We start from the raw sequence: 55,279 nt of genomic DNA, 5'->3' as shown, positions 1-55,279 counted from the left end.
CGATCGGTGCAGACTCTCGCCCTCGTGAACCAGAAGGACGGGTTCGACTGCCCCGGCTGCGCGTGGCCCGAGGAGGACAAGCGCCACATCGCGGAGTTCTGTGAGAACGGAGCCAAGGCGGTCGCCGAGGAGGCGACGCTGCGCACGGTCGGACCGGCCTTCTTCGCGCAGCATCCGATCGACGAACTCCGCAGCCACGATGACTGGTGGCTCGGGCAGCAGGGGCGACTGACGCATCCGATGATCCTCGACGAGGGTGCGACGCACTACCGGCCGATCTCGTGGGACGACGCGCTGCAGACCGTCGCCGACGAGATCGCCGCGGTCGACGATCCGGACGAGACTGTGTTCTACACCTCCGGTCGCACCTCGAACGAGGCCGCCTTCCTCTACCAGCTGCTCGTGCGCGGCATCGGCACCAACAACCTGCCGGACTGCTCGAACATGTGTCACGAATCCAGCGGGTCCGCGCTCACCGAGACCATCGGCATCGGCAAGGGCACGGTGTCGATCGAAGACGTGCACGACGCGGATCTGCTCATCGTCGCGGGGCAGAATCCCGGCACGAATCACCCACGGATGCTGTCGGCGCTCGAGAAGGCCAAGCAGCGGGGTGCCCGCGTGATCGCCGTGAACCCGCTGCCCGAGGCCGGACTGATGCGGTTCGAGAACCCGCAGACTCCGCGGGGCGTGGCGTTCGGCGGCACGAAGATCGCCGACCGGTTCGTGCAGATCCGCTCGGGCGGCGACCAGGCGCTGTTCCAAGCCATCGGCAAGCACCTGCTCGAGGTGGAAGAGCGCGACGGCGGAGTGCTCGACCACGCGTTCCTCGCTGCTCACACCAGCGGCATCGACGGGTATCGCGAGGCGATGGCGGATGCCGACTGGCCGTCGCTGAGCGAGGCGACGGGGATGCCGGAGGCGACGCTGCGCGGGATCGCCGAAGAGGTGCGCACGTCGAAGGCGACCATCGTCTGCTGGGCGATGGGGCTCACTCAGCACAAGCACTCCGTGGCGACCCTGCGCGACGTGGTCAACGTGCTGCTGCTGCAGGGCAACATCGGCCGCGCGGGTGCGGGCGTCTGCCCGGTGCGCGGACACTCGAACGTGCAGGGCGACCGCACGGTGGGCATCTACGAGAAACCGTCGGAGGCGTTCCTCGCCGCTCTCGACCGCGAGTTCGCCTTCACCGCACCCCGCGAGCACGGCTTCGACACCGTCGAGGCGATCCGGGCCATGCGTGACGGGAAGGTGCGCGTCTTCATGGGCATGGGTGGCAACTTCGTCTCGGCGACGCCTGACACGGCCGTCGTCGAGTCGGCGATGGCTCGGGTGAACCTCACCGTGCACGTCTCGACCAAGCTGAATCGTTCGCACGTCGTCACGGGCCGGCGCGCGATCATCCTGCCGACGCTGGGCCGCACCGATCGCGACCGGCGCGGCGGTGTCGAGCAGCGCGTCACCGTCGAGGATTCGATGGGCGCGGTCCATGGCTCGCGTGGCCGACTCGCGCCCCCCGCGGATGACCTGCTGAGCGAGGTCGCGATCGTGGCGCGTCTGTGCGGGCTCCTTTTCGCAGACGGGGTGTCGCCGGTGATCGCGCCGGTGTCGCATGACGGCGATCCCGAGCGCGGGCTCCCCGAGCACGGCGAGATCGAGCCGGAGCGGCGCCTCCCGGATGCGGCCGGGAACGTGCCGCACGCCGACTGGGCCGCTCTCGAGACCGACTACGCCCTGATCCGCGCGCATCTGTCCCGCGTGATCCCGGGCTTCGAGGACTACGACGCCCGTATCCAGAAGGGGCGCACGTTCTTCCTCCCGAACGGCCCCCGCGATGAGCGCCGGTTCGCGACCGTCGACGGCAAGGCCCGATTCACGGCGAATCCGCTGGAGTTCCCGGTGATCCCGCCGGGCCGCCTCCTGCTGCAGACGTTGCGCTCACACGATCAGTACAACACCACGATCTACGGCAAGGACGACCGGTATCGCGGCATCCACGGCGGTCGACGGGTCGTGCTCGTGAATGCCGACGACGTCGCGGAGCTCCGGTTCGCCGACGGTGAGATCGTCGACCTGGTCTCCGAATGGACCCGCCCCGACGGCACGGTCGAAGAGCGCCGGGCCGAGGAGTTCCGCATCGTGCCGTACTCGACCCCGCGCGGCAACGCCGCGGCCTACTATCCCGAGACGAATGTGCTCGTGCCGCTCGACTCGGTCGCCGATGTCAGCGGCACACCGACGTCGAAGGCGGTCATCGTGCGCCTCGAGCGCCCCCGCGATCCTCTCGCGAACGCGATCGGCTGACATGGGACGCCTCACCGCCCGCACTCCGATCACCCGCATCGCGGTCGTCGATGACGAGCTCGTCGTCCGCCGCCGCGCCGACACCCTCGCCGTCGAGGAACCGCTCGAGATCCGCCTCTCCGGCACACCGCTCACCGTGACCATGCGCACACCCGGCCACGACGTCGAGCTCGCGGCGGGATTCCTCGTGTCGGAGAGCGTGATCGCGGCAGGCGGCGACGTGCTCTCGGCGATCCACTGCGGCGGGCCGGGCACCGGTGGGGGCGCGACGGGCTCCGTCGGCCCGCTGCTGACGATCGGCGCCGAGCCGCCGGCATCCGCCCCCTCGGGGAACACGTACAACGTGCTCGACGTGACCTTGCGGGCGGGGCTCGATGCGCCGGTGACCGACATCGCCCGCAACTTCTACACGACGAGTTCGTGCGGCGTCTGCGGCGCCGCCTCCATCGAGGCGATCGAGAAGACCTCCCGATTCGACGTGGCAGCGGATGCCGTGACGACGGATGCCGTGCTGCTGCTCGGACTCCCCGAGAAGCTGCGTGAGGGGCAGGCGGTGTTCGATAAGACGGGCGGCCTTCACGCCGCCGCGCTGTTCGACGCGGTGACGGGTGAACTGCTGGTCCTGCGGGAGGACGTCGGCCGGCACAACGCCGTCGACAAGGTGGTCGGCTGGGCGACACTGGAGGGTCGGCTGCCGCTGAGCGGCACGGTGCTGCAGGTCTCCGGCCGAGCGAGCTTCGAACTCGTGCAGAAGGCGGTGATGGCCGGCATCCCGATCCTCTCCGCGGTGTCTGCGCCATCGTCGCTGGCGGTCGAACTCGCGGCCGCCTCGGGGCTCACCCTCGCCGGCTTCGTGCGCGGGGCGTCGCTGAACGTGTACTCGCGGGCGGATCGCGTGGTGGTCTGAGGATTCCGCTCCCCGACGCACATTTGTCGGGAGTTTTCACGTCCGTCGGGCGAAAACATCCGATTCGGCCCGACATCCGTACACTCTCCCGACAAGTGTGCGCGGGGACGCTCGGCCGGCCGCCACCGCACCTGCCCCGATCCGTTTCCGCATCGTCTCCGAACAACCCGCGAGCACCTTCACCGGTGGAACAGGAGACGATCATGGCCGAGCGCCGCAGCGGCAAACGATTCATCGCGTGGGCAGCGCTCGCGGGCATCATCGGCGGCGCGGTCTTCCTCGCCACCGCCGAGCTGTTCGCCCTGCTGTTCGCCCGGTCGGCCAGCCCCATCCTGGCCGTGGGCGGGTTCGTGATCGACATCGTGCCGCAGCCCTTCAAGGAGTTCGCGATCGCCACGTTCGGCGAGTACGACAAGATCGCCCTGCTGGCGGGACTCGGCCTCGCCGTGGTCATCGCCTCGGCGATCGCCGGCATCCTGCAGCTGGTGCGTCCGCCGCTCGGCATCGTCGCCCTGGTCGTCGCGGGAGTGCTCTCCACCGCCGCGATCGTCACGCGCGCCGGCGCAGTTCCCCTCGCGTTCCTGCCGCCGGTGCTCGGCACCATCGCGGGCTCGTTCATCCTTCTGCTCCTCGTCCGCCGGCTCCGTGCCTGGCGCACGTCGGTGCTCGGCGAACGTTCCGGGACCGAAGCGGCGGATGCCGTGCCGGAGAACCCCGCCGCGCCCAAGGGCATCGACCGCCGACGCTTCTTCGCGCTCGCGGCCATCGCCGGAGCATCCGCCCTTGTCGTCGGCGTCGCCTCTCGCGCCGTGACGATGGCCGTCGGATCTGTGGAGGCGATCCGCGGTGCGCTCAAGCTTCCGGCTGCTCGCTCGAAGGTCACGGTGCCGGACGGCGCCGAACTCGACATCAAGGGCCTGAGCGAGCTGTTCACGCCGAACAAGGACTTCTACCGGGTCGACACCGCGCTGACGGTGCCGTCGATCGATCCCGACGCATGGCGACTCGTGATCGACGGAATGGTCGACCAGCGGGTCGAGCTGTCGTTCCAGGACATCCTCGACATGGGGCTCGACGAGTACGCGATCACCCTGACCTGCGTGTCGAACGAGGTCGGCGGAGAGCTCGTGGGCAACGCGATGTGGCTCGGAGTGCCGCTCCGCGACGTCTTGAAGAAGGCCGGCGTGAAGTCGGGCGCCGACATGGTCCTGTCCACGAGCGTCGACGGCTACACCGCCAGCACGCCGCTGGCCGCGCTGACCGACGACAACCTCGACGCGATCCTCGCGGTCGGCATGAACGGTGAACCGCTGCCGCTCGAGCACGGCTTCCCGGTGCGCATGGTCGTCCCCGGACTCTATGGCTACGTCTCGGCCACGAAGTGGCTCACCGAGCTGAAGGTCACGACCTTCGCCGACGACGAGGCCTACTGGACGCCCCGCGGATACAGCGCCGAAGCCCCCATCAAGTTCTCCTCCCGCCTCGACACCCCGAGCATCGGCGAGGCCGTGCCGGCCGGGAAGATCCCGATCGCGGGCGTCGCCTGGGCGCAGTCCGTGGGCATCGAGCGCGTCGAGGTCAGGATCGACGAAGGCGAGTGGACGGCGGTCACCATGTCGACACCCATCAACGACGACACCTGGGTGCAGTGGTTCATGGAGTGGGATGCGACTCCCGGAACGCACTACGTCGCGGTCCGCGCGGTCAACAAGAACGGCGACCTCCAGCTCGAGGAGCGCGCGCCGATCGCGCCGAACGGCTCGTCGGGCTGGCAGCGTTCGCTCATCCGCGTCACCTGATCCGTGTGGCGCGGCCGACCCGCCCCTAGGGTGGACCCATGACTTCGCTTCCCGCTCTCGTGATCACCGTCTCGGATCGGTCCTTCCGCGGGGAACGCGAGGACCGCGGTGGCCCGATCGCCGTGCAGCTGCTGCGGGATGCCGGGTGGAACTGCCCGGATGCCGAGATCATCGCCGACGGCACGAGCTTGGTGGCCGATGCGCTGCGCAGGGCCGTGGCGCGTGGCATCCGCTTGATCGTGACGACCGGCGGAACCGGGGTCAGCCCGCGGGATCAGACCCCCGAGGGCACGCGTCGGGTGATCACGCGCGAGATCCCCGGGATCGCCGAGGAGCTGCGCCGCAGCGGCCTCGCCGACACGCCCCTGTCAGTGCTGTCGCGAGGGCTGGCCGGCATCATCGATCCGTACGGGGCGCTCGTCGTCAATCTTCCCGGCTCGACGCGGGCCGTGGCATCAGGGGTACCGGTGATTCTCGGCGTCGCCGGGCACGTCGTCGACCAGGTAGAGGGCGGAGACCACTCATGAACGACGTACGACTGGCTGCGATCAGCGAAGAGGCACTCGACCTCGACGCGCACCTGCGCGCGGTGGAGGATCCGCGACTCGGCGGCGTGACGACCTTCGTCGGCCGCGTCCGCGACAACGACCCCGACGCGCAGACGCCTGTGGTCGGCCTCGAATACAGCGCCCACCCGGATGCCGAGGCGGCGCTGCGCCGCATCGCCGAGGAGGCAGGTGGCAGCGACGCCACCGCAGTGGTCGCGGTGAGTCACCGGATCGGTCGCCTCGAGGTCGGAGACGCCGCGGTCGTGATCGCGGTCGCGTCCGAGCACCGCGCCGAGGCCTTCGAGGTGTGCCGCGCGGTGATCGAGGAGATCAAGAAGGATCTGCCTGTCTGGAAGCGTCAGGTCGAGTCCGACGGCACCACGTCGTGGAAGGGCATCGGCGGCTGACCCAGGCCCAGCCCCGCCTCACCGGCCGTATCACCACACGGGGTACGTTCTGTCGGGAGATTTCACACCTGCAGGGAGAAAAGCGCCGGATTCGTCCTGCATCCGTGAATTCTCCCGACGGAGTGACCGCACGCGAAGTGAGTTGACCCCGGCCTGTCATCACCCGCCGGCGAAGGGCGGGAGGACGTCGATGAGCTGGGCGCCGTCGAGCGGTCGATCGTCGTCGGCGCGCACGCCGTCGACCATCACGGCGCACCGCGGCAGGATGTCGACGAGCGCCGGATGCTGCGCCACGACAGCCTCGCGCAGGGCGAGCAGTGTGTGCTCGGAGCGTTCCTCGGAATCAGTGCCGGCCGCCTCTGCCGCCGCCGCGAAATAGCGTACGCGGGTCATCGCGACTGTCCCGGTGCGTCCTCGCCGGGGCGGACCCAGTCTCCGGAGCGCCCGCCCGACTTCGCGACGATGCGCACGTTCTCGATCACGACCGAGCGATCGAGGCCCTTGATCATGTCGACGATCGCCAGAGCCGCCACAGAGACGGCGGTCAGCGCCTCCATCTCGACCCCGGTGCGGTCGGCCGTGCCGACGGTCGCCTCGACCAGCACGCCGTCATCGACGATGTCGAGCTCGACGCTCGCCCGGTGCACGCCGATGACGTGTGCGAGCGGCAGCAGCGTCGGGGTCGACTTCGCCGCCTGGATGCCGGCGATGCGGGCGACGGCGAGCACGTCGCCCTTCGGGGCGGTGCCGTCCCGGAGGGCGATGATCACGTCGGCGCTGCATCGCACGAAACCACGTGCGGTGGCGGAACGGACGGTCGGCTGCTTCGCGGTCACATCGACCATGTGCGCGCGGCCGGCCGCGTCAAGGTGAGGGAAGCTCATCCGACCAGCATGACATCGATCGTGTCGCCGACGCTGACCGCCTCGACATCCGCCGGCACGATCGCGAAGGCGTGCGCACGAGCGAGGCCGCCCGCGAGGTGCGAGCCCGAGCCGCCCGCGCTGGCCGGTCGCACCGTGCCGGCCACGAGGTCGACCACGGCCGGAAGGTACTGCCGCCGTGCGGGCGGCGGGGTCCAGGCTGCATCCGCGATGAGCGTGGCGCGCGGCCGGTGGATCTCACTGCGACCCTGCATCGCGAGCAGAGCCGGGCGCACGAACACCTCGAACGAGACGGCGACGCTGACCGGGTTGCCCGGGAGCCCGAAGACGAGCGTTCCCGCGCCGAGCACGCCGAACGCCTGGGGCTTGCCGGGCTGCATCGAGACCCCGACGAACTCGACCTCGCCCCGACCGTCGAAGGCCCCGCGCACCGGTTCGTAGGCACCGGCGCTCACGCCTCCTGTGAACACGATCACATCGGCTCCGCGCTCGACCGCCTCGGCGGTGACAGCACGGACGGCGTCCGCCTCGTCGCGCACCCGGGCGACGAGGACGACCTCGGCATCGGCATCCGCCACCAGCTGCGCGAGCAGCGGGCCGTTCGAATCGGGGATGCGACCGCGCTCGGCGGGTTCGCCGGGGGCGAGCAGCTCGCTCCCGGTCGAGACCACGGCCACGCGCGGAGCGCGCGTGACGCTCACCTCGGACACCCCCGCGGCGACGGCGGCGGCGATCTGGAACGCCCCGAGGCGCTCACCCGCGAGTACGACGTCGTCGCCCGCCCGCAGGTCGGCGCCGCGTCGGCGGATGAAGGCGCCCGGCTTCGTGGGCGCGCGCAGCACGCGTGCCTCGCCCAGCGAGTCCGCGAGGCCGCCTTCCGTGTCTTCGAAGGGCACGATCGCGTCGGCGTCGCTCGGAGCCGGAGAACCGGTCATGATGCGCGCGGCTTCGCCGGAACCGAGCGGCGGGTCGAGCGCGATCCCGGCCGGGAGGTCGGCGACGACCTGCAGCACGATCGGATTCTCCTCGGATGCCGGAGCGACATCGGCGGCGCGCACCGCGAAGCCGTCCATCGCGGAGTTGTCGAACAACGGGATGTCGTGGGCCGCGACCGCGGAGGCGGCGAGCGTGCGGCCCGCGGCATCCGTCACCGCCCGCGTCTCGGCATCGAGAACCGTGACGACGTCGAGCACGCGGGCGAGCTGCTCCTCGACCGTCCGTCGCCCGGTCGTCGCGCCGCTCATGCCGACACCGCCGTCGGCGCGGAGGATGCCGGACGGATCGCGATCTCGTGCTGACGGGCAGCGAGTGAGTCGATGATGGCGAGCCTTCCGAGCAGGGGGTGACCGGCACCGGTGATGAGCTTGATGACCTCTCCGGAGAGGATTCCACCGACCTGCACGCACAGGGCTCCGAGCACGCCGACCTGCGCGCAGCTGGGCGGTTCGCCCTCGGTGCCGACCGGGAACAGGTCGGCGAGGACGACCGGGTCACCCTCGGGCGGTTCCGACCAGAAGACGGTCGCCTGCGCGTGCCACTCCTGCACCGCGCCCCAGACCAGCGGCAGTCCGAGCGCCTCGGTCGCGGCCGCGACGTCGCGCCGGGTCGCGAACGAGTCGCTCGTGTCGACGACGACATCGGCGCCGGAGAGCAATCGCTCGGCGTTGCTCGCGTCGAGTCGCACTGCGTGCTGTGTGACGACCGTCTGGGGAGCGAGGGCGGTGATCGCCCGCTCGGCCGAGGCGGTCTTCTGCGTACCGATGTCTTCGACGCGATGCGCGAGCTGCCGCTGCAGGTTCGTCAGCTCGACGGTGTCGTCGTCGATCACGGTGAGAGAACCGATGCCCGCCGCGGCGAGCGCGAGCAGCACGGGTGAGCCGAGGCCCCCTGCACCGACGACGGTGACGCGGGCGGCGTTCAGGCGGCGCTGCCCCTCTTCGCCGATTCCGGAGAGGACGGCGTGCCGGGCGGTGCGGACGAGCTCGGTCGGCTCCAGAGCGGATGCCGGGGCGACGAGAGGATGCATGGCTTCAGGGTATGCCCGGTGCGCCCGCATGCTGGATCAGAAGTGCTTCCGGATCGGCGGGCGGGCATGCATTTCTGATCCACGCTCGCCCCACTCCGTCGATCCGGGGTGAGGATGGTCTCATGGCACGCATCCTCGTCACCGGTTCCACCGACGGACTCGGCCGCGCGACGGCGGAGTCGCTCCTCGATCAAGGTCATCAGGTGATCGTGCATGCGCGCAGCGCGGGGCGGGCCACGGCGGTCGCCGATCTGGCCGACCGCGGCGCCGACCTGATCATCGCCGACCTCGCCGATCGACAGGCCGTGATGGATGCCGCGGCGGAACTCGACGGCGGCGCGGCCATCGAGGCCGTCATCCACAATGCCGGCGTCATCTCGGGGGCCGACCTGCTGCCGGTGAACGTCGTCGCCCCCTACCTCTTCACGGCGCTGCTGCGCACGCCGACCCGACACATCTATCTGAGCAGCGGAATGCATCGCGGCGGGTCGACCGACCTCGACGGTCTCGACTGGGACGGATCTCGACAGACCGCCAGCTACTCCGACACCAAGCTGTTCGTGACGACCCTCTCCGCCGCGATCGCCGAACGATGGGCGCCCCGTGTGTCCGCCCACGCCGTCGACCCGGGATGGGTGCCGACGAAGATGGGCGGCGCCGGTGCGCCCGACGACTTCGATCTCGGTCACGAGACCCAGGAATACCTCGCGACCGATCCGCATCTCTCGATCACCGGAGGCTACTGGCACCACGGCGAGCAGCGGCAGCCGCACCCGGCCGTTGCGGATCCGAGGTTCCAGGAGCGGCTTCTCGCCGCGCTCGCCGACGCAACGGGTGTCGCGCTGCCGTAGCGGCAAGGGTCGGCACCCGCTTCAGCTGCTGACGAGCTGGGATATCCGTCCACGAGAGACGCCGAGGATAGCCGCGGAGTCGGTGACGGAGAATCCCGCCTCTCGGAGATGCCTAACGACTCGACGAGACTCCGACGCTGCGGTCTCGGATGCGGCGATAGCCTTCTCCCTGGCAATTCGAGCGGCGACGACTTCATCCCCCAGGGCACCTATGTCAGGTACGACTGTGACGCTCCAGGTGCTGTGGTCCACCTCGGGTTCCTCGGTGTCGAGGTAGTCGCGGACCTGCTGCTCGGCCTTGTCGAGCGTCGCGACCTGGGTGGCGGCTTCGCCATCGAGCCAGAGTTCCCAACCGTGCTCCCATTTGCGCGCGGTGACCGTGATGTCCATCCTCAGTCCTCCTTCGATGCGTCGATCGCCTTCAGTGCCTTGCGGACGAGTCCAGGCGAGATGTCCCGCGTCTGGGTGATCGAGATGTGATGCCGGCCGTTCGACCACACCTCGTGATCCCCTTTTCCCTGCCGCGAGCGGAAGCCCGCTTCCTGGAGGAGGGCGGTGAGGGCGGTGTATCTCATCGGCTTGACCACGAGCATAATTTATGCCCCCTAGACATTCAACGTTGAGACCCCCTAGATAGCGGCCAAGATATGGGGAGAGCCCGAATCAAAGCGCTCCCGTGCAGAGAGATCCGCTCGTCGGCGACACACGCATCCTCTCGATCGCTGGGGATGTCTGTCAGGCCTTCTCGCCTGCACGGATGCTGCGTGCGCGGGCGTAGTACTCGCGCACACGGTTCCGGTTGCCGCAGTCGCTCGACACGCACCACCGACGGTTGCTCCGCGGGGAGGTGTCGAGGAAGACCCAGCCGCACTCGGCATCCTGGCACCGGCTGAGATGCGAGAGGTCGGAGCGCGTCATCAGGTCGATCGCGGCGAGCGCGATGCGCCGGCGGGGCAGCGACAGGTCGACGGGGAGTGTCCACATCCAATCGTCGTCGTGTCGGACGAGGTCGGCGTGACCGATCGCCTCGCGGTAGTGCTCGACGACGGGCTGCGAGCCTCCCGCGGTGAAGAGGGCCGCGTACAGCGCCTCGCGAAGAGCAATGATCTGCGTGAGCTCCTGCTCGGCTTCGGGGGATGCCTGGGCGGCCGGGCTCGAGAGGCTCTCGGCCTCGTCGGCGGAGATGAGCTCGAGCTGCCGCGCCCATCGAACCGCATCCGAGTAGTGCCGGAGATCTTCCTCGCGACGCTCATCGGACAGCCGCCACTCGACCGTGTTGATCAGGTCGAGCGCGACGTGCCCTCCGATGCGGGAGAACGTCGCTCGGGGCTCTGGATCCATGCACAGAATTATAACGTGTGATCTTTACAGGATGCATTAGTTCGTGTCAGTCTCTAATGCATGGAAGAGCAAACATCCATTAAAACCGCCGCCGAGCCGGCCCCGCGCTGGCGGCGAGGCTTCCGGCTGTTCTGGTTCGCGCAGGGCTCCTCCGTGATGGGCGACCAGCTCAAAGAGTTCGCGATCCCGCTGATCGCCGTCTCCGTCCTGCACGTCTCGGCGACCGAACTCGGACTGCTGAGCGCGGCGCAGTGGCTGCCCTTCCTGGTGCTGGCGCTGCCGCTGGGTGTGATCGTCGATCGCTACCGCCGACGTCGTCTGCTGGTGGCGTCCGAGCTGGGCCGCAGCGCACTGATCATCGGGCTCGTGGTCGCCGCGGCGATGAATGCCCTCGGGTTCCCACTGCTTCTCGTCGCCGTCGTCGCGCTGGGCGCGCTGACGGTCGTGTACGAGGTCGGGCATCAGTCGGCGATCCCGTCGCTGGTGCCTCGCGCCGAGCTCGGCGCGGCGAATTCCCGGATCCAAGCGACCGCCGCGGCAGGAGAGATCGGCGGCCCAGGCCTCGGCGGTCTGCTCATCCAGCTGCTCGGCGCGACGGCCACACTGGTCGTCAACGCCGCGACCTACCTCGTGTCGGCCCTCGCGCTCCTGCTGATGTCATCCGAGGAGCGACCGCCTGCGGCGGCGGAACGGCATTTCCTCGCCGAACTCCGACAGGGCATCCGCCATGTCGTGAGGGACCCGTATCTGCGCGCCAACGTCGGCTTCTCCGCGCTCTACAACCCGTTCGCGCAATGGATCACCCTGCTGCTCATGCTGTACGCGGTGCACACGCTCGACCTCGAGGCCGGACAGGTGGGGATCGTGTTCTCGGCCGGTGCGGTCGGGGCCCTTCTCGGCGCGGCGACCGCGTCCCGGCTGACCACGCGTCTGCGAGCGGGGACGATCCTCGTGCTCTGCGCCGCCGTCGAGTGCGGTGCCCTGCTGCTGATTCCGGTGGTGGATGCCGGCTGGCCTCGTGCCGCCGCGGTCGCGGTCCTCGCCATCCTGATGGCCGTCAACGGCGCGGGTACCGCCGTCTCGAACGTGCTCCTCATCACCATCCGCCAGCTGCGCACGCCTGATCGGATGCTGGGCCGGGTCAACGCGACCATGCGCACGATCACCTACGGCACCATCCCTCTCGGCGCGCTGCTCGGCGGCGTCGTCGGCGACTGGCTCGGGCTGCGCCTGGCGCTCGTGGTCGGGGCGATCCTCTGCCTCTTCACGGTGCTGTGGGTGTACACGTGCTGTCGACCAACGGTTCGCGGAGCCCATGACGAATCGCGGACACTTCCATGGGGATTCTTCCGCGGAACGTCGGCTCCTCCGCGAAACGTCGGTCCGTCCCTCCCACGCCGGACCTTCGGTTACGCACTTTCGGAGGAATCGGCGAGAATCCTCCGCATCTGCGGTAGATTCGGCCCATGCAGACCTATCGGATCGCCCGCGCCGCACAGCTTCTCGGGGTGAGTGATGACACCGTGCGCCGGTGGATCGACCACGGCATCCTGCCGGTGACGGATGCCGTGCCCGCCGAGATCCCCGGCGACGCGCTCGCGGCGCGTGCAGTCGCCCTGGCCGAGGAGGCGCTGGCGGCCGACCATGCACTCTCCAGCGCCCGCAATCGTTTCGTCGGCATCGTGACCCGCGTGCAGATCGAAGGGCTCATGGCCCAGGTCGACCTCCAGTCCGGACCCCACCGCGTCGTCTCGCTGATGTCGGCCGAGGCCGCCCGCGACCTGCAGCTCGAGGTCGGCTCGCTCGCCACGGCATCCGTCAAGGCGACGCAGGTCGTCGTCGAACTGCCGAAGGGCTGACATGAACCGCTCACTCCGCCGATCCTCGTTCGCGCTCCTCGCGGGCGCCGCTCTCCTTCTCACCGGATGTGCCGGCGTCGCCGGATCCGCACCTTCCGCGTCGCCGTCCGAGACTGCACCGGAGAGCAGCCTGTCCGGTGAAGTCATCGTCTACGCCGCCGCCTCGCTCTCCGGTGCCTTCGACGCGATCGCCGAGGAGTTCTCGGCCGAGAACCCCGACGTGACCGTGAGCCCGGTCTACGACGGATCCTCCACCCTCGTCACGCAGATCCTCGCGGGTGCCCCAGCCGGCGTGTTCGCCTCCGCCGACGAGGCGAACATGGACAAAGCGGAGGGTGCCGCTGTCGACCCGGCGCTCTTCGCCTCGAACACGCTCGTGATCGCCGTACCGGCGGGTAACCCGGGAGAGGTCGAGACGCTCGCCGACCTCGCGAGCGTCACCACCGTGCTCTGTGCGCCCGAGGTGCCGTGCGGCGCGGCATCCGCGAAGCTTCTGGAGGCCGCCGACGTCACGGTCGAAGCCGCGAGTCTCGAGCAGAACGTGACCGCCGTGCTGACGAAGGTCGCCGCCTCCGAGGCCGACGCCGGACTCGTCTACGCGACCGATGCCGTGGGGCGCGACGACATCGAGGTGATCGTGCCGGAGGGTGCCGGCGACGTCGTCAACCACTACCCGATCGCGGCGCTCGCAGACGCCTCGAATCCGGATGCCGCGGACGCGTTCGTAGCCTTCGTCCTGTCGGATGCCGGGCAGCGGATCCTCGCGGACTTCGGCTTCGGCAAGCCATGAGCACGCCCGGCGCGCAGGGGTACGCGCCCCGCTCGCTCGCCGTGCCCGCGCTGATCGGGCTGGCGTTCCTGATCCTGCCGCTCGCCGCGCTGGTCGCCCGGGTGCAGTGGTCGACGTTCCTCGCCGATGTGACCTCGGAGGCCGCCCTCTCGGCGCTCGGCCTCTCGCTCGGCACCGGGCTCATCGCGACTGTGGCGTGCATCGTCGTCGGGGTGCCCCTGGCGCTGTTCATCGCGAGGTCCGGGCCTCGCCGTGCCGCGGTGCTGCGCGCGGCGGTGACTGTCCCGCTGGTGCTTCCGCCGATGGTCGGTGGCGTGGCGCTGCTGTACCTGTTCGGGCGTGCCGGATGGTTCGGCGGGCTCGGGATCTCGTTCAGCACCCCGGCTGTCGTGCTCGCGCAGACCTTCGTCGCGCTGCCGTTCCTGGTGCTCGCCGTCGAGGGTGCCGTGCGGACCTCAGGGGTCGACTACGAGCGCACCGCCGCAGCCCTCGGCGCCGGGCGCTGGACGATCCTGTGCCGCATCACCCTCCCCCTTGCGGCGCCCGGGATCGTCGCCGGAGTCGTGCTCTGCTTCGCGCGGGCGATCGGCGAGTTCGGGGCGACGGCACTGTTCGCGGGCAACAGGCCGGGCGTCACGCAGACGATGCCGCTCGCGATCTACACCGCGTTCAACGGCGCCGGAGTCTCCCAGGGCGCTGCGGTCGCACTCGCCCTGCTGCTGCTCGCCACCGCGATCGCCGTGCTGCTGCTCGTACGCGGGTGGCGCCCGGGGGCGGCGCGATGAGCGGGCTGCGCGCGCACGTCGTCGTGAACCGCGAGCACTTCGCCGTCGACGTCACCCTCGATGTCGCCGAGGGTGAGACCGTCGCGGTGATGGGCCCGAGCGGTGCGGGCAAGTCGACGCTGCTCCAGGCGCTCGCCGGGCTCGAGCCGCTGACCGCGGGAGAGATCGAAGTGGGTGGACGCGTCGTCGACCGCGCCGTCGCCCCGCGGGTGCGCACCGAGCCGATGAGCCGCGGGATCGTGCTGCTCGGTCAGGACGCCCGGCTGTTCCCGCACCTGTCCGTACGCGAGAACGTGGCGTTCGGCCCGCGGGCCGCCGGCGCCGATGCCCGCAAGGCGCGCGACTCGGCGGAGGAGTGGCTCATCCGCGTCGGCCTGCCGGGTGCGGGCGATCGGATGCCGCGCGAGCTCTCAGGCGGCGAAGGACAGCGGGTCGCTGTCGCGCGTGCGCTCGCCGCCTCCCCGCGCGCCGTGCTGCTCGATGAACCGCTCGTCGCGCTCGACCCCGAGACGGCGGGCGAGATCCGCAGGATGCTGCGCGACCAGCTCGCCGGCACCACGACCATCGCCGTGACGCACGACGCCGCCGACGCCGTCGCCCTCGCCGAGCGGCTGATCGTCATCGAGGCCGGCCGGGTGACGCAGAGCGGTCCGGTGCGCGAGGTGCTCGCCGCACCGGCATCCGGATTCGTCGCCTCGATCGCGGGACTGAACCGGCTGGTCGGAGTCGCGAGCGGCGGCGGGTGGCAGCAGGGCGATCTGCGGTTGACGAGTTCGGATGCCGACTCGCGTGCGCTCGCGGAGAGGGACGGGGCGGCGCTCGCCGCTGCCTTTCGCCCCCAGGACGTGCGGATCGTCGGCGGGACGGATGCCGAGGGCTGGAGCACCCGCATCACCCGCCTCGAGCCGACGCTCGCGGGCGTCCGCGTGCACACCGCGGTCGGTGCCGTGGATGTCTCGCTGGGCGAGGCCGCCCGGCTTGCCCCCGGCGACGAGGTGCGCCTACGCGTCGACCCGGCGAACGTGCGGTTCGTGCGCTGACGCTCAGAGGTGTCTCGTCGGGTCCATGCGCTCATGCAGAATGCGGATGACATCCACGCTGCGGTCCGTCTCGATGTAGAACACGAGATGGCTGCCGATACGATAACAGCGGTATCCCTCTCGGATCCCATCGCAGGCTCGACCGCGCTCCGGAGCCTCGGCTACTCGCTCGATCGCCGCTCGAAGTTCGATGATGTACGTCTCGGCCTGCTCCGCGTTCCAGCGCTCTTCGGTGAAGTCCCAGATGCCGGACAGGTCGCGTTGCGCCGCGGGCGTGAGCCGAAAGTGCTTCACGGCTTCTTCGAGGCGATGAACGCATCGAAGTCGAACGGCTCTGCCTCGCCGCTGTTCTCACCGGCAACGAGTGAGGCTCGCAGGGCAGCCATCTGCGTCTCCTGGTCTTCAAGCAGGCGGAGTCCGGCGCGCACCACTTCGCTCGCGGATCTGAATCGCCCCGATGCGACCTCGCGGGAGAGGAAGTCCGAGAAATGCTCGTCCAAGCTGATCGAGGTGTTCTGGCCCATGACGCAAGGTTACCAAGAATTGGTATTCGTGTCCGGTCTCTTCTCGCCTTGCGACCGCCGCCGAGTCCTGGGAGCATCGGCTGGTGGCGAGAACTGTGGAGCTGGAGAAGGAGAGCGTCGTCGTCGACGAGCTCATCAGCATCGACCGCGAACCCCAGCGCTGCGAATGCGACCACGGTGACGACGCCGCCTACGCGCCGTGCGGGCGCAAGGCCAAGTGGCGCGTCACGATCGACTGCGTGTGCGGCGAAGGCCATCCGAGGCGCGTCGAGATCCTGTGTTCGCGGTGCATGCGCACGGCGCGACAGACCTACGGCCGTGAGGCGATCACCGTTCGGCGTCTCTGACGGGCGGCGTCAGCGGCGACCGTGACGCCGAGAATGGCCGCGGGCCGCGGCGCCGACCGGCGTCGATGCGGTCCTAGCTGAGGAACTCGCGGGCGGCAGCCGAGAGCGCGGTGACGCCGACCTCGATCGTCGGGTGGATCTCGGGCGCGAAGAACGGCGAGTGGTTGGTCGGGATGTCCTTGTCCAGGCGACCGGCCGCGACGGCCTCGGCGAACTTCGCCGCGTCGACGCCGCCCCAGAACCAGAAGACCAGGGGCGCGCCGGCGTCGCGCGCGAACCACGAGACGTCCTCGCTGCCGGTGAACATGCCCGGATCGATGACGGATGCTTCGCCCAGCGCACGCTGGAGGGCGGCGGTCACGCGAGTCGTGGCATCCTCATCGTTGATCGTCGCGGGAAGCGTGTGCAGGGTGCGGATCTCGGGCTCGCGCTCGGCGCCCGACGCCAGCGCCTCGGCGCGGACGATGCGGTCGACGCTCGCGAGCACCTTCTCGCGGGCAGCCTCGTTCGGATAGCGCAGGCTGAGTTCGAGTGTCGCCTCCGCGGGGATGATGTTGTTCTTGAGGCCGGCGTGGATCGAGCCGACCGTCACGACGCCCACGCCCTGCGGATCGATCTCACGCGAGGCGATCGTCTGCAGCCGCATCACCGTCGCCGCCGCCATCACGATCGGGTCGATCGTCGAGTGCGGACGGGAGCCGTGCCCGCCGCGTCCATGCAGAACGACCGTGAGGCCGTCGGATGCCGCCATCTGGGTGCCGCTGCGCACGCCGATCACTCCGGCGGGGAGCGGCGTCACGTGCTGGCCGAGCACCACGTCGGGCTTCGGGTAGCGCTCGAGGATGCCGTCATCGAGCATCGCGCGCGCTCCGGCGCCGTACTCCTCGGCGGGCTGGATCAGCACGACGAGGGTGCCCGACCAGTCGGCACGCTCGGCGACGAGCTTCTCCACGGCGCCGATCATCGCGGTGACGTGCATGTCGTGGCCGCACGCGTGCATGACGGGAACCGTGTTGCCCGAGGGGTCGATGCCCTTGGCCGTGCTCGCATAGGCGTGACCGGTCTGCTCCTCGACGGGCAGCGCATCCATGTCGGCGCGCACCCAGACGACCGGGCCCTCGCCGTTCTCGAGGAGTCCCACGACGCCGGTGACTCCGACGCCCTCTTCGACCTCGAGCCCGAGTTCCCGCAGGTGCGTCGCGGCGATGCCGGCGGTGCGCGTCTCCTGGAACGACAGCTCGGGATGCTGATGCAGGTCGATGTAGAGCGCTTCGAGGTCGATCGTCATGAGGCCGAGCCTACTCGGGCCGTCGACGGGGTCGACCCGGCCCTCTCTGCGCGACCCGGCCCTCTATGGCGGTTCGCAGAGGGCCGGTTCGCGCACAAGGGGCCGGGTCGGCAGGCGAGGGAGAGCGTCACGCCTCGCGCGCGTACGTGCCCAACTCGGGACCCGGATGCAGCACGCCGTTGACGATCGCGCGGATCGCGAACTCGCTGGCGGCGCCGAGTTCGATCTCGTCCGGATGCAGGAGCCATTGCAGCTGCAGTCCGTCCATGACGGCGAGGATGCCGGATGCCGCCTCGGCGATGCGCTGCGGATCGTCGACGCCCTCCTGCGTGCACAGCTCCTGGAAAGCGGCGGTCACCTCGCGGCGCAGCGTCGTGTAGCGATCTTCGAAGTACTCGCGACCGGGATGGTCGTCGGTCACCGACTCGGACGAGAGCACGGTGTACGCCTGCACGATGCCCGGGCGCTTCTCGTTGGCGAACGCCGTGCGCACCAGGTGGAGGAAGAGTTCGGGACCGCCCGGAATGTGCTTCTTCTCGAGCGCCGCGACATCCGCCTGATCACGGTAGGAGAGCACCTCGAGCAGCAGCTTCTGCTTCGACCCGAAGTGGTGGAGAACACCGGCGTGGGTGAGGCCGACCTGCTCCGCGACATCGGCGAGCGTGCCGTTGGTCGACCCCTTGTTGCCGAAGATCTCGACGGCGGCGGTGAGGATCTGCTCGCGCTTCGCGAGGGTCGACGGACGCACTCGCGACTTCTCGTCTGTCACGCTGTGCCCCTTTCCGATCCGTACTTGCCAACGAACTTACCAGTGGGTAACCTCACAATCACTTACTTTCTCGACAGTAAGTGTTTGTGTCCCCCACACAGCACAACGACCGTGCCCAAGGAGTAGCAATGAAGCTCAGGAAATCCCTGATCGCCGTCACAGCGATCACCGCCCTCGGACTCTCGGCCCTCGCCGGGTGCGCCGCCGGCGGGAATGACGACGCCGGCTCCGGCGAAGCCGCCGCCCTCACCATCGCGAAGCCCGACGGCGCGATCACGACCGAATCCAACAACCCGTTCGTCGGCGACTCGTCCGCATCGAAGTACGGGTACGGCAAGGTCATCTTCGAGTCGCTCGGCCTGGTCAATCAGACCGGCGACCGCGAGGTGACGCCCTGGCTCGCCGAGAGCATCGAGTGGAACGACGACTACACCGCTGTGACCGTCGTCCCCCGCAAGGATGTCACCTGGAGCGACGGCGAGCCGTTCACCGCCGAGGACATCGTCTTCACCTACGAGCTGGTCTCGACCCCCGCGCTCGACACCGCGGGACTGCAGTTCACGGGCGCCACGGTCGAGGGCGACGCCGTCACCCTCACGTTCGGCCAGTCGAAATTCGTGAACCTGGCCCGCGTGCTGCACGTGCCGATCGTTCCGAAGCACATCTGGGAGAACCTCGACGAGCCGGCCACGAACCCTGTCAAGGGCGACGACCTCGTCGGCACCGGACCCTACGCCCTGTCGAACTGGTCGACCGAGTCGGTCACCCTCGAGGCCCGCGACGACTACTGGGGCGGCGACCTCGCCGTGCCCGAACTGCACTACGTCTCCTACGGCGACAACACCGCGCTGACCACCGCCCTCGCGCAGGGCGAAGCCGACTGGGCGCAGGCGTTCATCCCGCAGATCGAGGAGCAGTTCCTCTCGGTTGACCCCGAGAACAACAAGTTCTGGGCCGCGCCGACCACCGGCTCCGCGACGCTTTTCATGAACCTGCACCAGAAGCCGTTCGACGACCCCGCGTTCCGCCAGGCGCTCGCCTGGGTCATCGATCGCGACGCCTACGTCGACATCGCCCGCGAAGGCGCCAGCGAGCCGGTGTGGTCCGTGACCGGACTCTCCACCATCCTCGAGGACGAGATCCAGCCCGAGTTCGAGGGCCAGGAGTACTCCGTGGATGCCGAGAAGGCCCGCGGCGTGCTCGAAGCCGCCGGGTACACGTGGGACGGCGACGCGCTCGTCGATCCCGATGGCACTCCTGTCTCCTTCACGCTCTCGGTTCCCTCGGGATGGAGCGACTGGAACACGGCGCAGGAGCTCATCGCGGAAGACGTCTCCGAGTCCATCGGCGCCGAAGTGAAGATCGACATGCCCGACTGGGGCGGCTGGCAGGGCCCGCGCGACGACGGCTCGTTCTCGGCCATCATCCACTGGCTCGAGGACAGCGGCACCGCGTACGGCCTGTACACCTCGACCATGGACCCGCGCTGGATCTCGCCCGACGGCATCGCCGGATTCAACTTCGGCCGCTTCGAGGACCCGGCAGCGACCGAGGCGTTGAACACCTACGCGAACGCCTCCTCTGAGGAGGAGCGCACCGCGGCCCTCGACACCATGCAGAAGATCTTCGTCGAGCAGGTTCCGGCGATCCCGCTCGGCGCGCATCCGCTGCTGGGCGAGTTCAACACCCGGAACTACGTCGGCTGGCCGTCCGAGGAGGACCCGTACGCGTCTGCCGACCCGACTCAGCAGAACATCGTGCAGATCCTCACGAAGCTGAAGCCGGCCGAGTGACGCCGACCCGGTCGTTGAGCGAGGAGCGAAGCGACGAGACGAAACGGGAACCACCGCGTTTCGTCTCGCTGCGCTCGCTCAACGACCGGGAACGCCCCGACGAAAGACGTACACCCATGTCAGATCCCCTCCTCACCGTGCGCGACTTCTCGGTCGTGTACGACGTCGATCCTCCGGTCGAGGCCGTGCGCCACGTGACCCTCGAACTGCAGCGCAGCGAGATCCTCGGCCTTGCCGGCGAGAGCGGCTGCGGCAAGACGACGCTCGCCTACGGCGTGCAGCGACTGCTGCGTGCACCCGCGGTCATCAGCGGCGGCGACGTCACCTTCCACGATGCATCCGGAGAGGATGTCGACATCAACGCGCTCGACGCGGACGCGATGCAGCGCTTCCGCTGGGACAAGGTGTCGATGGTCTTCCAGGGGGCGATGAACGCTCTCAATCCGGTGGACACGATCGGTTCACAGCTCGAGGACGTCTTCGAGATCCACCGCCCGGGGATGAGTCGTCGTGAGCGCCGCGCCGAGGCCGAGGAGCTGCTCGAGATCGTCAAGGTCGGACGCCAGCGCATGCGCTCTTTCCCGCACGAGCTCTCCGGAGGCATGCGGCAGCGGGTGATGATCGCCATGGCGCTCGCTCTCCGGCCGCAGCTCATGGTGATGGACGAACCGACCACGGCGCTGGACGTGCTTGTGCAGCGGGAGATCATCAAGCAGATCTCGCAGTTGCGACACGAGTTCGGCTTCTCGGTCATCTTCATCACCCATGATCTCCCGCTGCTGTTGGAGATCAGCGACCGGATCGCGATCATGCGCGAGGGCGAGATCATCGAACTCGCGAGCGCCGAGGAGATCTGGTTGCGCCCGCAGCACGAGTACACGAAGACGCTGCTGTCGTCGTTCCCCCGGCTGACCGGGGAGAGAGGGGTGCTGGTCCGATGACCACTCTCGAATTCCGAGGCGTCACCAAGAGCTACAACGTCCGTGGCGCCGGACGCATCAAGGCCCTCGACGACGTCAGCTTCACCCTGACCTCCGGCCGCACGATCGGACTCGTCGGCCAGTCCGGCAGCGGCAAATCCACGATCGCGAAGATCCTCACCCAGCTCGAGACCCCCACCAGCGGCGAGGTGCTGCTCGACGGCGAGCCGATCCCCCGCCGCGGCAAGGGACTGCGCCGCTACCGGCAGCAGTTGCGCATGGTCTTCCAGGACCCGTTCGCCTCGCTCAATCCGTACCACTCGATCCGCTATCACCTGGAGCGGCCGATCCGGCTCGACGACGTCGTGCCGAAGAAGGACACCGACGCCGAGGTGCGGCGCCTGCTGGCCCGCGTGCGGCTCGATGCGGATGCCGTGATCGACCGCCGTCCGCACGAACTCTCCGGCGGTCAGCGGCAGCGCGTCGCCATCGCCCGTGCTCTCGCGTCGCGGCCGTCGCTCCTGGTCGCCGACGAGCCCGTGTCGATGCTCGACGTCTCCATCCGCCTCGGCGTGCTCACCCTCCTCGCCGATCTGCAGCGCGAAGAAGGGCTCGGAGTGCTCTACATCACGCACGATCTCGCCACCGCTCGCCACTTCAGCGACGAGATCATGGTGCTCAACCAAGGGAAGGTCGTCGAGTACGGCACCGCCGACGACGTCATCCTGAATCCCCAGAACCCGTACACGCGCGAACTGCGCGCGGCATCCCCCGACCCGGACAAGCACTTCGCGTCTGCCGCCTCGACCGGAGGAGCCCTGTGACCACCGCATCCCCTCGCCTCGACGAGAACCACCACGACCTGGCGCCGAAGGACGCTCTCGAGGTCGGCACGACCGCGACGGCCGCCGAGCGCACCCGCCGGCCGGTGCCGTGGCGGTTCTTCGCCGGTCGCGCGGCCTTCTACCTCTTCACGCTCTGGGCCGCACTCACGATCAACTTCTTCCTGCCGCGGTTCATGAAGGGCGACGCGGTGAGCTCGTACCTCGCGCGCAACCGCAACGTGAGCCCCGAAGCCGCGGACTCCCTCCGCATCCTCTTGGGGATCGACACAGACAAGTCGATCTGGCAGCAGTACCTCGAATACTGGGGGATGCTGTTCCGCGGCGACCTCGGCATCTCGACCCTGCACGGCCTGCGCCCGGTCGGCGAGGTGCTCGCGGCGGCACTGCCGTGGACGCTGGGCCTCGTCGGTCTCGCCACGATCATCTCGTTCGCGATCGGCACGATCGGTGGCGCGATCGTGGGCTGGCGACGCGGCAGCAGGCTCGACGCGCTGATCCCCATCACGACCTTCTTCAACACGATCCCGTACTTCTGGCTCGGCCTCATCGCGATCGCGATCTTCTCGTCGACCCTGCGGTGGTTCCCCTCCTCCCACGCCTACGGCAAGGGCCAGTCCCCGGAGTGGAGCCTCGATTTCATCGGCCAGGTGATCATGCACGGCACTCTGCCGGCGCTGACGATCATCATCGCGTCGCTCGGCGGGTGGATGCTCGGCATGCGCAATATGATGCTGACCGTGCTCGACGAGGACTACATCACCGTCGCGCAGGCGAAGGGCATGCCGAACCGTCGGGTGCTGTGGGCGTACGCCGCCCGCAACGCGGTGCTGCCGCAGATCCAGAGCTTCGCCCTCTCGATCGGTTTCATCGTCGGCGGCACGATCGTGATGGAGATGGTCTTCAGCTACCCCGGTGTCGGCAAGCTCCTGCTCGACGCGACCAACGCCAAAGACTACGCGCTCATGCAGGGCGTCTTCCTGGTGATCACGCTCTCGGTGCTCGTCGCGAACATCCTCGCCGATGTCGTGTACGCCTACCTCGATCCGCGCACTCGTCAGACGGAGGCCTGAGATGACCGTTCCCACCACCGCCGGAACCACCGCGCCGGCCGGCACGCCGGAGGCGACCGGCATGCCGGAGACGGCGACGCTGCGCACGCCGGCATCCGTCCCTCTCGAGCAGCGGACCTTCCGCACGCAGCTCGCGCAGGCGTTCGCGATGTTCCGCAATCGCAAGTCGATCGCCGGGCTCATCATCCTCGGCGTCTTCGTGCTCGTCGCGATCCTCGCTGACTGGATCGCTCCCTATGGGGCGACCGAGAAGGATCGCTCGGCACTGCGGCAGGCGCCGACGTTCGAGCACTGGCTCGGGACCACCCACATGGGCGAGGACGTCCTCAGCCAGATCATCTTCGGCACGCGCGGCGTGATCGTCGTCGGATTCCTCTCCGCCGCCATCGCCACGGTCATCGCGATCACGATCGGCGTGATCTCGGGCTACGTGCGAGGCTGGAAGAGCGAGTCGCTCTCGGCGCTGACCAACGTGTTCCTGGTGATCCCCGGCATCCCGTTGATCATCATCATCGCGTCGCAGTTCGAGAACCCGCCGCTGATCGTGATCGCCGCGGTGCTCGGACTCACCGGCTGGGCGTGGGGTGCCAGAGTGCTGCGCGCCCAGACGATGTCGTTGCGCAACCGCGACTTCATCCAGGCGGCGCGCGCCAACGGCGAACCGCTCCGCCGCATCATCACCGTCGAGATGCTGCCGAACCTCATGGCGCTCATCGCGTCGAGCTTCGTCGGCACCGTCACCGCCGCGATCCTGGGGCTCACCACGCTCGCCTTCATCGGGGTGATCCCGGTGAGCAACCTCAACTGGGGCACGATCCTGTTCTGGGCGCAGCAGAACGGCGCCTTCCCCCGGCTGTGGTGGTGGTACGTCCCCGCAGGGCTCTGCATCGCGATCATCGGCGTCGCCCTCTCCCTGATCAACTTCGGCATCGACGAGTACGTCAACCCGCGCCTGCGTTCGGCGGGCGAGCGCGCCAGGGCCATGAAGAAGAAGGGGCTGGATGTGAACGACGCGGTGACCGCCGTGCGCAGCGTCCCGAAGTCCGGGGGCCAGCCCACGACCGAGCCCACCACCACACAGAACCAGAAGTGATGACCTCTCCCACGCTGACCACCACCCACCCGTACCAGGACCCCGCGCTGTCGATCCCCGAGCGCGTCGCCGACCTCCTCGGCCGGATGACGCTCGAGGAGAAGATCGGGCAGATGCTGCAGCTCGATGCCCGCGACGATCTCGACGACCACATCCTGCGCCGCCAGGCCGGGTCGATCCTGCACACCTCGCCCGAGCGCATCCTGCGGGCGAACGAGCTGACTGCGCACACCCGGCTGCGCATCCCGCTGCTCGTGGCCGAGGACTGCATCCACGGCCACTCCTTCTGGCCCGGCGCGACCATCTATCCCACCCAGCTCGGCATGGCGGCGTCGTGGGATGCCGGACTGCTCGAGCGCGTCGCCCGGGCGACGGCCGAAGAGGTCGCCGCCACCGGCATCCACTGGACGTTCTCTCCCGTGCTCTGCATCTCGCGCGATCTGCGCTGGGGACGCGTGGGGGAGACGTTCGGCGAGGATCCGTTCCTGATCGGCGAACTCGCGAGCGCCATGGTGCGCGGCTATCAGGGCGACGGGCTCGACGACCCGACGGCGATCCTCGCGACCGCCAAGCATTTCGCCGGATACTCCGAGACCCAGGGTGGGCGGGATGCGAGCGAGGCCGACATCTCGCGACGCAAGCTCCGCTCCTGGTTCCTGCCGCCGTTCGAGCGCGTGGCCCGCGAAGGATGCCGCTCGTTCATGCTCGGCTACCAGACCATGGATGGCGTGCCGATCACCACGAACGAGTGGCTGCTGAGCGAGGTGCTGCGCGGGGAGTGGGGCTACACCGGAACCCTCATCACCGACTGGGACAACGTCGGTCGGATGGTGTGGGAGCAGCGGGTGCAGCCCGACTACCCGCACGCCTCGGCCGCGGCGGTCACGGCGGGCAACGACATGATCATGAACACGCCGGGCTTCTTCGAGGGGGCGCTGGATGCCGTCGCGCAGGGGCTTCTCGGCGAGGACGCTTTCGATGTCGCCGCCGGCCGGATCCTCACGCTGAAGTTCGAGCTCGGTCTGTTCGAGGATCCACGGCTCCCGGTCGAGGGGCTCGAGCAGATCGTGGGGAGCGCCGACCACACCGCGCTGAACCTCGATGCCGCACGCCGATCGCTCGTGCTGCTGGAGAACGACGGCGTGCTGCCGCTCGACCCGGCCGCCGTGCGCCGCGTCGCCGTGGTCGGGCCGCTCGCCGACGATGCGCAGAGTCAGCTCGGCGACTGGGCCGGCGGCTCGGGCCAGGCCGGCTGGCTCGACGGTCAGCCGCGGGAGATGATCTCGACCGTGCTCGACGGGCTGCGAGCGATCGCGCCGTGGGAGGTCACGCACTCCCGCGGAGCGGAGATCCTCACCCTCGCCCCCGACCCGGCCGGCTCGACCTTCCCGGACGGGCAGCCGCGGCCTCCGGTCGTGAAGCCCGCGGCGCCCGACCACGCTCTGCTCGCCGAGGCGGTGGCCGCGGCATCCGATTCCGACGTCGTCGTGGCCGTCGTCGGCGACCGGATCGAGCTGGTGGGCGAGGGGCGCTCCACCGCGACGCTCGAACTCGTCGGCGGCCAGATCGCGCTGCTCGACGCGGTGATCGCGACCGGGAAGCCCGTGATCGTGGTGCTGCTCGCGTCGAAGCCGCTCGTGCTGCCGGCATCCGTTCAGCGCGCAGCGGCCGTGATCTGGGCAGCCAACCCGGGGATGCAGGGCGGCCGGGCGCTCGCCGAGATCATCACCGGCAGGGTGGAGCCGTCGGGACGTCTGCCGATCTCGTTCGCGCGGCACGTCGGCCAGCAGCCGACGTACTACAACCAGATCCGCGGACAGCACGGCGACCGCTACGCCGACCTCACGCAGGCTCCGGCCTGGGTGTTCGGCGAGGGCCGGTCCTACACGACGGTCGAATACGGCGACCTCTCTCTGGAGTCGACCACGCTCGGCCGGGGCGACACGATCGTCGGGCACGTCACCGTGACCAACACCGGGGAGCGTCCGGTGCGGGAGACCGTTCAGGTATACGTGCGGGATGCCGTGACCAGCGTGAGCTGGACAGACAAGGAGCTCAAGGCCTACCGACAGGTCGACGTCGCGCCGGGGGAGTCCGTGCGCGTGCGGCTCGAGGTGCCGGTCGCCGACTGCTCGATCGTGGATGCCGCCGGCATCCGCCTGGTCGAGCCCGGTGGGTTCGAGCTGCTCATCGGGCCGAGCTCGCGCGACGATCAGCTCCTGGCCGCCGGGTTCGAGGTCGGCTGACGGTCGAAGTTCTGCGGCCATCCCGAGGTTCTGCGGCCTGAGCCCGCCGGGAGGGCCGCAGAACTTCGGGTCGTCCGCAGAAGTCGGTGCCGCGAACTCGGCCGATCATCGTTCCGGTCGCATTTCATGCCGGCTCACGGGCGGTGAAGCGGCAGCAAGTGCGACCGGAACGAGCAGTCCTCAGGCCGTGGTGTACCAGGCGGCCGTGTCGACCGGGAGGGTCGAGCCGTCGACAGGCTGGCTCGACAGCACGATGTCGGCACCGGCCGGCAGCTCGAGCGGCTCCGAGCCGAGGTTCGCCACGACATGCACGTCGCCGCGCCGGAAGGCCACGGCATCCACACCGGCGTCTTCCCACACCAGCGATCCGCTGCCGAAGCCGTGCTCGCGGCGTGCGGCCAGCAACTGCGTGTAGAGCGACAGGGTCGAGGTCGGGTCCGCTTCTTCGACGTCGCGCGCGTAGGCCGCCCAGTCGACGGGCTGCGGCAGCCACGAGGCGCCGGTCTCGTTGAACCCGAACGCCGGTCCGTCGGCGGTCCAGGGCAGCGGCACGCGGCATCCGTCCCGGCCATAGCGCTGACCGTTCGTGCGGAACCACGTCGGGTCCTGCCGGAACGCGTCGGGGATGTCCATCGCCTCGGGAAGGCCCAGCTCCTCGCCCTGGTAGAGGTAGGCGGAACCCGGGAGCGCGAGCATGAGGGTGGTCGCCGCGCGGGCGCGGGCCAGGCCGATCGCGGTGTCGGGCTTGTCGGGGGTGAGCGGTCCGATGCCCTCGCCCTGCGGGTTCTCCGCGGTCAGCGCGAGCCGGCTCGCGTGACGCACGACGTCGTGGTTCGAGAGCACCCAGGTGCTCGGGGCGCCGACATCACCGAAGGCATCGAGCGATTCGCGGATGACGTCGCCGAGCGCCTTCGCGTCCCACGCCGTCTGCAGGTACGGGAAGTTGAACGTCTGGTGCATCTCGTCGGGGCGCACCCAGAGCGCGGTCTGCTTCAACGTCGGCATCCAGGCCTCGCCGCACAGTGCGCGGTCGCCGTCGTACTCGGCGAGCACCCTGTGCCAGTCGCGATAGACGTCGTGCACGCCGTCCTGGCCCCAGTACGGCACGTTCGCTTCGCCGCCGCCCATCGAGTCGGCATCCGCCGGCGGCGTGTAGTCCGGCAGGCCCTCGGCCTTGATCATGCCGTGGGCCACGTCGACGCGGAAGCCGTCGACACCGCGGTCGAGCCAGAAGCGCAGGATGGAGCGGAACTCCTCGCGCACCTCTTCATTGTTCCAGTCGAAGTCGGGCTGCGTGGGGTCGAAGATGTGCAGGTACCACTGGCCGGGGGTGCCGTCGGCCTCGACGATGCGCTCCCACATGCCGCCGCCGAACACCGACTCCCAGTTGTTGGGCGGGAGCTCGCCGTTCTCGCCCTTGCCGTCGCGGAAGATGTAGCGCGCGCGCTCGGGGCTGCCGGGGGCAGCCTTCAGAGCCTCCTGGAACCACGCGTGCTGCGCGGAGGAGTGATTCGGGACCAGGTCGACGACCACGCGGATGCCGCGGGCATGGGCCTCGGCCAGCATCTCGTCGAAGTCGGCGAGCGTGCCGAAAAGTGGGTCGACGTCGCGGTAGTCGGCGACGTCGTAGCCGGCATCGCGCTGCGGGCTCGTCATGAACGGGCTCAGCCAGATCGCGTCGATGCCGAGATCTTTCAGGGAGTCCAGCCGGGCGGTGATGCCCGGCAGGTCGCCGATGCCGTCGCCCGAGGCGTCGGCGAAGGAACGGGGGTAGATCTGATAGATGACGGCGCTGCGCCACCACTCGGAACCGGGGGCTGCGATCTGCTCGAGCTGTGCCATGGATTCAGGCTATTGCACACGCATGCGCCTCTCTTCCCTGCGGGCGCGGGCGCAGCAGAGGAGTAGCCTGACGGCATCCGATTCGAGGAGGCAACGATGGTTCCCGAGATCAACTACTGGGCGGTCCTGCTGGCGACAGTGTCGAGCATGGTCGTCGGCTCGATCTGGTACGCGCCCAAGGTGTTCGGCACGCGCTGGGCGAAGCTCGCGAACGTCGACATGGAGCGACCGGCCGCGACGGCGATGTGGCCGATCATCACCACCCTGATCGTGAGCTTCATCACCGCGTGGGTGCTCGCCGGAGCATCCGCCATCTCCTGGCACTTCTACGGCGGGCCGTTCCTCTGGGGCACGATCGTCACGGGTGTCACGCTCTGGGCCGGATTCACGGCAGCGCGCTTCATCACCCACGACGCCTTCGAGGGGCGCTCGACCAAGCTGACCACCCTGAACATCGCGCACGAACTCGTGACGGTGCTCGTGATGGCGGTGCTGATCGGCGTCTGGCCGCCCGCGCTCGGCTGAAGCGCGGGCGGCCAGACGGCGAGCGTCAGGGAGTCGGCATGCCGCCGTTCACGTTCAGGGTCTCGCCGATGACGTAGCTCGACTCCGCGGATGCCAGGAAGACATAGGCGGGCGCGAGTTCGGCGGGCTGTCCCATGCGTCCGAGCGGGGTGTCCTCGCCGAAGCTGTCGATCTTCTCCTGCGGCTGACCGTCGCTCGGCTGCAGCGGGGTCCAGATCGGCCCCGGAGCAACGGAATTCACGCGGATGCCCTTCGGGGCGAGCTGCTCGGCCAGGCCCTTCGTGAAGGCGTTGATCGTGGCCTTGGTCGAGGCGTAGTCGACGAGTATGCCGGAGGGAGAATATGCCTGGATCGACGTGGTGTTGATGATCGTCGACCCCGGCGTGAGGTGGGGCAGCGCGGCCTTCGTGATCCAGAACATCGCGTACACGTTGGTCTTGAACGTGTCGTCGAACTGCTCATCGGTGATGTCGGTCAGCGACTCCTGGTAGATCTGCTTGCCGCCATTGTTCACCAGGATGTCGAGGCCGCCGAGTGCTTCCACGGCATCCGTCACGAGCGAACGGCAATATGCGGGGTCGCGGAGATCGCCGGGGAGGGTGGCGACGTTCGCACCCGCGTCGCGGAGGATGCCGGCGATGCGGCTCGCATCCTCTTCCTCCTCCGGGAGGTAGGAGATCGCGACGTCGGCGCCCTCGCGCGCGAAGGCGATCGCGGTGGCTGCGCCGATGCCGGAATCGCCTCCGGTGATGAGAGCCTTCCGCCCTTGCAGGCGACCGGAACCGCGGTAGGTCTCCTCGCCGAGGTCGGCCTTCGGGGCCAGGTCGGCGTCGAGTCCGGGCTCGGGCATGTGCTGCTTCTGGGGCTCGATGTGCGCGTAGAGCTCGGCGGGGTTCGTGAACGTGTACTGATCGCGGGACATGATGCGTCCTTTCCGGGGGATCGTCAGGTGTCCGACCATCGTGCGCGCCGCGCGAGAGGGACGCGAAGCCCTTGCCTGCGGCGGAACGGGTTGCTATACGTACGGGTGCCGCGTGCGGGAATGTAGACCTTCGCGGCTTCCTCGGACGCAGTTCACGGATCAGGATTGGTTTGGCGACCTCTCCGGTCGCCGGGGGGTCGCGACCGCGGACCGTCGCCGTGACCGAGGGGTGAGCATGTCCGGTTCTCCGCGTGCGCCGTGGGTGGTCGCCGCTGCGCTCATCGCCGCCGCGATGCTCGCCGGCGCTGCGCCTGCCGCCTCGGGGGTCGTCGAACCCGTGGAGGAAGCCGTGACCAATACGAGCGCTCCGGATGCCGCGCAGTCGGTCGAGCTGGCCTACGAGTTCCTCGACGCACGGACCGACGAGTTCTGCGACGGCGAGGGTCGCTGCCTGCCGCGCAGCTATGAGGGCGGATTCTTCACCACCCCGAGCTGGGACTTCACGCCCTCGTTCGTGTACGACGACGCCCTGGTGATCATCGCCTACACCGCACGCGGACTGCCCGACGACCTCCGCCGCGCGCAGACGATCGGCGACACGCTGCTCTTCGTCCAGGCCGCGGATCCGATCGGCGACGGCCGCACCCGGACGTCGTACGAGCCGCACGGTATCCGGCAGGGCCGGATGGAGATCACCGGACCCGGCACCTTCACGGGGAACCAGGCCTGGGTCGGCATGGCCCTCACGCGGCTCTTCCACGCGACCGGCGAGACGAAGTACCTCGTCGGAGCGCTGCGCATCGGTCAGTGGATTCAGACCAACACGGCCGACATGACCCGCGCTCCGTACGGATACACGGGCGGTCAGACCGACAACGGTTCATCGCTGACCTGGAAGTCGACCGAGCACAACAGCGACGTCGCCGGATTCTTCACGCAGCTGGGCCAGCTCACCGGCGACGCGGTGTGGACGGAGCGGGCTGCCATCGCCGCCGACTTCGTCGCCGCGATGCAGAGCGCGGACGGACACGTCGACACCGGAACTCTCCTCGACGGCTCGACGGTCAACACCCGGCCGATCCCGCTGGATGCGCAGACCTGGAGCTACCTCGGCACCGTCGACGCGCGATACGGCTCGGCGCTGAACTGGACCATCGACAACATGATCGCCACCGACGGCCCGTACCAGGGTCCGTCGATCAGCGACGCCGACGTGTCGAAGGTGTGGTTCGAGGGCAGCGCCAACCTGGCGCTCGCGTTGCAGCTGCGCGGCGAAGCCGGCGACGCAGGCCGCGCCGAGTCCCTGCTGAGCAGCATCCGTCTGGTGCAGCAGGATGCGCCGAACGGCGACGGCAAGGGGATCGTGGCGACGTCGACCGACGGCCTCGACTCCGGCTTCGGTGACCTGTACTACGCGAGCCTGCACACGGGCGCGACCGCCTGGTATCTGCTCGCGGCCGCGGGCGACAACCCGTTCCGCCTGCCGGTCGACTGAGCGCGGCTGCGTCTCAAGCGGCGAGCTACGCGGCGACGCGCGCGATCGCGGCGACGGCGCTCGTGAAGAAGCCGAGTCCGTCGATGCCGCTGCGCATGGCGATCGCCGTGTCGGGGCCGAAGCCCGGCTCGACCGAGTGCTCGGGGTGCGGCATGAGTCCCACCACGTTGCCCGCCTCGTTCGTCAGACCGGCGATGTCGCGCAGCGAGCCGTTCGGGTTGACCCCGGCGTAGCGGAAGGCGACCAGGCCCTCCCCCTCGAGGCGGTCGAGCGTCGCGTCGTCGGCGATGTAGCCGCCGTCGCCGTTCTTCAGCGGGATGACGATCTCCTGGCCGGTGCGGAACGCGTTGGTCCAGGCGGTGTCGGAGTTCTCGACGACGAGCTTCTGGTCGCGCCGCACGAAGTGCTGGTGGTCGTTGCGGATCAGGCCGCCGGGCAGCAGGTGCGCCTCGACGAGCATCTGGAAGCCGTTGCAGATGCCGAGGATCGGCAGCCCCTTGGCGGCGGCATCCTTCACCTCGGCCATGATCGGCGAGAGGGCGGCGATGGCGCCGGCGCGCAGATAGTCGCCGTAGCTGAAGCCGCCGGGCAGCACGAGGGCGTCGACGCCCTCGAGGTCGTGCGATCCGTGCCAGAGCGCGACCGGCTCGGCCCCGGCGATGCGGACGGCGCGCTGCGCGTCACGGTCGTCGAGCGAGCCGGGGAAGGTGACGACGCCGATGCGCACGGTCATTCGACGACCTCGACACCCACGACGTCTTCGATCACCGAGTTGGAGAGCACCTCATCGGCGACGCGCCGGGCCTCGGCGAGCAGTTCGTCGGTGACCTCGCCCTCGACCGTGAGCTCGAAGCGCTTGCCGATGCGGACATCGCTGAAGCCCTCGACTCCGAGGCGGGCGAAGGCGCCGGAGACGGCCTTCCCCTGCGGGTCGAGCAACTCGGACTTGGGCATGACGTCGACGACGATGGTGGGCATCGTGATCCTCCAGGCGGCCGCAGGCCGTAGCTATGGTCGTTGAGCGACGAGCGCTAGCGAGGAGTCGAAACGCAGGAAGTCGCGGGAAGGCTGGCGCCCTCAGTCTACCGGCCCGTCGGCGCGTCGATTTGCGGCGGAGCATTCGCCGAGACCCCGGCTCGTCGTCGAGACCCCGGACCGCGGGCGGCACCAGGCCGGGGTCTCGGCGCTGACCCGGGGTCTCGGTGCGCGGCGCGGGCGCGCGCGACTCAGGCGTGGAACACGGTGTGCAGATCGCCGATCGCGGCGCGGCCGCCGAGGCCGTCGATCTCGAACAGCACCGAGATGCCGACGACGTGGCTGCCGAGACGCTCGACCAGTTCGCGTCCGGCAGCGAGGGTGCCCCCGGTCGCGAGCACGTCGTCGATGAGGAGCACGCGGGAGCCCGCGGGCAGGTCGTCGTGCATCTCGACGGTCGCGGTGCCGTATTCGAGCGCGTAGTCGACGGATGCCGCGGGCCGGGGCAGCTTCCCCGCCTTGCGGATCGGGATCAATCCGACGCCCGCCGCGATGGCCGCAGCGCCGGCGAGGATGAACCCCCGCGCCTCGATGCCGGCGACCACGTCGAACTGTCCTTCGAAGGGAGCGATGATCGCCTCGGTCGTGACGCGAAGGGCCTCGGCGTCGGCCAGCAGCGGCGTGATGTCGCGGAACACGATGCCGGGTTCGGGGTAGTCCGGGATGCTGCGGATGAGCGAGGCGGCGCGGACGAGGGCGGGGGAGAGTTCGGCTTCGGGCACCGGGCAAGGCTACCCGCCGTTCACAATTCAGCAAGAATTCGGCGATCAGGCCGGATCGGCCCGGAATGTGCCTGTCCGGGCGCGTTCTTGCTGAATTGTGAACGCCAGCCTGCCGAGACCCACGCCGCAAAGAACCGGAACCGCGTGCTTGACATCCGTGGGAGCGCTCCCATAGAGTGACCGAACGGTGTGGGAGCGCTCCCACGCCTCCCGAGCATCACCCGCACGACCACCACACAAAGGAGTGAACCTGTGAACACACGTGCCCGCAATCGGATCCTGGCGACAGCCGCCGTGGCATCCGTCTCCGCCCTCGCCCTGGCCGGCTGCGCCGGCAACACCGGCGCAGGCGAAGGCAGCGCCGATGAGGACATCACGCTGACCGTCACCACGTTCGGCACCTTCGGCTACGAAGACCTCTACGACGAGTACGAGAAGGCGCACCCGAACGTCACGATCGAGGCGACCAACATCGACACCGGCGGCAACGCCCGCACCGACGCCTTCACCAAGATCGCCGCAGGCAGCGGCCTGAGCGACATCGTCGCGATCGAAGAGGGCTGGCTCGGCGCGATCATGGACGTGTCCGACACCTTCATCGACCTGCGCGATCACGGCATCGAGGACCGCAAGGGCGACTGGCTCGACTGGAAGTACAACCAGGCGACCGACGCCGAGGGCCGTGTGATCGGCTACGGCACCGACGTCGGCCCGAGCGGCATCTGCTTCAACGGCCCCGCCCTCGAAGCCGCCGGCATGCCGAGCGACCGCGAAGGCATCGCCGAGCTGCTGGACGGCGACTGGGAGAACTACTTCGCCGTCGGCCAGGAGTACACCGAGAAGACCGGCAAGGCCTGGTACGACCATTCCGGATTCGTCTGGAACGCCATGGTCAACCAGCTCGATGAGGGCTACTACACCGCCGACGGCGAGCTCAATGTCGAGGGCAACGCCGAGCTCGAAGAGCGGTTCGCTCTGCTGGGCGAGGCGACCGAGGGCGGTCAGTCCGCGGCGCAGAAGGCCTGGGACTGGAACGGCGGCAAGTCGTTCGTCGACGGCACCTTCGCGACCTTCGTGTGCCCCGGCTGGATGCTCGGCGTCCTGCAGGGTCAGGTCGAGACCGGTGGCGGCGACGCGGCCACAGGCTGGGACTTCGCCGATGTCTTCCCGGGAGGTGCGGCCAACTGGGGTGGCGCGTGGCTCTCGATCCCGGAGACCTCGAAGCACCAGGAGGCCGCGTCCGAGCTCGCCGACTGGCTGACGCAGCCCGAGCAGCAGGTGAAGCAGTCGGCCGCCGCCGGCAACTTCCCCTCCACCGTGAAGGCACAGGAGACGCTCGCCGAAGAGGCGACGCCGAACGAGTTCTTCAACGACGCGCCCACCGGAGCGATCCTCGCCGAACGCGCCAAGGGCGTCGAGGCGCAGTTCAAGGGACCGCAGGACTCCGTCATCCAGGAGAACGTGTTCGGCCCCGCCCTTCGGAGCCTCGACCTCGGTGAGGTCGACACCCAGGGCTCCTGGGACAAGGCGATCGACCTGCTGAACCAGCTGGTCGACTGACGTCCCGCGCGTTTCGTCTCGCTCCGCTCGCTCAACGACCGGGTTCTCGCCTGGTCGTTGAGCGAGCACGGCGAAGCCGAGCGAGACGAAACGCGCCCCTGCGACTCCGAGACAAGGACTTCTCATGACCCTCACGCACGAACGCACGGAGACGACAGCATCCGCTCCGCCGCAGAAGACGGATGCCGCCCCGAAGCGGCCCTGGCGCCACCGCATCTCGCGATTCGACCAGCACGCCTCTCCGTACTTCTACATCTCGCCGTTCTTCCTGCTCTTCGGGCTGGTCGGACTGTTCCCGCTGCTGTACACCGTGTGGGTCGCCGTCCACGACTGGGATCTGCTCAAGGGCGAGGGCGACTTCGTCGGGATCGGCAACTTCACCGAGGTCCTCGCCGACCCGATGTTCTGGAACTCGATCTTCAACACGGTGAGCATCTTCCTGCTCTCGGCCATCCCGCAGCTCGCGGTCGCGCTGTTCATCGCCTACCTCCTGGACCGGGGCCTGCGCACTCCGACGTTCTGGCGGATGAGCGTGCTCATCCCCTTCGTCGTGACACCGGTCGCTGTCGCCATCATCTTCTCCAGCATCTTCAACGAGGCCGACGGTCTCGCCAACAACCTGCTGAACGTCATCGGCATCGCCGACCAGCAGTGGAAGACCGACACCGGCCTGTCGCACATCGCGATCGCGGTCATGGTCAACTTCCGCTGGACCGGCTACAACGCCCTCATCCTGCTCGCCGCCATGCAGTCGGTGCCGCGTGATCTCTACGAGTCCGCCGCCCTCGACGGTGCCGGCTCCGCACGCCGCTTCTTCTCGATCACCATTCCGACGATCCGCCCGACGCTGATCTTCGTGATCATCACCTCGACGATCGGCGGTCTGCAGATCTTCGCCGAGCCGCGACTGTTCGACGTCTCGACGGCGGGCGGGATCGGCGGCAGCGACCGGCAGTTCCAGACGACGGTGCTGTTCCTCTGGGAGCTGGCCTTCTTCCGTCTCGACCTCGGCAAAGCGTCCGCCGTCGCGATCCTGCTGTTCCTCCTCATCGTCCTCTTCGGCCTGATCAACTTCGTCATCTCGCGCCGGATCTCCACCGGCGACGACCGCAGGAACCGCGCCGCACGCCGCCGCGCCGTCAAGACCAGCAAGGAGGAGACGCGATGACCGCCACCCAGGCACTCAGCGTTCCGGAGAAGATCCGTCGCCGCCGCGGAGCGTCCACCGGCACCGCCGGCATCGGCAGCCGCCCCGGCTTCCTCACCTACGGCCTGCTCGCCGCGTTCATCATCGGCAGCGTGTACCCGCTGTGGTGGTCGGTCGTGGTCGCGAGCGGAACGAACGCCACCCGTGGTGAGACGCTGCCGCTGTTCCCCGGCGGGAACTTCTTCACCAACGCCGCGAAGGTCTTCGACGCGATCCCGTTCTGGCTCGCCCTCGGCAACTCGTTCCTCATCTCCGGCATCATCACGATCTCGGTCGTGACGTTCTCGACGCTCGCCGGCTACGCCTTCGCGAAGCTGCGCTTCAAGGGCCGCGACGGTCTCATGATCTTCGTGATCGCGACCATGGCGATCCCGACGCAGCTCGGCATCATCCCGCTGTTCATGGTCATGCGAGAGCTCGGCTGGACCGGCACGATCGGTGCGGTCATCGTGCCCACGCTCGTCACCGCCTTCGGCGTGTTCTTCATGCGGCAGTACCTGGTCGACGTGATCCCGGACGAGCTGATCGAGGCCGCTCGGGTCGACGGGGCGAACCAGTTCCGGACCTTCCTGACCGTCGGCATCCCCGCGGCGCGGCCGGCCATGGCGATCCTGGGACTCTTCACCTTCATGACCGCGTGGACCGACTACCTGTGGCCGCTGATCGTGCTGTCCCCCGCCAACCCCACTCTCCAGACCGCGCTCAGCCAGCTGCAGTCGGGATACTACGTCGACTACTCGATCGTGCTCGCCGGTGCCGTGCTCGCGACCCTTCCGCTGCTGGTGCTCTTCGTGGTCGCCGGTCGCCAGCTGGTCAGTGGCATCATGGCCGGTGCGGTGAAAGGATGACCTCCATGACGCGCCCCTTCCCCTCGAACTTCCTCTTCGGTGCCGCGACCGCGGCCTATCAGATCGAGGGAGCGGCGTTCGAAGACGGACGCACCGCCTCGATCTGGGATGCCTTCTCGCGGGAGCCCGGCGCTGTGATCGGCGGCGACAACGGCGACATCGCCTGCGACCACTACCACCGGTACGCCGACGACGTCGCGCTCATGACCGAGCTGGGGCTGCAGACCTATCGCTTCTCCACGTCGTGGTCGCGAGTGCGCCCCGACGGCGGGGCGGTCAACCCGAAGGGCGTCGACTTCTACTCCCGCCTGGTGGACGAGCTCCTCGATGCCGACATCCTGCCCTGGCTGACGCTCTACCACTGGGACATGCCGCAGGCGCTGCAGGATGCCGGGGGCTGGACCGACCGCGACACCGTCGACCGCTTCCTCGAGTACGCCGGCACCATGCACGACGCGCTCGGCGACCGGGTGAACGTCTGGACCACTCTGAACGAGCCGTGGTGCTCGTCGTTCCTCTCCTACACCGGCGGTGAGCATGCTCCCGGGCACACGAGTATCGCCGAGGGACTGCTCGCGTCGCACCACCTGCTGCTGGCGCACGGCGCCACGGTGCGCGAGCTGCGCGGGCGCGACGCGTCGCTCAACCTCGGCATCACGCTGAACCACACCGTGGCCGACCCGGCCGATCCGGCGAACCCCGCCGATGTCGACGCCGCGCGCCGCATCGACGGACAGTTCAACCGCTGGTTCCTCGACCCCATCTACCGGGGGGAGTATCCGGCCGACATCGTCGAGGACATCCGTAGGGTGGATGCCGATGCGGTGGCGAAGTTCGAGTCCGCGATTCACGACGGCGACCTCGAGACCATCTCGCAGCGCATCGACACCCAGGGCGTCAACTACTACCACGGCGACTTCGTGTCGGGCACGGCGCCCGCCAGCGCGACCGTCTCCGGCGGACCCGCGACCGAGCGCAGGCACCGCAGCCCGTATCCCTCGAGCCACGGCATCCACTCCGTCGAACGAGGACTCCCGCGCACTGCGCAGAACTGGGAGGTGCAGCCCGAAGGACTGACCCGCCTGCTGCAGCGGGTCTGGACCGAGTACGCCGAACCCGCCGGAACCGTGCTGTACATGACCGAGAACGGCGCCGCCTATGACGACGTCGCGGTCGAAGAGGACGGCGAGACGCGCGTGCACGACACGGAGCGCACCGAGTTCCTGCGGCTGCACCTCGGTGCGGTGCTCGATGCCGCGGATGCCGGGGTCGACGTGCGCGGCTACTTCTACTGGTCGATGTTCGACAACTTCGAGTGGGCGTGGGGGTACGACAAGCGCTTCGGGATCGTTCGCGTCGACTACGACACGCAGGAGCGGAGCCTGAAGGACTCCGGCCGCGAGTACGCACGGATCATCGCGGCGCGCGATCTCTCGCCGGCACCCTCGCTCGTCGGGACGGCCTGAATCGGGGCATCCACGCTCGAATCCCCGCCATTTACGCGATTCGACGCAATATCGGCGCTCAGGGTCGGCACCGAACAGACAGAATGGGTCGATGGAAGAGAGCATCCGGTGATGTCGCCACGGGCGACCATCGAAGAGGTGGCGGCTGCGGCCGGGGTCTCCCGGTCGACGGTCTCACGCGTGGTCAACGGCTCGACGGCGGTGAGCCCGGAGGCGCTGGCCGCGGTGCGCAAGGCGATCGATGACCTGAACTACGTGCCCAACCGGGCGGCCCGTTCGCTCGCGTCGCGCCAGACGCACGCGATCGCGCTGATCGTGCCCGAGGACACCAACCGCTTCTTCGGCGATCCCTTCTTCGCCGCGATCGTCGCCGGCATCACCGGCGCACTCGGCGGCTCGGACTACCTCCTCAACCTCCTCATCGCCAGTGACGACCCCGGCGACAAGATGAACAGCTTCGTGCGCAACGGCAGCGTCGACGGCGCGCTGATCGTCTCGCACCACACCAGTGACGCGTTCATCGACCGGATCGCCGAGGCCGTGCCTGTCGTCTACGGAGGTCGTCCGGTGCGCCGCCGAGAGGGCGACTACGTCGTCGACGTCGACAACGTCAACGGGGCCAGGGTCGCCACCTGCCGGCTGGTCGAGACCGGTCGCACGCGCGTCGCGACGATCTCCGGCCCCCTGACGATGGTCTCGTCCGTCGACCGTGTCCAGGGCTTCCGGGATGCGCTGGCCGAGGCCGGGCTGACGCCGTTCGCCGAGGAGGAGGGCGACTACAGCGAGAGCAGTGGAGCGGATGCCGTGCGACGCATCCTCGCCACCGGTCGCCCCGACGGCATCTTCGTCGCCAGCGACCTGATGGCGCGCGGTGCTCTCACCGCCCTGCGATCGGCCGGATTGCGCGTGCCCGAGGACGTGGCGCTGGTCGGCTTCGACGACTCGTCCGTGGCGGTGAGCACCGATCCGCAGCTGACGACGATGCGGCAGCCGATGTACGCGCAGGGCGAGGCGATGGCGACCGTGCTGCTGGGGCTGCTCACGGGTGGGGACCCTGCCCACACGACGATCCTGCCGACCGAGCTCGTGGTGCGCGCCTCGGCATGACCCGACGATGTGGTCCGCGCTCTTACGCGGAACACGGCCGCGAGCCCGATGCCCCCTCAGGAGGGATCGCGGCCGTGAGTCTCCGGTGCGTCATGCGTCATGCGTCATAGATTGAATGAGCATTCAATGAGTAATCTATAGGGCGGGGGGACAGATTCGGAAGTCGACCGAGGATCCCCTGGGAGGTGGATGCCGCATGGCACGCTCCGACGAGCAGAACCGTCTCGCCCGCGAGCGCGCTCGCGAGACAATGCTGCAGGCCGCGATCGAGATCTTCAGCGAGCGGGGCGTTTCGGGGGCCAGCATCGCGGAGATCACTCAGCGGGCCGGCGTCGCGCAGGGCCTGGTGAACTACCACTTCGGCGGCAAGGATCAGCTCATCGTCGCGGTCATCGATCGATGGTTCGAGACCCTGTTCGGGATCGCCCAGGCGAAGGGTTCGGCAGACGAACGGCTGGCTGGCGTGATCGACGGCGCACTGCGCGCGACAGCCCACGCGCTGCCCGTGCAGCGGGCCGTGTTCTCGCTGCAGCAGCAGCCGACCACGCATCGCCTGTTCGCGGAGTCCGAGCAGCGCCATGCTGAGAACGTGACCGCGTCGGAAGACGCCGTGCGGCGGATGTTCCGCGAGCGCGGCGCCGCAGATCCGGCTCTCGAGGAGATCATGCTGCGCAGCGCACTCGAGGGGCTCTTCATGAAATACGCCGTGTACGGCGACTCATTCCCCTTGGAGGACGCACGGCGATGGATGCACCGGCTCTACGGGCTGCCTGAGCCCACGGAGCCCTTACGGCCCGACATCGCGCCGCGGGACGACGACCTGCGGCTTCGGGCCTCGCGTGCGGTACGCGACGGCCGGCGCTGAGCCGGCACTGGCCGCATCGCTCAGGAGCGGCCCATGCGTGCGAACGCGCCGAGCACGCTGCGCTCGGACGCGATGAGGTAGCGCTCGAGCTCATCGGCGGCGGCCTCGGGGCCGCGTTCGAGCAGCGTGGTGAGCACGGCCCTGTTCCGACGGACGAAGGGCTCGTGCAGTGATCGGGGCTCGTCGATCTCGAGGAAGACGAGCCGCAGCTCGGCGGCGACGTCGCGATACGTGCGAGCGAGTCGCGCGCTGTCGGCCAGGGCGACGATGGCGTCGTGGAACGCCATGTTCGCGCTGCCGATCCGTCGCCAGTCCTCGTGCGGCAGCTGTGCTTCGGCCTCGGCGAGGGCGTCGCGCATGAGCTGGACGGCCGGATGCTGCGGCTCCGACTGACGCAGCGCCGAGCACTCGATCACCCGGCGGGCGCGGTAGATGTCGATCACGTCGGCGATGGTCGGGGAGGCCACCGACACTCCGCGGTGCGGGATGTGCTCGATGAGGCCCTGCTCGGCGAGCACCCGGAAGGCCTCGCGGAGCGTGTTCCGCGACACGTCGAACTGCTCGGCCAGCGCCGACTCCGACAGGCGGGACCCCGGGGCGAAGTCGCCGTCGATGATGCTCTGACGAAGCACATCGGCGAGCATGCCTTGCTGATTCATGCCTTCATCGTAGGCGGCGTCGTGCTCGGATCGTTCAGAGATGCCGGGCCGAGATCACGCGAAAGCAACGCCGTCGTAGTACGCCGGAAACAATTTCGTTGAACAATCATGCTCTAGCCGTTCTACACTGGGTCGCAATCGACCCACCAACGACGATGGGAATCCCCCCGCCATGTCCGAGCAGCAGTCCACCACCTCGCTCTCCGCAGAAGACGAAGCCCGCCTCGCCGCCGTCAAGAAGCGCACCGGGCGCAGCGCCGTCATCGGTGCGATCTTCCTCATGGCCACCAGCGCCATCGGTCCCGGGTTCATCACCCAGACGGCCACCTTCACCGCGACGATGGGGGCGGCGTTCGCCTTCGCCATCCTCATCTCGATCCTCATCGACATCGCCGTGCAGCTGAACGTGTGGCGCATGATCACGTCGTCGGGCAAGCGCGCCGGCGAACTCGCCAACAGCGCCATCCCCTTCTCCGGCCATCTCATCGCCCTGCTCGTCGTGATCGGCGGACTGGCGTTCAACATCGGGAACATCGCCGGCGGCGGGCTGGGCCTGAACGCTCTGCTCGGCATCGACGCGAAGCTCGGCGGCATCCTCACCGCCGCCCTGGCGATCGTCATCTTCCTCGTGAAGAAGGCGGGTCCCGTGATGGACATCGTCCTGGTCGTGCTCGGCGTCGGGATGATCATCATGACGGTCGTCGTGGCCGTGATCGCCCAGCCGCCGATCGGAGAGGCGCTGCGTCAGACCTTCGTGCCGGACGAGCTGAACTTCGCCACGATCACCACGATCGTCGGCGGCACCGTCGGCGGGTACATCACCTACTCCGGTGCGCACCGGTACCTCGACTCGGGTCTCACCGGCCCCGAGCACGCGGGCCCGGTCATGCGGGCTGCCGCCAACGGCATCCTCGTCACCGGCATCATGCGGTACGTGCTGTTCCTCGCGATCCTCGGGGTCGTCGCATCCGGAGTGGCCCTCGACCTGTCCGGTCAGGGAGCCAACCCCGCGGGGCAGGCCTTCGGAGCAGTGCTCGGTGACGCAGGTCTCCGCATCTTCGGGGCGATCTTCTGGGCGGCCGCGATCAGCTCGGTCATCGGCGCCGCGTACACCTCGGCGACCTTCCTCTCCACGTACACCAAGAAGCTCGCGGGCGGCTGGCCGCTGCAGCTCGCGACCGTCGCCTTCATCGTCGTCTCGCTGATCGTGTATCTGTCGATCGGCACGGCGCCCGCCGCCATCCTCGTCTTCGTCGGCGGCTTCAACGGGCTGATCCTGCCCATCGGCCTCACCGTGTTCATGTACATCGGCTGGTTCCGCCGCGATCTCCTCGGAGCGAAGAAGTACCCGCTGTGGCTGCTCATCGCCGGCACGGTCGTGACGCTGCTCACCTGGTACATGGGGATCGTGTCGGTCGGCCCCATCTTCGCCCTCCTCGGAATCGGAGCGTGATCGCATGGTGTCGATCGACCTGAACTCGGATCTCGGCGAGAACGTCGCCGATCGGATCGTGAGCGACGACGACAGCATGCTGCGTCTCGTCACGAGCGCGAACGTCTCGTGCGGCTTCCATGCCGGCAGCCCCGAAGGCATCCGCGACACGCTCACGGCCGCCGTGCAGGGCGGGGTCGTGATCGGCGCCCACCCCGGCTACCGCGACTACGAGAACTTCGGGCGCACGAAGGTCGACATCGACTCGGCCACGCTGCAGGCGCACGTCGAGTATCAGCTCGGCGCGCTCATCGGCCTCGCCCGTGCAGTCGGAGGACGGGTCTCCTACGTCAAGCCGCATGGCGCGCTGTACAACACCATCGCCCGCGACGAGCGGCAGTCGAAGGACGTCGTGGCCGCCATTCGCGCGATCGACCCGAGTCTCGTGCTGCTGGGCCTCTCGGGGGGAGTCGTGCTCGACGTCGCCGAGCGGGCCGGGCTCGCCGTCGCGGCAGAGGCCTTCGCTGACCGCGCGTACCAGCCGGACGGTCAGCTGGTGTCGCGCACCGAGCCGGGCGCCGTACTGCACGACCCCGCAACGGTCGCCGAGCGCATGGTGCGTCTCGCGTCCGACGGTGTCATCCGGGCGATCGACGGCACCGACGTGCCCGTGGTCGCGCAGTCGATCTGCGTGCACGGCGACAGCCCCGGATCCGTCGCGATGGCGGCGGAGACCAGGCGGATGCTGGAGGGCGCGGGCATCACCATCGCGCCGTTCGCGGGCGTCTGACCGATGCGCATCCTCACGGCATCCGATCGTGCCCTTCTCGTCGAGGCGGCAGACCTCGACGAGGCGATGCGCCTGAACCTCGCGTGGGAGGGAGTGGCTGGCGTCGTCGAGCGCATCCCCGGCGCGCGCACGGTGCTCGTGCGCTTCGACCCGCTACGGGTGGCCGCCGCCGAGCTCGCGGCGACGCTCTCGGCGACGGAGCTCGACACCGCGCATCTGCCCGGCACCGGCGAGGTCACCGTGCCCGTGCGCTACGACGGCGAGGATCTCGATGAGGCTGCATCTCTGCTCGGAGTCTCGGCGGACGAACTCGTGAAACGGCATCTCGCCGCGGACTGGCGCGTCGCGTTCTCGGGCTTCGCGCCCGGGTTCGGATACGTCGTGAGCAGCGATCCCCTGTTCGACATGCCGCGTCGCTCGTCACCGCGCACGCGCGTTCCCGCCGGATCCGTGGCGCTGGCCGGACAGTTCACCGGCGTGTATCCGCGCGAGAGCCCGGGCGGCTGGCAGCTCATCGGCCGCACGTATGCCGTGATGTGGGACATCGACCGCGACCCGCCGGCTCTGCTGTCGCCGGGTACGACGGTGAGGTTCGTGCAGGAGCGGGAGCGTGCGCTGGGCGCCGGCGGTGGTGATGACCCTGCGCCGCCTGCTGGTGCCGCCGCTCCGGACGCGGATGGCCCTGGTTCTCGCGCCGCTGTCGAGATCGTGCGTCCGTCGCTGCAGTTGCTGGTGCAGGATGCCGGGCGCCCCGGGTTCGCGGCGCTGGGGGTGTCGGCATCCGGGGCCGCCGACCGCCGCGCGATGCACGATGCGAACCGCGCAGTGGGCAACGGGACGACAGCCGCGGTGCTCGAGAGCGTCGGGGGAGCCGTGCTGCGGTTCCGCGGCGCGGGCGTCGCCGCAGTCACGGGAGCGATCGGAGCGCTCACCCTCACAGAGGCCGACGGCACCGTTCGCGCTGTCGCGCACGGAAGGCCCTTCGCCACGGTCGACGGAGACGAGCTGACCCTCGCGCACCCGGAACGTGGTCTGCGTTACGTGATCGCCGTCCGCGGCGGGCTGGATGCGGAACCCGCCCTGGGCAGCCGCGCCGGCGACACTCTCGCGGGACTCGGGCCGGAGGCGCTGACCGCGGGAGCCGTCGTCCCCGTCGGCGGCCCCGCTCCGTACCCGGTCGAACCCGAGGCTGCCCCCCGCGATCTTCCTGCGGACGGCGACGTCGTGGACCTCGAGATCACGCTCGGGCCCCGCGACGCCTGGTTCACGGCCGCGGCGCTCCAGACGCTCACGGGCCAGGAATGGACCGTGACGCCGCGCTCGGATCGCGTCGGCATCCGGCTGCAGGGCGAGGTGCCGCTGGAACGCGCGCTCAGCGGAGAGCTGCCGAGCGAGGGCGCGGTCACCGGGGCGATCCAGGTGCCGCCGGACGGGCAGCCGGTTCTGTTCCTGCCCGACCATCCCCTCACCGGCGGCTACCCCATCATCGGTGCGCTCACGGATCGGAGCCTCGACCTCGCAGGTCAGCTGGCGCCGGGCGTGCGCCTTCGTTTCATCGTCAAGGAGACCTCATGACCACCGTGCCGACCACGCGAAGGGTGCTGATCGCGAATCGCGGAGAGATCGCCGTGCGCGTCATCCGCGCCTGCGCCGAAGCCGGGTACACCTCGATCGCGGTCTACGCGGATCAGGATGCCGATGCCCTGCACGTGCGCCTGGCGGACGAGGCCGTGGGGCTGGGCGGTGACACCGCCGCGACGACCTACCTGTCGGCGGATGCGCTGCTCGCCGCCGCCGTGCAGTCGGGTGCGGATGCCGTGCATCCCGGCTACGGATTCCTGTCGGAGAGCGCCGCGTTCGCGCGGGCCGTCGAGGGTGCGGGTCTCGTCTGGATCGGTCCGACACCCGAGAGCATCGACGCCCTCGGCGACAAGATGACCGCGCGCCGCATCGCGCAGCAGGTGGGGGCACCGCTGGCCGCAGGCACGGATGAGCCGTTGGCAGGGCCTGCGGATGCTGTCGCGTTCGCCGAGGAGCACGGGCTCCCGATCGCGATCAAGGCGGCATTCGGCGGCGGCGGGCGCGGGCTGAAGGTCGTGCGCGAGCTGTCCGATGTCGCCGAGGCCTTCGACGCCGCCACCCGCGAAGCCATCGCGGCATTCGGTCGCGGCGAGTGCTTCGTGGAGCGCTTCCTGGAGAGCCCTCGGCACATCGAGGTGCAGGTGCTCGGAGACGGGCAAGGCGCGGTCGTGGTCGTCGGGGACCGCGACTGCTCGATGCAGCGGCGCAACCAGAAGCTCATCGAGGAGGCACCCGCGCCCGGGCTGTCGGACGAGCAGCGGTCGCGGTTTCACCACGCCGCGCGGTCGATCTGCGCCGAGGTGCTGTATCGCGGCGCGGGAACCGTGGAGTTCCTCCTCGCCGCCGACGGCACGATCTCGTTCCTCGAGGTCAACACCCGGCTCCAGGTGGAGCATCCGGTCACCGAAGCGGTCACCGGCGTCGATCTGGTGCGCGAGCAGTTCCGCATCGCGTTCGGGGAGGGAATGTCGATCGCGGAGACCCCTGTCCCGGTCGGCCACGCCTTCGAGTTCCGCATCAACGCGGAAGATCCCGGCCGTGGCTTCCTGCCCAGTCCCGGTCGCGTCGATCGGCTGCGCATCCCGGGCGGTCCCGGTGTGCGCTGGGACAGCGGCATCGAGGAGGGCGACATCGTGCAGCCCGCCTTCGACTCGATGATCGCCAAACTCATCGTCCACGCCGACACCCGGGACGCCGCGCTCGTGCGCGCACGACGCGCGCTGCGCGAGCTCGCGGTCGAGGGCCCGGCGACGGTCATCCCGTTCGATCTGCTCGCGATCGACGAGCCTGCCTTCGGCACCGAGACGTTCGCGGCGCACACGCAGTGGATCGAGAGCGCCCTGCTGCCGACGCTGGAGACTCAGGCTCGTCCGAGATCGGTGCCGGATGCCGCCCTGCAGCGCTTCCCCGTCGAGATCGACGGACGCCGCGTCGTGCTCGGCCTGCCCGCCTCACTGCTGGCGGGTCTCGGGCGGGCGACGGATGCCGCGTCGGCGGTCCCCGCGAACGATCCGACAGAGCTGCGCTCGCCTGCGCCTGGCACGCTCGTGCGCTGGCTCGTCGACGACGGCGCGAGCGTTTCGGAGGGCGACCCGGTCGCGGTCATCGACGCGATGAAGATGGAGACGACGGTCCCCGCCCATCGCGCCGGCATCCTGTTGCACCGGGCCGAGCTGTCCGCGGCGATAGCCGCCGACGGAATGCTCGCCGTCATCGACTGATCGCATCGTTCGGGTCGGTCCCGGTGCCGCCCGGTTCACAACTCAGCAAGAACGGGATGGAACCGTCGAAAACCGGCCTCTCGGAGGAGTTTCCGCGAATTCTTGCTGAGTTGTGCACGCGAAGCCGCCGGCACCGGTCGGCGCGCGCGGTGCGTCAGGCGGGGTCGCCGCCGAGCGGACCGACAGCCGCGAGCGGCTTCGGGTCGTCGGTGCCGGTCTTGCGCAGCCGCGCGACGAGATTGCCCAGGTGATAGATCAGGATCGCGGCGACGGTCGCGATGACGATCCCGCCGAGCTCGAAGCCGGAAGCCTCGTCCTTGATCATGAATCCGCCGACGGCCATGATGAGCGCGACCGCGGCCGTGTACTGGTTCACCGGGCGGGAGAAGTCGACGCGGTTGTCGACCCAGATCTTGATGCCGATCACGCCGATCAGGCCGTAGAGGGCGGTCGTGACGCCGCCGAGCACGCCGGCGGGCACCGAGTTGATGACCTCGCCGAACTTCGGCGACAGGCTCAGCAGGATCGCGGCGGCGCCGGCGACCCAGTACGCGGCCGTCGAGTACACGCGGGTCGAGGCCATCACGCCGATGTTCTCGCCGTAGGTCGTGGTGCCCGATCCGCCGAAGAAGCCGGCGAGGGTGGTCGAGACGCCGTCCGCGATCAAGGCCTTGCCGGTCTGCTCGTTGATGGAGTTGTCACCGGTCATGGTGGCGACGCCACGGACGTGTCCGACGTTCTCGGCGATCAGCACCAGCACGACGGGGAGGAACATCGCCAGCGCCGTCAGCGTGCCGGGCTCCGTGAAGTTCGGGAGCGTGAAGGTGGGCAGGCCGATCCAGTCGGCCTTCTCGACGGCTTCGAAGCTCAGTTCCCCGCGGAATGCCGCGAAGATGTATCCCGCGATCACGCCGAGGAAGATCGAGATGCGTCCGAGGAATCCGCGGAAGACCACCGCGAAGAGGATCGTGATGGCGAGGGTGAACGTGGCGGTGATCGGAGCCGCCGCGTAGTTGTTGTGCGCTGCCCCGGCGAGGTTGAACCCGATCAGGGCGACGATCGTGCCGGCGAGGACGGGCGGGAGGAAGCGGTCGACCCACTTGACCCCGACCGTGTGAACGACGACGCCGATGATCGCGAGCAGCACGCCGACGGCGACGATGCCGGCGAGCGCGGTGCCCATGTTCGCGGATGCCGTCGCCGCGGTCACCGGAGCGATGAAAGCGAACGACGATCCCAGATAGCTGGGGAGCTTGTTGCGGGTGACCAGCAGGAAGAGGATCGTGCCCACGCCGCTGAACAGCAGGGTGGTCGCGACCGGGAAGCCGGTGATGATCGGAACGAGGAAGGTCGCGCCGAACATGGCGACGACGTGCTGGAGTCCGATCGCGATCGTGGCGGGCCAGTTCAGGCGCTCGTCCGGACGGACGACAGCGCCGGGCTCGAGAGTGCGGCCGTTTCCATGCAGCTTCCACAGGGCCATGCGGGCTCCTCAGTTCGGGGGATGACGTTCGCGGATCACGACCGTGATGGAGCCAGACTACCGATTCCTGAGTATTGCCTGGACAAGTTTCTACCATGGTAGAAACCGAAGGTAGACTGGTAGATGTGAGCCTCAACATCAAGAACGAGACGACGCACGAGCTGGTGCGCCAGCTGGCCGCGATGACCGGGCAGAGCCAGACGAGTGCGGTCGAGGATGCTGTGCGCCGGCGCATCGCGGAAGTCTCTCGGGAGGTGCAGTCCTTCGAAGAGCGACGTCGCGCGCGCATCGACGAACTGATCGAAGAAGCCCGTCGGATTCCTCTGAACGGCCCCACGGTGGAAGAGATCATGGCGGATATGTACGACGACATGGGGCTACCGCGATGATCGTGGACTCGTCGGTGTTCTTGGCGATTCTGCTGAACGAACCGGAGAGTGAGCAGTTTCGAGAGCTGCTGAAGGAGAATCCGGTGGCCGTTTCCGCGGCCACAGTGGCGGAAAGTCGCATCGTCCTGCAGAGCCGCGGCGGAACGAGGCTCTGTGACATCTTCGAGGCGATACTTATCCAGGTGAACGCGGGCGTGATTCCGGTCGACGGGAATCAGGCGCGCTTGGCCAGCGATGCTTATCAGCGATTCGGGCGCGGCTCGGGGAGCCGCGCCCGGCTCAACTACGGCGACTGCTTCTCCTACGCCCTCGCCATCACCCGCGATGAGCCGCTGCTCTTCAAGGGCGACGACTTCATCCACACCGACGTGCGTCGGGTACCCTCCGGTCGTTGAGCGACGCTTCGACTCGCTGGCGCTCGCTCAGCGCGGGTCTTCGCGAGACGAAACGTCACGCCCCGAGGCGCTCGATCAGCTCCCGATAGCGGTCGGCCGTGCGCTCGACCACGTCTTCCGGAAGCAGGGGCGGCTCGCCCTGCTTGTCCCAGTTCGCGGCGAGCCAGTCGCGCACGATCTGCTTGTCGAAGCTTGCCATCCGCTCACTCGGGGTGGTGCCGGTCTTCCACGCTTCGGCGTCCCAGTACCGCGAAGAGTCGCTCGTGAGCACCTCGTCGGCCAGGCGCAGCGTGCCGGCGCCGTCCGTTCCGAATTCGAACTTGGTGTCGGCGAGGATCAGGCCCTTCTCCTCAGCGATCGCGGCGGCGCGGGCGTAGAGCGCGAGCGAGGCGTCGCGCAGCTCGGCGGCGCGGTCTTCTCCGACCAGCTCGACCACCTTCGCGTAGGTGATGTTCTCGTCGTGCTCGCCCATCGGCGCCTTGTACGCCGGGGTGAACAACGGCTCCGGCAGCTTGTCGCCGTTCTGCAGGCCGCCCGGCAGCGGGATGCCGCACACCGTGCCGCTCTGCCGGTACTCCGCCCAGCCCGACCCGGTGATGTAGCCGCGCACGACGCACTCGATCGGCAGCATCTCGAGCGACTGTGCCAGCATGGCGCGGTCGACGACGGCATCCGGGATCTCGCCCTCAGCGAGGTGATTCGGCACCTCGGCGAGCTGTGCGAACCACCAGCGGCTGAGGCGGGTGAGCAACGCACCCTTCTCCGGGATGCCGGGAGAGAGCACGAAGTCGAAGGCGCTCACGCGGTCGGACGCGACCACCAGGATGCGCGTGTCCGCCGGATCCTCGGAGGCGTACAGGTCACGGACCTTGCCCGAGTAGATGTGCCGCCAGCCGGGAATGGTCCGTGCCGTGCCTTCTGAAGAGGTGCTCACCCGCCCATCATTCCAGAGGCGCGCCGCCGTCTTGTCCGGACGCGCAACAGAGCGTATAGTCCACATGGACTAATCGAGGGGGAACATGAAGGATGCCGTGGATCGGCTCACGCCCATGGGGGTGATGGTGCTCGCGCTGCTGCGCGAGGCCGACATGCATCCCTACGAGATGGTGCGGCTGCTTCGCCTCCGCCACGACGACCGCCTGCTGACCATCACCAACGGCACGCTGTACCACACCGTCGCGCGGCTCCAGCGGGCGGAGCTCATCGACGAGGTCGGCACCGATCGTGACGGCAACCGCCCCGAGCGCACCACCTACACGTTGACGGATGCCGGCCGCGACGCGGTCGTCGCCTGGGTGCAGCGGGAGCTCCCCAGAGTCGACCGTCCGGCCGAGTTCCGCGTGGCTCTCGCCGAGTCGCACAACCTCGAGCGCGCCGTCACGATCACGCTGCTCCGCGCTCGCCGCACCGCCCTCGTCGACGAGCATGTCCTGCACCGCGACGGCCTGGTTAAGGCGCGGGACAAGGGTGTGCCCGCGCAGGTGATCGTCGAGGTCGAGCGCCAGGAGGCTCTCCTCGACGCGGAACTGCGCTGGCTCGACCTGCTGCTTGCACGACTCGAAGCCGAAAGCATCCCCTGGGGGCCGTCGGCCTTCACGAACTCAGACCGCTACCTCGCTCAGCGAAAGGCTGCACAGCAATGACCGAATCACGGGGGGCCGCCGGCCCCGAGACCGGGCCGTTCGCCCCGGGCAACGCACCGAAGAGCCCGTGGCCCGCCCTCTGGGCGCTCGTCATCGGCTTCTTCATGATCCTCGTCGACACGACGATCGTCTCGGTCGCGAACCCGGCGATCAAGGCCGCGCTCGATCCGAACACGAACAACCTCGACAACGTGGTGTGGGTCACCAGCGCCTACCTGCTCACCTACGCGGTGCCGCTCCTCATCACCGGACGCCTCGGCGATCGTTTCGGCCCGAAGAACATCTACCTCATCGGTCTCGCGATCTTCACGCTCGCGTCGCTGTGGTGCGGTCTCTCGACCTCACTCGAGGGGCTGATCGTCGCGCGCGCGGCGCAGGGCCTCGGCGCCGCGTTCATGACACCGCAGACCATGGCGGTCATCACCCGCACGTTCCCCGCCGACCGCCGCGGCGCGGCCATGGGGCTGTGGGGCGCGACGGCCGGAGTCGCGACCCTCGTCGGGCCGCTGCTCGGCGGCGTGCTCGTCGACAGCCTCGGCTGGGAGTGGATCTTCTTCGTCAACCTGCCCGTCGGCGTGATCGCATTCGTCGCCGCGTGGATCCTCGTGCCGCGATTGAAGACGCACCCGCATCGCTTCGACATCCTCGGCGTCGTGCTCAGCGCCGCCGCGATCTTCCTCCTCGTCTTCGGGCTGCAGGAGGGTGAGAAGTACGACTGGGGCGTCATCTGGGGGCCCATCTCGGTCTGGGGCCTGATCATCGCCGGCGTCGTGGTGCTCGCGCTGTTCATCCTCCAGCAGTGGAAGACCAAGAGCGAGGCGCTCGTGCCGCTCGCGCTCTTCCGAGACCGCAACTTCTCGGGAGCCAACGTCGCGATCGCGGCGGTGGGCTTCGCGGTGACGAGCATGTCGCTGCCGCTGATGTTCTTCCTGCAGATCGCCCGAGGCCTCGCTCCGACCGAAGCCGCGCTGCTGATGGTCCCGATGGCGGTGTTCTCGGGCGTGCTCGCGCCGCTCGCGGGCAAGATCCTCGATCGCACCGACCCCCGGGTCATCCTTATCCCCGGGCTCATCGCCTTCGCCGCTGCGCTGTTCTGGTACTCGTCACTCGTGAACATGGACACCCCGGTCTGGATGTTCCTGTTCCCGTCCGCCCTTGTGGGCATCGGCAGTGCCGGGATGTGGGGCCCGCTCGCGACGACCGCCACGCGGATGCTGCCCATGCGTCAGGCCGGAGCCGGCGCGGGCATCTACAACACCACGCGAACGATCGGCTCGGTCGTCGGCTCGGCGGCGATCGCCACGTTCATGCAGGCGAGGCTCGAGGCGAACCTGCCCGGCATGGGAGACGCCGCCGGCTCGATCGGCTCGGGTGGGAAGCTGCCGGATGCCGTCGCCGAGGGCTTCGCGGCCGGTATGTCGCAGGCGATCCTGCTGCCGGCCGTCGTGATCCTGGTGGCGCTCGTTGCGGCGCTGTTCCTGCGCGGAGTGCCGAAGGGCAAGCCGGCCGACGCCGCACGTGCTGACGTCACGGCATCCGCCCCTATCGAGTAGTTCCCGTCGCGAAAAGGCACCCATCCCGGCATCGGATGGGTGGTTTTTCGCGACCTGAGCGATCGCGCCAGGATCACTCCACAGGCAGTGCTCTACCGGCGGTTTCCCCCTCGTCCGGGGGACGCCGCGCGCAGGCCATCGAGGCGCGTCGGCGCGGGCGTAGCCTCCGACGGTGCCGACGGTTCTGCGGGTTCACGGATACCGATTCTTCTTCTACAGCAATGAGGGATCGGAGCCGCCGCATGTGCATGTGGAGCGCGCGGAATTCACTGCCAAGTTCTGGCTGAGGCCCGTAGAATCGGCGTCGAGCACAAGGTTCAGCGGGCCGGAACTGCGACGACTGCATCGTATCGTCGAGCTTCGGCGAGATCGGATCGAGGAGGCGTGGCATGAGTACTTCGGTGAATGACGACCTCGCGGTCGACGTCGTGATCGACGATCGAGAGTTGCACGTCCGGATGAAGGACGGGCGCACCATCAGCGCACCCCTCAACTGGTTCCCGCGTCTCGCGGGCGCCAGCTCCGCCGATCGAGCCGACTGGCGACTCATCGGCGCGGGGGAGGGCGTCCATTGGCGCCGCCTGGATGAAGACGTCTCGATCTCCGCGTTGCTCCGGGGCAGGTGACGGCTTTGCGCCGACGGCATCCGATGTGATGTCATCGGGCGATGACGATCGACCTCATCCGCCCGACCACCGACCACTTCGACAGCTGGGCCGAGGCGGTCGCCGAGTTCGGTGATGGGCACATCGATGGATCGGGCCTGTCGGCACCGGTCACGCCGGACCTCGAGACGCTCGATGCCCTCATCGAGAAGGCGGCGCTGCATGCCGACACCTCCGCGGAGCTGCCGGACGGGCTCGTGCACGAGGACCTCTACTGGATCGTGGACGACGGCGAGGTCATCGGCTTCCTCTCCTTCCGGCACAGGCTCAACGACTGGCTCAGCGAGGCCGGCGGCCATATCGGCTATGCGGTCCGGGCGTCGCGGCGGCGTCAGGGGTACGCGTCCGCGGCGCTCGCCCTCGGGCTCGACCGCGCGCGCGAGATGGGTCTCGACCGCGTCTTCGTGACCTGCGACGACGACAACATCGCCTCGGCTCGCACGATCGAGAAGGCCGGCGGTGTGCTGCAGGACGTGAGCGATCAGTCGGCCCGAGGTCACGCCCTACTGCGCAGGTACTGGATCACGCTGTCGCCGAAGGAGGCGGCAGCCGCCAGTTAGGGTTGATGATCGGCGGCTGTCCGGTCGCATCATCCGATCCCCGGGAGCATCCGTCGTGATCCGCACACCCTCCGCGCGTCTGCGCCGCTTCGGCCGCACGGCCTTGGCGACCGCGCTGACCGCCTTCGTCGCCGTCGGCGCACTTCTGGGCGGGGCATCCCCCGCCGTCGCCGCCGAAGACGGCGAGACCTACGTCATCGGCACGGACACCACGTTCGCGCCGTTCGAGTTCACCGACGCGAACGGCGACCTCGTCGGCATCGACATGGACCTGCTCCGCGCGATCGCGAAAGATCAGGGCTTCGAGGTCGAGATCCGTCAGCTCGGCTTCGACGCGGCCGTGCAGGCGCTGCAGGCGAACCAGGTGGATGCCGTCATGGCCGGCATGTCGATCACCGAGGAGCGTCAGCAGACCTTCGACTTCAGTGACCCGTACTTCACGAGCGGCATCCAGCTCGGCGTGCTCGAGTCGAGCGACATCGAGTCGCTCGATGACCTCGACGGCGAGGCGGTCGCGGTCAAGACCGGCACGCAGGGTCAGACCTTCGCCGAGGAGAACCAGGACGAGTACGGCTTCACGGTCACGCCCTACTCGGACACGACCGACATGGTGGACGCCGTGAAGGCGGGTCAGGCGGTCGGATACTTCGAGGACTTCCCGGTGCTGGCGTACGGCATCCAGCAGGGGTCCGGATTCCGCCTCGTCGGCGAGCCCGAGCTCGGCGGTGAGTACGGCTTCGCGGTCAACAAGGGGATGAATCCCGAGCTGATCGAGATGTTCAACGAGGGCCTCGCGAACCTGCAGGAATCCGGCGAGTACGACGAGATCGTCGACACCTACCTCGCCGGCGGAGAGACGTCGACGCAGGCGACGGACATCATCTCGGTCGCGGTGCAGTACTGGCCCGCGCTCATGCAGGGGCTTTGGCTCACCGTCCTCGCGACGCTGGTCGCCCTGGTCGCGGCGTTCATCCTCGGGCTCGTGTTCGGCTTCGGCCGCATCTCGAAGTTCGCCCCGTTCCGCTGGCTCGCGACCGCCTACGTGTTCGTGTTCCGCGGCACGCCGATCCTCGTGCAGGCGTTCTTCGTGTTCTTCGCGATCCCGCAGCTGTTCCCCGGCCTGACGTTCAACCCGTTCGTCGCCGGCGCGATCACGCTCTCGCTCAACACGGGTGCGTACATGACCGAGATCATCCGCGGCGGCATCCAGGCGGTCGATCCGGGCCAGGCCGAAGCGTCGCGTTCGCTCGGGCTCGGGCACTGGAAGACGATGCAGAAGGTCGTCCTCCCGCAGGCGTTCCGCATCATGATCCCGTCGTTCGTGAACCAGGGCATCATCACCCTCAAGGACACGTCGCTGATCAGCGTGATCGGTCTGGCCGAGCTCACGTTCGTGTCGCGCCAGATCATCGCCTCCACCTACCTGTCGGCGCAGGTGCTGACCATCGTCGCCATCATCTACTTCGTCTTGATCACGCTGCTGACGCTGCTCGCGAACCGCCTGGAGAGGAAGTTCAAAGCATGAGCAAGATCGAGGTCAAGGATCTGCACAAGTCGTTCGGCGACAACCACGTGCTCAAGGGCATCGACCTGACCGTCGCCGACGGCGAGGTCGTCGCCGTCATCGGTCCGTCGGGCTCGGGCAAGTCCACGCTGCTGCGCTGCCTGAACAAGCTCGAGGAGCCGACGTCAGGGCACATCATCATCGACGGCGTCGACCTCACCGACAAGAGCGTCAAGCTCGATGAGGTGCGTCAGCGCATCGGCATGGTGTTCCAGCACTTCAACCTGTTCCCGCACATGACCGTGCTCGAGAACATCACGCTCGCGCCGATCGAGCTCGGCAAGCTGTCGAAGGCGGATGCTCGGTCGCGAGCCCTGTCGCTGCTCGAGCGGGTCGGTCTCTCCGAGAAGGCCGACGCGAAGCCGGCATCCCTCTCCGGTGGTCAGAAGCAGCGCGTGGCGATCGCTCGCGCGCTCGCGATGGACCCCGAGATCATGCTCTTCGACGAGGCGACGAGCGCCCTCGACCCCGAGATGGTCGGCGAGGTGCTGCAGGTCATCCGCGACCTCGCCTCCGGAGGCATGACCATGGTCCTGGTGACGCACGAGATGGGCTTCGCGCGCGAGGTCTCCGGACGTACGGTCTTCATGGACGGCGGGGTCGTGGTCGAAGATGCCCCGCCCGCCGAGCTGTTCGGCGCTCCGAAGAACGAGCGTCTGAAGGACTTCCTCTCGAAGGTGCTCTAGCTGTTCTTCCCCGACACGTTGTGAACGTCTGAGGTAACGAAGACCTCCGTGCAGGATGTGGGTTACCACACTCACTGTCCACACACGGAGGTCTTCGTGACTCACGCTAACGCGCCCTTGACGCCGGA

Annotated in this window: 58 protein-coding genes (1 of these 58 cut by a window edge); 39 read left to right on the top strand and 19 right to left on the bottom strand. The window is 68.8% G+C overall.

Translation table 11 applies throughout. The features are described 5' to 3' along the window. From RS85_RS09130 to RS85_RS09110, 5 genes are all read left to right on the top strand, one after another. Window positions 1–2,304 carry the 3' portion of an FdhF/YdeP family oxidoreductase gene (locus RS85_RS09130; protein ID WP_046013140.1) on the top strand. The gene continues 132 nt to the left of window position 1, outside the view, so 2,304 of the gene's 2,436 nt are visible here — the last part of the coding sequence; its start codon lies off the left edge, out of view; the stop codon is at window positions 2,302–2,304. Between the two features lies 1 nt (window position 2,305). Continuing rightward, window positions 2,306–3,211, top strand: coding sequence for a formate dehydrogenase accessory sulfurtransferase FdhD (gene fdhD, locus RS85_RS09125; RefSeq protein ID WP_046013139.1), 906 nt, complete (start codon window positions 2,306–2,308; stop codon window positions 3,209–3,211). Window positions 3,212–3,414: 203 nt separating this feature from the next. Beyond that, a complete protein-coding gene (locus tag RS85_RS09120) occupies window positions 3,415–5,010 on the top strand; it encodes a molybdopterin-dependent oxidoreductase (protein WP_046013138.1) in 1,596 nt (531 codons plus the stop codon). A 38-nt stretch (window positions 5,011–5,048) separates the two neighbouring features. Further along, on the top strand, window positions 5,049–5,537 hold the full coding sequence (locus RS85_RS09115) for a MogA/MoaB family molybdenum cofactor biosynthesis protein (RefSeq protein WP_046013137.1): 489 nt from the start codon (window positions 5,049–5,051) through the stop codon (window positions 5,535–5,537). Beyond that, window positions 5,534–5,965, top strand: a complete 432-nt coding sequence (locus RS85_RS09110) for a molybdenum cofactor biosynthesis protein MoaE (RefSeq protein ID WP_046013136.1) — start codon at window positions 5,534–5,536, stop codon at window positions 5,963–5,965. The genes RS85_RS09115 and RS85_RS09110 overlap by 4 nt, the downstream gene beginning before the upstream one ends. A gap of 159 nt (window positions 5,966–6,124) precedes the next feature. Here RS85_RS09110 and RS85_RS09105 read toward each other — a convergent pair whose 3' ends face one another. From RS85_RS09105 to RS85_RS09090, 4 genes are read right to left on the bottom strand one after another with little or no spacing between them, the layout of a single operon-like run. Continuing rightward, window positions 6,125–6,358 carry a MoaD/ThiS family protein gene (locus RS85_RS09105; protein ID WP_046013135.1) on the bottom strand — a complete coding sequence of 78 codons (234 nt, stop codon included), beginning with the start codon at window positions 6,356–6,358 and terminating at the stop codon, window positions 6,125–6,127. Further along, window positions 6,355–6,849: a cyclic pyranopterin monophosphate synthase MoaC gene (moaC, locus tag RS85_RS09100; RefSeq protein ID WP_046013134.1), complete on the bottom strand. Its 495-nt coding sequence runs from the start codon at window positions 6,847–6,849 to the stop codon at window positions 6,355–6,357. Before moaC ends, RS85_RS09105 begins: the two co-directional genes overlap by 4 nt. Continuing rightward, the gene (locus RS85_RS09095; protein WP_046013133.1) at window positions 6,846–8,093 is read right to left on the bottom strand and encodes a molybdopterin molybdotransferase MoeA; all 1,248 of its coding nucleotides are present in this window, start codon (window positions 8,091–8,093) and stop codon (window positions 6,846–6,848) included. Before RS85_RS09095 ends, moaC begins: the two co-directional genes overlap by 4 nt. After that, window positions 8,090–8,875, bottom strand: a complete 786-nt coding sequence (locus tag RS85_RS09090) for a HesA/MoeB/ThiF family protein (RefSeq protein WP_046013132.1) — start codon at window positions 8,873–8,875, stop codon at window positions 8,090–8,092. The genes RS85_RS09095 and RS85_RS09090 overlap by 4 nt, the downstream gene beginning before the upstream one ends. Before the next feature lie 122 nt (window positions 8,876–8,997). Between RS85_RS09090 and RS85_RS09085 the strand changes: the two genes are divergently transcribed. Then, complete coding sequence (locus tag RS85_RS09085) at window positions 8,998–9,726, top strand: SDR family NAD(P)-dependent oxidoreductase (RefSeq protein ID WP_046013131.1); 729 nt, start codon at window positions 8,998–9,000, stop codon at window positions 9,724–9,726. A 21-nt stretch (window positions 9,727–9,747) separates the two neighbouring features. Here RS85_RS09085 and RS85_RS09080 read toward each other — a convergent pair whose 3' ends face one another. The 3 genes from RS85_RS09080 to RS85_RS09070 form a co-directional block, all read right to left on the bottom strand. Further along, a complete protein-coding gene (locus RS85_RS09080) occupies window positions 9,748–10,116 on the bottom strand; it encodes an antitoxin HicB (RefSeq protein ID WP_046013130.1) in 369 nt (122 codons plus the stop codon). 2 nt (window positions 10,117–10,118) lie between these two features. Next, the gene (locus RS85_RS09075; RefSeq protein WP_046013270.1) at window positions 10,119–10,301 is read right to left on the bottom strand and encodes a type II toxin-antitoxin system HicA family toxin; all 183 of its coding nucleotides are present in this window, start codon (window positions 10,299–10,301) and stop codon (window positions 10,119–10,121) included. A gap of 160 nt (window positions 10,302–10,461) precedes the next feature. Further along, complete coding sequence (locus tag RS85_RS09070; protein ID WP_046013129.1) at window positions 10,462–11,067, bottom strand: CGNR zinc finger domain-containing protein; 606 nt, start codon at window positions 11,065–11,067, stop codon at window positions 10,462–10,464. A 60-nt stretch (window positions 11,068–11,127) separates the two neighbouring features. Between RS85_RS09070 and RS85_RS09065 the strand changes: the two genes are divergently transcribed. The 5 genes from RS85_RS09065 to RS85_RS09045 are packed head-to-tail and all read left to right on the top strand — an operon-like array spanning window position 11,128 to window position 15,541. After that, window positions 11,128–12,579, top strand: a complete 1,452-nt coding sequence (locus tag RS85_RS09065; RefSeq protein WP_052703503.1) for an MFS transporter — start codon at window positions 11,128–11,130, stop codon at window positions 12,577–12,579. After that, on the top strand, window positions 12,534–12,926 hold the full coding sequence (locus RS85_RS09060) for a TOBE domain-containing protein (RefSeq protein WP_046013128.1): 393 nt from the start codon (window positions 12,534–12,536) through the stop codon (window positions 12,924–12,926). Before RS85_RS09065 ends, RS85_RS09060 begins: the two co-directional genes overlap by 46 nt. A gap of 1 nt (window position 12,927) precedes the next feature. Then, entirely contained in the window at window positions 12,928–13,716 is a 789-nt protein-coding gene (gene modA / locus RS85_RS09055) for a molybdate ABC transporter substrate-binding protein (RefSeq protein WP_046013127.1), read from the top strand. Then, window positions 13,713–14,501: an ABC transporter permease gene (locus tag RS85_RS09050; RefSeq protein WP_046013126.1), complete on the top strand. Its 789-nt coding sequence runs from the start codon at window positions 13,713–13,715 to the stop codon at window positions 14,499–14,501. The genes modA and RS85_RS09050 overlap by 4 nt, the downstream gene beginning before the upstream one ends. After that, the gene (locus RS85_RS09045) at window positions 14,498–15,541 is read left to right on the top strand and encodes a sulfate/molybdate ABC transporter ATP-binding protein (protein WP_046013268.1); all 1,044 of its coding nucleotides are present in this window, start codon (window positions 14,498–14,500) and stop codon (window positions 15,539–15,541) included. The genes RS85_RS09050 and RS85_RS09045 overlap by 4 nt, the downstream gene beginning before the upstream one ends. Window positions 15,542–15,544: 3 nt before the next feature. On the opposite strand, the gene RS85_RS09040 is transcribed toward RS85_RS09045, so the two are convergent. Further along, window positions 15,545–15,835 carry a type II toxin-antitoxin system RelE/ParE family toxin gene (locus tag RS85_RS09040; protein ID WP_046013125.1) on the bottom strand — a complete coding sequence of 97 codons (291 nt, stop codon included), beginning with the start codon at window positions 15,833–15,835 and terminating at the stop codon, window positions 15,545–15,547. Then, window positions 15,832–16,065 (bottom strand): type II toxin-antitoxin system ParD family antitoxin, encoded by a 234-nt coding sequence (locus tag RS85_RS09035; RefSeq protein WP_046013124.1) that lies wholly within the window; start codon window positions 16,063–16,065, stop codon window positions 15,832–15,834. Before RS85_RS09035 ends, RS85_RS09040 begins: the two co-directional genes overlap by 4 nt. An 83-nt stretch (window positions 16,066–16,148) precedes the next feature. On the opposite strand from RS85_RS09035, the gene RS85_RS09030 reads away from it, so the two are divergent. Then, complete coding sequence (locus RS85_RS09030; protein ID WP_152642375.1) at window positions 16,149–16,412, top strand: hypothetical protein; 264 nt, start codon at window positions 16,149–16,151, stop codon at window positions 16,410–16,412. A 73-nt stretch (window positions 16,413–16,485) separates the two neighbouring features. Here the strand turns inward: RS85_RS09030 and RS85_RS09025 are convergent, their stop codons facing one another. Both RS85_RS09025 and RS85_RS09020 read right to left on the bottom strand, forming a co-directional pair. Further along, window positions 16,486–17,700 (bottom strand): amidohydrolase, encoded by a 1,215-nt coding sequence (locus RS85_RS09025; protein ID WP_046013122.1) that lies wholly within the window; start codon window positions 17,698–17,700, stop codon window positions 16,486–16,488. Between the two features lie 127 nt (window positions 17,701–17,827). Beyond that, entirely contained in the window at window positions 17,828–18,469 is a 642-nt protein-coding gene (locus RS85_RS09020; RefSeq protein ID WP_046013121.1) for a TetR/AcrR family transcriptional regulator, read from the bottom strand. Between the two features lie 128 nt (window positions 18,470–18,597). On the opposite strand from RS85_RS09020, the gene RS85_RS09015 reads away from it, so the two are divergent. The 6 genes from RS85_RS09015 (at window position 18,598) to RS85_RS08990 (ending at window position 26,436) form a co-directional block, all read left to right on the top strand. Next, window positions 18,598–20,262, top strand: coding sequence for an ABC transporter substrate-binding protein (locus RS85_RS09015; protein ID WP_046013120.1), 1,665 nt, complete (start codon window positions 18,598–18,600; stop codon window positions 20,260–20,262). A gap of 116 nt (window positions 20,263–20,378) precedes the next feature. Beyond that, the gene (locus tag RS85_RS09010) at window positions 20,379–21,203 is read left to right on the top strand and encodes an ABC transporter ATP-binding protein (protein WP_046013119.1); all 825 of its coding nucleotides are present in this window, start codon (window positions 20,379–20,381) and stop codon (window positions 21,201–21,203) included. Then, the gene (locus RS85_RS09005) at window positions 21,200–22,006 is read left to right on the top strand and encodes an ABC transporter ATP-binding protein (protein WP_046013118.1); all 807 of its coding nucleotides are present in this window, start codon (window positions 21,200–21,202) and stop codon (window positions 22,004–22,006) included. The genes RS85_RS09010 and RS85_RS09005 overlap by 4 nt, the downstream gene beginning before the upstream one ends. Further along, complete coding sequence (locus RS85_RS09000) at window positions 22,003–23,097, top strand: ABC transporter permease (protein WP_046013117.1); 1,095 nt, start codon at window positions 22,003–22,005, stop codon at window positions 23,095–23,097. The genes RS85_RS09005 and RS85_RS09000 overlap by 4 nt, the downstream gene beginning before the upstream one ends. 1 nt (window position 23,098) lies before the next feature. Then, complete coding sequence (locus RS85_RS08995) at window positions 23,099–24,190, top strand: ABC transporter permease (protein ID WP_235282388.1); 1,092 nt, start codon at window positions 23,099–23,101, stop codon at window positions 24,188–24,190. After that, window positions 24,190–26,436: a glycoside hydrolase family 3 N-terminal domain-containing protein gene (locus RS85_RS08990; protein WP_046013116.1), complete on the top strand. Its 2,247-nt coding sequence runs from the start codon at window positions 24,190–24,192 to the stop codon at window positions 26,434–26,436. Before RS85_RS08995 ends, RS85_RS08990 begins: the two co-directional genes overlap by 1 nt. 180 nt (window positions 26,437–26,616) lie before the next feature. Here the strand turns inward: RS85_RS08990 and RS85_RS08985 are convergent, their stop codons facing one another. Beyond that, window positions 26,617–28,278 carry a glycoside hydrolase family 13 protein gene (locus RS85_RS08985; RefSeq protein WP_046013115.1) on the bottom strand — a complete coding sequence of 554 codons (1,662 nt, stop codon included), beginning with the start codon at window positions 28,276–28,278 and terminating at the stop codon, window positions 26,617–26,619. Between the two features lie 96 nt (window positions 28,279–28,374). Between RS85_RS08985 and RS85_RS08980 the strand changes: the two genes are divergently transcribed. Further along, window positions 28,375–28,803 carry a DUF1761 domain-containing protein gene (locus RS85_RS08980; RefSeq protein WP_046013114.1) on the top strand — a complete coding sequence of 143 codons (429 nt, stop codon included), beginning with the start codon at window positions 28,375–28,377 and terminating at the stop codon, window positions 28,801–28,803. Between the two features lie 25 nt (window positions 28,804–28,828). Here RS85_RS08980 and RS85_RS08975 read toward each other — a convergent pair whose 3' ends face one another. After that, entirely contained in the window at window positions 28,829–29,725 is an 897-nt protein-coding gene (locus RS85_RS08975; RefSeq protein WP_046013113.1) for an SDR family oxidoreductase, read from the bottom strand. 235 nt (window positions 29,726–29,960) lie between these two features. On the opposite strand from RS85_RS08975, the gene RS85_RS08970 reads away from it, so the two are divergent. Next, window positions 29,961–31,220, top strand: coding sequence for a hypothetical protein (locus RS85_RS08970; protein WP_046013112.1), 1,260 nt, complete (start codon window positions 29,961–29,963; stop codon window positions 31,218–31,220). A gap of 25 nt (window positions 31,221–31,245) precedes the next feature. Here RS85_RS08970 and purQ read toward each other — a convergent pair whose 3' ends face one another. From purQ to RS85_RS08955, 3 genes are all read right to left on the bottom strand, one after another. Beyond that, complete coding sequence (gene purQ, locus RS85_RS08965; RefSeq protein ID WP_046013111.1) at window positions 31,246–31,953, bottom strand: phosphoribosylformylglycinamidine synthase subunit PurQ; 708 nt, start codon at window positions 31,951–31,953, stop codon at window positions 31,246–31,248. Continuing rightward, a complete protein-coding gene (gene purS, locus RS85_RS08960) occupies window positions 31,950–32,198 on the bottom strand; it encodes a phosphoribosylformylglycinamidine synthase subunit PurS (RefSeq protein WP_046013110.1) in 249 nt (82 codons plus the stop codon). Before purS ends, purQ begins: the two co-directional genes overlap by 4 nt. A gap of 248 nt (window positions 32,199–32,446) precedes the next feature. Beyond that, window positions 32,447–32,977: an adenine phosphoribosyltransferase gene (locus RS85_RS08955; RefSeq protein ID WP_046013109.1), complete on the bottom strand. Its 531-nt coding sequence runs from the start codon at window positions 32,975–32,977 to the stop codon at window positions 32,447–32,449. Window positions 32,978–33,229: 252 nt separating this feature from the next. On the opposite strand from RS85_RS08955, the gene RS85_RS08950 reads away from it, so the two are divergent. The 6 genes from RS85_RS08950 to RS85_RS08925 all read left to right on the top strand — a co-directional run bounded on the left by RS85_RS08950 (window position 33,230) and on the right by RS85_RS08925 (window position 40,030). After that, on the top strand, window positions 33,230–34,537 hold the full coding sequence (locus tag RS85_RS08950) for an ABC transporter substrate-binding protein (protein WP_046013108.1): 1,308 nt from the start codon (window positions 33,230–33,232) through the stop codon (window positions 34,535–34,537). A gap of 124 nt (window positions 34,538–34,661) precedes the next feature. Continuing rightward, window positions 34,662–35,705, top strand: a complete 1,044-nt coding sequence (locus RS85_RS08945) for a carbohydrate ABC transporter permease (RefSeq protein ID WP_046013107.1) — start codon at window positions 34,662–34,664, stop codon at window positions 35,703–35,705. Next, window positions 35,702–36,592 carry a carbohydrate ABC transporter permease gene (locus tag RS85_RS08940; protein ID WP_046013106.1) on the top strand — a complete coding sequence of 297 codons (891 nt, stop codon included), beginning with the start codon at window positions 35,702–35,704 and terminating at the stop codon, window positions 36,590–36,592. The genes RS85_RS08945 and RS85_RS08940 overlap by 4 nt, the downstream gene beginning before the upstream one ends. A gap of 5 nt (window positions 36,593–36,597) precedes the next feature. Beyond that, window positions 36,598–38,058, top strand: coding sequence for a GH1 family beta-glucosidase (locus tag RS85_RS08935; RefSeq protein ID WP_200894813.1), 1,461 nt, complete (start codon window positions 36,598–36,600; stop codon window positions 38,056–38,058). A 111-nt stretch (window positions 38,059–38,169) separates the two neighbouring features. Next, window positions 38,170–39,165: a LacI family DNA-binding transcriptional regulator gene (locus tag RS85_RS08930; protein ID WP_046013104.1), complete on the top strand. Its 996-nt coding sequence runs from the start codon at window positions 38,170–38,172 to the stop codon at window positions 39,163–39,165. A 196-nt stretch (window positions 39,166–39,361) separates the two neighbouring features. After that, window positions 39,362–40,030, top strand: coding sequence for a TetR/AcrR family transcriptional regulator (locus RS85_RS08925; RefSeq protein ID WP_046013103.1), 669 nt, complete (start codon window positions 39,362–39,364; stop codon window positions 40,028–40,030). A gap of 20 nt (window positions 40,031–40,050) precedes the next feature. On the opposite strand, the gene RS85_RS08920 is transcribed toward RS85_RS08925, so the two are convergent. Beyond that, on the bottom strand, window positions 40,051–40,689 hold the full coding sequence (locus tag RS85_RS08920; protein ID WP_046013102.1) for a GntR family transcriptional regulator: 639 nt from the start codon (window positions 40,687–40,689) through the stop codon (window positions 40,051–40,053). Window positions 40,690–40,861: 172 nt separating this feature from the next. Between RS85_RS08920 and RS85_RS08915 the strand changes: the two genes are divergently transcribed. The 4 genes from RS85_RS08915 to RS85_RS08900 are packed head-to-tail and all read left to right on the top strand — an operon-like array spanning window position 40,862 to window position 46,213. Further along, on the top strand, window positions 40,862–42,142 hold the full coding sequence (locus tag RS85_RS08915; protein WP_046013101.1) for an NRAMP family divalent metal transporter: 1,281 nt from the start codon (window positions 40,862–40,864) through the stop codon (window positions 42,140–42,142). A 4-nt stretch (window positions 42,143–42,146) separates the two neighbouring features. After that, entirely contained in the window at window positions 42,147–42,911 is a 765-nt protein-coding gene (locus tag RS85_RS08910; protein WP_046013100.1) for a LamB/YcsF family protein, read from the top strand. Between the two features lie 3 nt (window positions 42,912–42,914). Further along, window positions 42,915–44,486 (top strand): urea amidolyase family protein, encoded by a 1,572-nt coding sequence (locus tag RS85_RS08905; protein ID WP_046013099.1) that lies wholly within the window; start codon window positions 42,915–42,917, stop codon window positions 44,484–44,486. Further along, window positions 44,483–46,213: an acetyl/propionyl/methylcrotonyl-CoA carboxylase subunit alpha gene (locus RS85_RS08900; protein WP_046013098.1), complete on the top strand. Its 1,731-nt coding sequence runs from the start codon at window positions 44,483–44,485 to the stop codon at window positions 46,211–46,213. Before RS85_RS08905 ends, RS85_RS08900 begins: the two co-directional genes overlap by 4 nt. Before the next feature lie 154 nt (window positions 46,214–46,367). Here RS85_RS08900 and RS85_RS08895 read toward each other — a convergent pair whose 3' ends face one another. Continuing rightward, window positions 46,368–47,696, bottom strand: coding sequence for a uracil-xanthine permease family protein (locus RS85_RS08895; RefSeq protein ID WP_046013097.1), 1,329 nt, complete (start codon window positions 47,694–47,696; stop codon window positions 46,368–46,370). 125 nt (window positions 47,697–47,821) lie between these two features. On the opposite strand from RS85_RS08895, the gene RS85_RS08890 reads away from it, so the two are divergent. Then, a complete protein-coding gene (locus tag RS85_RS08890; RefSeq protein WP_046013096.1) occupies window positions 47,822–48,085 on the top strand; it encodes a type II toxin-antitoxin system VapB family antitoxin in 264 nt (87 codons plus the stop codon). Next, window positions 48,082–48,480 (top strand): type II toxin-antitoxin system VapC family toxin, encoded by a 399-nt coding sequence (locus RS85_RS08885; RefSeq protein WP_046013095.1) that lies wholly within the window; start codon window positions 48,082–48,084, stop codon window positions 48,478–48,480. The genes RS85_RS08890 and RS85_RS08885 overlap by 4 nt, the downstream gene beginning before the upstream one ends. Before the next feature lie 55 nt (window positions 48,481–48,535). Here RS85_RS08885 and RS85_RS08880 read toward each other — a convergent pair whose 3' ends face one another. After that, window positions 48,536–49,414, bottom strand: coding sequence for a phosphoribosylaminoimidazolesuccinocarboxamide synthase (locus RS85_RS08880; RefSeq protein ID WP_046013094.1), 879 nt, complete (start codon window positions 49,412–49,414; stop codon window positions 48,536–48,538). A gap of 85 nt (window positions 49,415–49,499) precedes the next feature. On the opposite strand from RS85_RS08880, the gene RS85_RS08875 reads away from it, so the two are divergent. From RS85_RS08875 to RS85_RS08845, 7 genes are all read left to right on the top strand, one after another. Then, the gene (locus RS85_RS08875; protein ID WP_046013093.1) at window positions 49,500–50,123 is read left to right on the top strand and encodes a PadR family transcriptional regulator; all 624 of its coding nucleotides are present in this window, start codon (window positions 49,500–49,502) and stop codon (window positions 50,121–50,123) included. After that, window positions 50,120–51,676: a DHA2 family efflux MFS transporter permease subunit gene (locus RS85_RS08870; protein WP_046013092.1), complete on the top strand. Its 1,557-nt coding sequence runs from the start codon at window positions 50,120–50,122 to the stop codon at window positions 51,674–51,676. The genes RS85_RS08875 and RS85_RS08870 overlap by 4 nt, the downstream gene beginning before the upstream one ends. 172 nt (window positions 51,677–51,848) lie before the next feature. Beyond that, window positions 51,849–52,085 carry a DUF4160 domain-containing protein gene (locus RS85_RS08865; protein ID WP_046013091.1) on the top strand — a complete coding sequence of 79 codons (237 nt, stop codon included), beginning with the start codon at window positions 51,849–51,851 and terminating at the stop codon, window positions 52,083–52,085. Then, window positions 52,066–52,302, top strand: coding sequence for a DUF2442 domain-containing protein (locus RS85_RS08860; protein ID WP_046013090.1), 237 nt, complete (start codon window positions 52,066–52,068; stop codon window positions 52,300–52,302). Before RS85_RS08865 ends, RS85_RS08860 begins: the two co-directional genes overlap by 20 nt. Before the next feature lie 41 nt (window positions 52,303–52,343). Next, on the top strand, window positions 52,344–52,901 hold the full coding sequence (locus RS85_RS08855; RefSeq protein WP_046013089.1) for a GNAT family N-acetyltransferase: 558 nt from the start codon (window positions 52,344–52,346) through the stop codon (window positions 52,899–52,901). 55 nt (window positions 52,902–52,956) lie between these two features. Then, window positions 52,957–54,426, top strand: coding sequence for an amino acid ABC transporter substrate-binding protein/permease (locus tag RS85_RS08850; protein ID WP_052703501.1), 1,470 nt, complete (start codon window positions 52,957–52,959; stop codon window positions 54,424–54,426). Then, window positions 54,423–55,151 (top strand): amino acid ABC transporter ATP-binding protein, encoded by a 729-nt coding sequence (locus tag RS85_RS08845; protein ID WP_046013088.1) that lies wholly within the window; start codon window positions 54,423–54,425, stop codon window positions 55,149–55,151. The genes RS85_RS08850 and RS85_RS08845 overlap by 4 nt, the downstream gene beginning before the upstream one ends. The last annotated feature ends 128 nt before the right edge of the window (window positions 55,152–55,279 follow it).

The sequence above is a fragment of the Microbacterium sp. SA39 genome (assembly GCF_000967865.1).
Lineage (GTDB): Bacteria > Actinomycetota > Actinomycetes > Actinomycetales > Microbacteriaceae > Microbacterium.
The sequence above is the reverse complement of the archived record's forward strand: the minus strand, read 5'-3'. Positions and strand labels throughout refer to the sequence as shown.

Bases quoted from the DNA above. Each gene is read 5' to 3' on its own strand.
- fdhD (WP_046013139.1), top strand. From the start codon at position 2,306: ATGGGACGCCTCACCGCCCGCACTCCGATCACCCGCATCGCGGTCGTC.
- RS85_RS09120 (WP_046013138.1), top strand. From the start codon at position 3,415: ATGGCCGAGCGCCGCAGCGGCAAACGATTCATCGCGTGGGCAGCGCTC.
- RS85_RS09115 (WP_046013137.1), top strand. From the start codon at position 5,049: ATGACTTCGCTTCCCGCTCTCGTGATCACCGTCTCGGATCGGTCCTTC.
- RS85_RS09110 (WP_046013136.1), top strand. From the start codon at position 5,534: ATGAACGACGTACGACTGGCTGCGATCAGCGAAGAGGCACTCGACCTC.
- RS85_RS09105 (WP_046013135.1), bottom strand. From the start codon at position 6,358: ATGACCCGCGTACGCTATTTCGCGGCGGCGGCAGAGGCGGCCGGCACT.
- moaC (WP_046013134.1), bottom strand. From the start codon at position 6,849: ATGAGCTTCCCTCACCTTGACGCGGCCGGCCGCGCGCACATGGTCGAT.
- RS85_RS09095 (WP_046013133.1), bottom strand. From the start codon at position 8,093: ATGAGCGGCGCGACGACCGGGCGACGGACGGTCGAGGAGCAGCTCGCC.
- RS85_RS09090 (WP_046013132.1), bottom strand. From the start codon at position 8,875: ATGCATCCTCTCGTCGCCCCGGCATCCGCTCTGGAGCCGACCGAGCTC.
- RS85_RS09085 (WP_046013131.1), top strand. From the start codon at position 8,998: ATGGCACGCATCCTCGTCACCGGTTCCACCGACGGACTCGGCCGCGCG.
- RS85_RS09080 (WP_046013130.1), bottom strand. From the start codon at position 10,116: ATGGACATCACGGTCACCGCGCGCAAATGGGAGCACGGTTGGGAACTC.
- RS85_RS09075 (WP_046013270.1), bottom strand. From the start codon at position 10,301: ATGAGATACACCGCCCTCACCGCCCTCCTCCAGGAAGCGGGCTTCCGC.
- RS85_RS09070 (WP_046013129.1), bottom strand. From the start codon at position 11,067: ATGGATCCAGAGCCCCGAGCGACGTTCTCCCGCATCGGAGGGCACGTC.
- RS85_RS09065 (WP_052703503.1), top strand. From the start codon at position 11,128: ATGGAAGAGCAAACATCCATTAAAACCGCCGCCGAGCCGGCCCCGCGC.
- RS85_RS09060 (WP_046013128.1), top strand. From the start codon at position 12,534: ATGCAGACCTATCGGATCGCCCGCGCCGCACAGCTTCTCGGGGTGAGT.
- modA (WP_046013127.1), top strand. From the start codon at position 12,928: ATGAACCGCTCACTCCGCCGATCCTCGTTCGCGCTCCTCGCGGGCGCC.
- RS85_RS09050 (WP_046013126.1), top strand. From the start codon at position 13,713: ATGAGCACGCCCGGCGCGCAGGGGTACGCGCCCCGCTCGCTCGCCGTG.
- RS85_RS09045 (WP_046013268.1), top strand. From the start codon at position 14,498: ATGAGCGGGCTGCGCGCGCACGTCGTCGTGAACCGCGAGCACTTCGCC.
- RS85_RS09035 (WP_046013124.1), bottom strand. From the start codon at position 16,065: ATGGGCCAGAACACCTCGATCAGCTTGGACGAGCATTTCTCGGACTTC.
- RS85_RS09025 (WP_046013122.1), bottom strand. From the start codon at position 17,700: ATGACGATCGACCTCGAAGCGCTCTACATCGACCTGCATCAGCATCCC.
- RS85_RS09015 (WP_046013120.1), top strand. From the start codon at position 18,598: ATGAAGCTCAGGAAATCCCTGATCGCCGTCACAGCGATCACCGCCCTC.
- RS85_RS09010 (WP_046013119.1), top strand. From the start codon at position 20,379: ATGTCAGATCCCCTCCTCACCGTGCGCGACTTCTCGGTCGTGTACGAC.
- RS85_RS09005 (WP_046013118.1), top strand. From the start codon at position 21,200: ATGACCACTCTCGAATTCCGAGGCGTCACCAAGAGCTACAACGTCCGT.
- RS85_RS08995 (WP_235282388.1), top strand. From the start codon at position 23,099: ATGACCGTTCCCACCACCGCCGGAACCACCGCGCCGGCCGGCACGCCG.
- RS85_RS08990 (WP_046013116.1), top strand. From the start codon at position 24,190: ATGACCTCTCCCACGCTGACCACCACCCACCCGTACCAGGACCCCGCG.
- RS85_RS08985 (WP_046013115.1), bottom strand. From the start codon at position 28,278: ATGGCACAGCTCGAGCAGATCGCAGCCCCCGGTTCCGAGTGGTGGCGC.
- RS85_RS08980 (WP_046013114.1), top strand. From the start codon at position 28,375: ATGGTTCCCGAGATCAACTACTGGGCGGTCCTGCTGGCGACAGTGTCG.
- RS85_RS08975 (WP_046013113.1), bottom strand. From the start codon at position 29,725: ATGTCCCGCGATCAGTACACGTTCACGAACCCCGCCGAGCTCTACGCG.
- RS85_RS08970 (WP_046013112.1), top strand. From the start codon at position 29,961: ATGTCCGGTTCTCCGCGTGCGCCGTGGGTGGTCGCCGCTGCGCTCATC.
- purQ (WP_046013111.1), bottom strand. From the start codon at position 31,953: ATGACCGTGCGCATCGGCGTCGTCACCTTCCCCGGCTCGCTCGACGAC.
- purS (WP_046013110.1), bottom strand. From the start codon at position 32,198: ATGCCCACCATCGTCGTCGACGTCATGCCCAAGTCCGAGTTGCTCGAC.
- RS85_RS08945 (WP_046013107.1), top strand. From the start codon at position 34,662: ATGACCCTCACGCACGAACGCACGGAGACGACAGCATCCGCTCCGCCG.
- RS85_RS08940 (WP_046013106.1), top strand. From the start codon at position 35,702: ATGACCGCCACCCAGGCACTCAGCGTTCCGGAGAAGATCCGTCGCCGC.
- RS85_RS08935 (WP_200894813.1), top strand. From the start codon at position 36,598: ATGACGCGCCCCTTCCCCTCGAACTTCCTCTTCGGTGCCGCGACCGCG.
- RS85_RS08930 (WP_046013104.1), top strand. From the start codon at position 38,170: ATGTCGCCACGGGCGACCATCGAAGAGGTGGCGGCTGCGGCCGGGGTC.
- RS85_RS08925 (WP_046013103.1), top strand. From the start codon at position 39,362: ATGGCACGCTCCGACGAGCAGAACCGTCTCGCCCGCGAGCGCGCTCGC.
- RS85_RS08920 (WP_046013102.1), bottom strand. From the start codon at position 40,689: ATGAATCAGCAAGGCATGCTCGCCGATGTGCTTCGTCAGAGCATCATC.
- RS85_RS08915 (WP_046013101.1), top strand. From the start codon at position 40,862: ATGTCCGAGCAGCAGTCCACCACCTCGCTCTCCGCAGAAGACGAAGCC.
- RS85_RS08910 (WP_046013100.1), top strand. From the start codon at position 42,147: ATGGTGTCGATCGACCTGAACTCGGATCTCGGCGAGAACGTCGCCGAT.
- RS85_RS08905 (WP_046013099.1), top strand. From the start codon at position 42,915: ATGCGCATCCTCACGGCATCCGATCGTGCCCTTCTCGTCGAGGCGGCA.
- RS85_RS08900 (WP_046013098.1), top strand. From the start codon at position 44,483: ATGACCACCGTGCCGACCACGCGAAGGGTGCTGATCGCGAATCGCGGA.
- RS85_RS08895 (WP_046013097.1), bottom strand. From the start codon at position 47,696: ATGGCCCTGTGGAAGCTGCATGGAAACGGCCGCACTCTCGAGCCCGGC.
- RS85_RS08885 (WP_046013095.1), top strand. From the start codon at position 48,082: ATGATCGTGGACTCGTCGGTGTTCTTGGCGATTCTGCTGAACGAACCG.
- RS85_RS08875 (WP_046013093.1), top strand. From the start codon at position 49,500: ATGAAGGATGCCGTGGATCGGCTCACGCCCATGGGGGTGATGGTGCTC.
- RS85_RS08870 (WP_046013092.1), top strand. From the start codon at position 50,120: ATGACCGAATCACGGGGGGCCGCCGGCCCCGAGACCGGGCCGTTCGCC.
- RS85_RS08860 (WP_046013090.1), top strand. From the start codon at position 52,066: ATGAGTACTTCGGTGAATGACGACCTCGCGGTCGACGTCGTGATCGAC.
- RS85_RS08855 (WP_046013089.1), top strand. From the start codon at position 52,344: ATGACGATCGACCTCATCCGCCCGACCACCGACCACTTCGACAGCTGG.
- RS85_RS08845 (WP_046013088.1), top strand. From the start codon at position 54,423: ATGAGCAAGATCGAGGTCAAGGATCTGCACAAGTCGTTCGGCGACAAC.